This window comes from Shewanella sp. SACH (assembly GCF_001887095.2).
Taxonomy (GTDB): domain Bacteria; phylum Pseudomonadota; class Gammaproteobacteria; order Enterobacterales; family Shewanellaceae; genus Shewanella; species Shewanella baltica.
Genome location: NZ_MPDG02000002.1, coordinates 893,619 through 951,289, shown reverse-complemented (window position 1 = coordinate 951,289; position 57,671 = coordinate 893,619). Strand labels below are relative to the sequence as shown.

Genomic DNA, 57,671 nt, shown 5'->3' with positions numbered 1-57,671 from the left:
CATTACCCAAATCGTAGTGGGCCAGAATGTTGCGCTTTGAGCCCTCCTGCGAGTTACGATTCAGCACATGCTTAACACGGTTTATCGTGCCGGTTAACCAAGAAAACTTAGCTTCAATCCTATCGAGCAAGGCTAAATTGCGGGCAAACAGTTGCACGACTTTGGTGAGATCTGGGCTTGTCCAATGGCCTTGAATATAACCTTCTCCCGCACCAATGGAGCCTGAAAGCATTATTTGACGATAAAAACTGGGGTGTTTAACCACAAGCGTGGCATGTAAATCGGTATGACTCTCACCAAAACGATAGCTCTTGTCACCTTCAACTAAGGTCAAGCAACCGTGGGGCAGACTTTCCAGCGCCTTGAGCAAGACTTTACGCGCAATACTGTCGGGCAGTTTCCCTGTGGCGACTGAGGTTTGCGAAGCAGTATTTTCCATGTTATTTCTCCATCTGAGCTGGATGCGGCACAAAGGGCACACGTTTGAAAAAGAGTTTCAGCGCTTGCCAATAAATCCCGAAGAAGATCTTGAGAGTCATAAAAGGAAAGCGAAATAAAAGCGTCCGTAAATTGGCCGCTGTGATCGGTTGGCGTTTCATCATTAGATTGGCATTAAACAGTTTTTTACCATTCCCTTGCATCGACTTGTTTTCAATACCAATATTTAAGTCTTCACTCGGCGCAGCCACATGCCAGAGATAACGCATATCGAGGGTCATAAAGGGGGAAACGTGGAACACTTTGTCAGAAGGTTTGGGCGCGGCTACATCCACTAAATAGCAATGGCGTTGATCCCAAGGCGTGTTACTCACCTCGGCCAACATGTATAAAGGCGTTTTATCTTGATAACAAAAGTAGAAATTTACTGGGCTGAAATACACGCCAAAATGACGGATCTGACCTACAAACAAAACTCGGTCGCACAGCTTATCTGCACCTAACTCAGCCACTTGCGCTAACACTCGACTCTTAAGTGCCGCGGCGCTCGGATCGGCAACTGCCACTTCACCACTGTTATTGGATTTGGTCGTAAAAGAAGTTAAATAGTCTTTCGGATTAAATCTCAGTAAAGCGCGGCGCTGACTGGCAAAAACTCGCCCCATGGCACTGATCTTATCGACTTCATCTAAGTCAATCGCCAGCAGCGCCATTGCATAACTAAAGCTATGTTTAATCGGCGTAAAACGGCTGTGGGATACAGTGCCATAATAAATGCCGCTATTTAGCTCTGTCATATTTAGATCGGTCATAGGCTGACACCAAAATGGGCACACACATCCAGTGCACTGCGAACACCATCTTCATGGAAACCATTGTGCCAATAGGCTCCAGCAAAATGGGTATGATTTTGACCCGATATTTCCTCACGGCGGCCCTGCGCCTTAAGGCTGGCTTCGTTAAACACTGGGTGGGCATAATTGAAGCGGCGTATCACTTTCGCCTCATCAATCAACTCTGACTGATTCAAAGTGACACAAAACGTCGGTGCATTGGCTGGTAACTGTTGCAGTATGTTCATGTTGTAAGTCACTGACGCTGGGCGTTTTAGATTGCCATCTAACCGATAGTTCCAACTCGCCCAGGCCGCTTTTCGCTTAGGCAAGATGCGCGTATCCATGTGCAGCACCACATCGTTATTCTGGTAGCTGAGATCGCCTAAAATGGCGAGTTCTGTGGGCGTGGGATCGTTTAACATCCGCAGTGCTTGGTCGCTATGACAGGCCAAAATCACCTCGTCAAACTCCAACCATTCACCGTTAACCTCTAGCTTCACCCCATTGCCATGACGTTCAATACCTGTCACGGGGGAGTTAAGGCGAATATTGTCTTTAAAGGGCGCAATAAGATCAGGAATATAGCTCCGCGAGCCGCCCTTTAGCACATACCACTGGGGCCTATCACTGACATTTAATAAACCATGGTGCTGGAAGAAACGAATAAAAAACTTCAACGAAAACGCACGCATATCTTCTATGCTCGAAGACCAAATTGCCGCGCCCATGGGTAAAATATAATGCTCGGCAAAAAAGCGCGAAAAATTTTCACTGTCTAAATAATCACCTAAATTGCCTTCAGGGTAAATATCCTTTTGATAGAGTGCCTTACAGCCTTTATTAAAACGCAGAATTTCTTTTAAAAAGGCCCAAAAGCGCGGATTCAGCAGGTTACGCTTTTGGGCAAACAAACTCCCTAAATTGTGGCCGTTATATTCAAGCCCTGTCAGCGCATTATGGACACTGAAACTCATCTCAGTCGGTAATATGGTCACGTTAAGGCGAGCCAATAAACGCTCAAATCGTGGATAGGTTCTGTCATTAAACACGATAAAACCTGTGTCTATAGCGTAGGTTTGGCCTTGGTGCTCCACATCGACTGTCGCCGTGTGGCCGCCGATATAGTCATTGGCCTCAAACACTGTGACCTTGTGCGACTCGCTTAATAGATGGCCGCAGGTTAATCCAGAAATGCCGGTGCCGACGATGGCGATATTTTTCATAAACTCTTGTCCTTAAGCGGCTTGGCTTGAGTATCGTTTGCAATCATTTTTTGCCACACAAAGGCAGGTAAAAACGACATCAATTTCAATAGATAAGTAAAGCGTCGCGGAAAATGGATCTCGCGCTTACCACCTTTCAGCCCATTGCGGATCGCCTTAGAAGCGGTTTGTACACTCACTTGCATTGGCATAGAAAAATCATTTTTTGCGGTCAGTGGCGTCGCCACAAAACCAGGGCAAATCAAGCTCACACCTATGTCATTCTTAGCAAGATCAAGCGAGAGACTCGAAGCGAGATACTGCACGCCAGCTTTAGAGGCGCCGTAGGCTTCAGCGCGAGGGAAAGGTAAATAAATAGCGCTGGAACTCATTAAGCCAATACGTGAACCCCTTGGCATTAAAGGTAAAAATGCGCTGAGACAATATCCCATCGCAATTAAATTGGTATGGACGACTCGCTCGAATAACACATCATCGAAGGCCTTAGCATCGTCTATATACTCACAACTGCCCGCGTTCAAAACCACCAAATCGAGCTGACAATCGGTTTTCGCCAACAGCTCGGCTAAATCTTGGCCAGCTTGTTGAACTTGGTCGCGCTGGGATATATCAAAAATTAACAGCGTGGCACCTACGAGTTCATTCAAGGCTAACGCATCTAATCTTTCTTGGGAGCGGCCACAGGCAATGACGTGCCAACCTAAGGCTAAATAATCCTGCGCCAGTTGCAGCCCAATGCCTGAGCTTGCACCTGTAATAAGCACGGTATTAATTTTCAATGGCTTAACAACGTCCATTACTTAGCCGCCCTGTCTTTAAGCAAGCGGATAAGCCCGCCCATGCAAGGTAAATGCTCATACAACATTTGTCCTAAGTCGAAGTAATCCCTGTGAAAATAAATCTTGTCGTTGAATTTAAGTTGGCTCATGCCATCAACACGGATAAGTTCGCCTTTATTCAATTTAGGGTGGCTATATTCCATCTGCCAAAACAGCGCGGCTTGATTCGCATCCTGCTGTACTTCTTTGATCTCAAACTGAATATGCTTAACATTCTTATATAACTTCGCGAAGTACTGAGTTAACGACTCTAGCCCTGTGATTTGATGCATAGGATCGGTAAAGCTAATACTGTCGTCGTAAACTTGGCCCAACAGGTGCAAGTTATCTTTATTCAAGGCTTGATAAAGCTGAATAAAATCATCAACAAGCGTATTAGTCTCAGTCGTCGCTTGGTTTGTCATCTGGTTATTGCTCCTGATCCTATTTATTGGGCCGCGGCCTTTTTCAATACGCCTAGTACGGTTAACGCCCTTGCTCTTGCTGCACTATGCTCGACAATCGCACTCGGATAAGCCGCTTTAGTGTTAAATAACGGCTGTTCAAACAAGGACGGTGTCTGCGCTGTACTGGGTTGATGTAATTGCTTAATTCCCCAAGATGCGAGCTCTGGTAAGTACTTACGGATAAAGCTGCCATCTGGATCAAACTTTTCACTCTGGCTCATAGGATTAAAAATGCGAAAATAAGGCTGGGCATCACAGCCACAACCTGCGGACCACTGCCAGCCGCCATTATTTGCAGCCAAGTCACCATCGATAAGCTTTTGGCGAAAATAGCGCTCGCCCCAACGCCAATCAATCAGTAGATGTTTAGTTAGGAAACTCGCCACCACCATACGCAAACGGTTGTGCATCCAACCCGTTTGATTGAGCTGACGCATTGCCGCATCAACAATCGGATAGCCAGTACGACCTTCACACCAAGCGGCAAACTCCTGCGGATTGTTTCGCCACTGCACATGGTCGGCTTGTCGATTGAAATTATGATTTTTAGATAAGTCAGGAAATGCCACCAGCAAATGACGATAGAATTCACGCCAGATCAACTCATTTAACCAAGTACGGGCTGGACTAGTATCGTCGACAATCACCTCGGGGAAGTCATGCAGCAACGCGGCAACGCATTGTCTTGGGCTAATGACGCCAATGGCCAGATAAGGTGAAATTGAACTGGTGCCATCGATGGCGGGAAAATCCCTATCTTGCTTATAATCCTGCACTTTCTGCTGAATAAAGGCCGAGAGCAAACGCTTTGCCTGCCCTTCTCCCGCAGCCCAAAGTTCACTCGATACTTTAGTGACATTGTTAAACAAATGTGGCTTTGGCTCGGTCAACACAGGTCCAAGCGGCGCCGGAACTGGAAGCGGCAAAATGGCATGGCGAGCGGCAATTTCTCGCCACTTACGGCTAAAAGGGGTGAAAACCTTATACATGTCGCCGGACAAGTTCAGCACTGTGCCCGGCTTAAGCAAACAATGCTCATCGGTTAATACCAGAGGAATACCCGCCTGAATACAGGCTTGGTCACGCTGTTGCTCGTTAATCTCAGGCTCACTGCCGGCAAACACGCGGCTAATACCTTGCTGCTGGCAGTAATCACGGATAAACGCTGGCACATCGGCAAAGGTATCTAACTGAATTAATTCGAATATAATCCCCAAACTCGCCAGCCCTTGGGCAAGTAAATTAATATGACGTTCGATAAAATCCAACTGAATGGGCGCCACATCATGGCGTTGCCACTGGGTTGGCGTAGCGATATAAATCGCCTTAAGTGCCACGCCATTCTCCCGAGCCCAATCGCAAGCAGCGGTTAGCGCCTGATTATCGGCGAGGCGTAAATCTTGGCGAAACCACATCAATGCATTATTGCCCTGCACTTTTATTGACATTGAATCTATTGGCATTGAATCGTTAACTGATGTCATTGTTTTCTCCACTATTGCCCTGCTCGCTTTGACTCACGCCAATACTTTTCCCTTTGCCTTTGTGACTTCTGTTGACCTTCCCCACTGAGCGAGACGGCATTTGTCCAATAAAGTCAGTCATCGAAGGCGCCCAGAAAGCCGATAAGGAAGTCAACGTCGGTACAAAGGGGCCAACAAATCGGCAGGGGAAACTCATTTGTGCCAATACAGTGAGCATTTCAGTCTGCTCAGACCCCGAATGATTTGGATCAGGGATCAGCAAAAGTGCATCGACGTTAAGCCTACCCTGCAGCAGCGGTAAACTACCTATGGCCTGCTCGCCAAGGTCGATAACCGATACTCGAAGCGACGCTAACTCGAGCGATAAGAGCTGAGAAAACAAGCTTTTAGTACGGGAAGAATTAGGCGGAGTGGACGCGCCGCGGGATAACTGCACCACAGCCATTCGCGCCGCAATGGCCTGTCCGGTAAAGGCATAACGCCCACCAACTCGGCTGAGTAATTCACTTTTTAACCAAGCGAGAATTAACTCGGCATCGAGCCGCTCATCCACTAAGTCTTCGAGTTGATTAAGCCAAGGTTGCAGTAACTTTTCTTTCACTAATTGAAACGGATATAAGCCAAATGCATCGTCTAATATCTGCTGCAATTTATGCTGATTGAAGTCGAACAATGCTGCATTCAGCGCAATAATTTGCTCGCCCCACAGATCGACAACTTGGGATTCAATCATTTCACTTGATAATTTGGCGGCACTCATCAGCAAAGGTTTAACCTTGCTGATCGCAACACCTTTAGCTAACCATGTATTAATCTCGTGGATTTCTTGGATATTTTTACTCGTATATAATCTGTGTCCCTTGGGCGTGCGCGCAGGGATCACTAAACCAAAACGGCGCTGCCATGCCCTTAAGGTCACAGCATTCACGCCCGTTAAGGCCGACACTTCACCAATGGGGAGTAATACTCCATCATTGGGCTCATCGTTGGTTATGGACTGGGTATCTTGTTTCATATATCAGTAATAACTCACTAAATTCAAAGCTAAAAACTACTCAGTACGGCAAAAAAATACTAATAGGCATAGCGCAGCTTCAACGCCTCTGGATGAGGATTCAAATACACTTGCTCTTCTATGTAAGGCGTTGGGAATTCCCGCAGATAATGGTTGATAAGCGTGATAGGCACTAACAGAGGCAATAAACCTTCGCGATATTTCATAATCGCTTCAGACAGTTCTGTCTTTTGCTCTTTGCTCAAATGCTTTTTAAAGTAGCCCTGAATATGCTGCAGCGTACTGGTATGATTTTTACGGGTCGCATTGATTTTGAGGGCCGTCATAAAGCCTTCAAAGTAGCGGGTTGCGCTTTGTTCAAGATCCTCAATATTGGCCACTATCGGACCAAGCTCGCGATACCATGTAGGGCTATGCGCCATTAATAAATATTTATAGCGGGAATGAAACTTCACTAACTTATGCTTAGTCAGCCCTTCATGCTTCATCAGGTGCCAATCGTGATAGGCATAAACGCGGGTGAAAAAGTTCTCCCTCAGCACCATGTCATGCAAGCGGCCTTCTTCTTCCACAGGCAATAGTGGATATCGCTCCATCAACTTGCGGGCGAACACACCAATCCCCGACTTAGAGCCATTGTTAGTGCCAATTTTGTACTCTGTCACCCGCTCCATGCCGCAGGTTGGCGACTTAGCACAAAGCAAGTATCCGCCGAGGAAATCGAGCTCTTCAACCTTGTTTTCGCTGTATTCATTGAGCTTATCGGTCACATCTAAGCTACCGTCACCGCTTTGAACCAAGATGGTTTCGCCATCACGGACTAAACGGATACTTTTTCGGGGTGCACCTAGGCCAATCGCCATTTCTGGACAGATAGGCACATAATCGAAAAATTGCTTAATCTCTTGATTACAATAGGTAGAATTTTTATGTCCGCCATCAAAACGAACCTTCTCCCCTAATAAGCAAGCACTGATCCCAATCTGAATTCGCTGCGGGTTAAACTTGTACATAAGTCGACTCCTTGTATCACTATGTCTTTAATTACGGACCATAGTTGTACAAGGATCAAGTTTTTGTATAAATATTTTTTAAAAGTCTCGTTCAAGCGTGACTTCTGATAAATCAATTACAAATGAACCACACATAAACCTCACATAAGCCTGAGCTGGCCTCTAACTTGCTTAATAAAATACCGAGTCATCATTAGATTGAGTTGAACGCCCAGTAGCACCATTTAACCGCACAACATTAAAGCCAAAGGTGACCAAGGGACTCAATCGCAACCACTGGGCCATACCAAAAGGAATCGGACATGAGCACAATCAACCCCAACAGCTATACCAATCCCTATGCTAATTTGGCACTCACGCAACTCAAATCGAGCCAGAGTAGCCAAGCCAATGATCCCACTTTGATTAAGGCATCGGGTCCCGCAGCAAGCCAAGATACTGTAACCCTCTCCTTTTCTGTGCCTCTAGCGACTGCCGATACCTATAGCCATCTCGCACCTAACGCCAAACAAGGCTATACGGGTAATGTGCAAGCCATTGCTGGCACCCCTGAGTCAGATAAAAGCACCGACAAATTGGCTGAAGCCATGCAGACGATCCTCGATAAGCGTACAGGTATCGATAGGGAAAAACTGAAGCAGCTAGAGGCTGAAATGGAAAAAATTGCCAACGATGAAAGCCTGTCTGATGAAGAAAAAGCCAAGCAGCTAGAGTTACTGCAAGCGCAAAAAATGGATCTGATAAAGGAGTCTTCAGAGAAAAATGAACAAAGGCAGCGCAGTGTCGAACCCGAGGTGTATTACAGCTAACAAAGCAATGGAATGCCAAGGCGTGAAGCGGAATGGGGTGTATTGAGTATTGAGAGAAGTGTAAGCGGGTGTGGAAGATAAACTGATGACGTGAAGATTAGTTTATTCGTTAAAGATCAGCCTAAGCATTTGAACCTAGGCTGATCTTTAATATTTTTCGGCTCACTCTTTTGCTAAAAACTGGCTAATAGAAAGTGGCTAAAAACGAGCTGCTAAAATGCGTTACCTGCAACTGTTCTAAGACGCTTAAGCTTGTTTCTCTATCTTGTTAATACTGCCCTTATAACCGGTTTCATCAACGGCCTTGAGCAAATTATCGAGATTAAAATCCTCTGGCACAGTCACTATTGCTTGTTCGGTTTTCAACGAAGCTTTGGCCTTAATCACCCCATCGGTTTTACGCAGGGCTTTATTCACGACAGTGACACACAGCGGACAAGTCATGCCCTTAACATCCAAGGTAACCAGCACGTTTGCCGCCCAGCTCGACGCTGAACACAGGCTAAAGGCGAGAAATAACACTAACTTCATTCGAACACCTCTAATAACCAAGGTAATACAAAAGGATATAACTGAAATGCCAGCACGACAGGCACAGTTAACCAGTACAGCCACACCATCTGAGTACGACTCAACGTCGCAGTACAAAATAGTTTTTTAGCAAAATAGAGCCGCCAAAATCCCATCAGGATAAGTCCAGTAGACAGTATCAACATGGGCACTTGCAGCCAGCTCAGCTGCTCAATCCCCGACAGGCTCGCGGCCGACACCCCGAACACCAGATAAATAAGCGGGGCAATACAGCATAGGCTTGAAGCAACCGCAGCAATCACTGCGGCGGCCATCGTCGCTAAGAGTCCCTTAGCGTTGTTCGGTTGACTGGTAGTCATAGGCAAACACTTTTGGTTCATAATAATTCACAGGATCGCCATCGACTTCCGCATACGGATAACCAAAGTTATTCAGTGGTGTCTGCTCGGCTTCAGGGAATAAATCAAAGTCGCGACCATAGTTAAAGCCAACCCAGTTCATTTCCCAGTTACCAAAGAGATAATCATTCACTGCCTGAACCGCAGGATCGCTGTGCTCTTTTTTCTCTGTTAAGCGCATTTTAGTCACATCGGCAGGATCGGCGGGCAACCAACCATAACCCGCTAAATAGAACATAGCGCGGCAATGTTGACCGCCACTGACATCGGCAGCCCCTTTGTCATCGGCGCTCCCAAAGGCCTTTTTAGAGTAATGACCCATCTTGATCGCCTGACCTAAGCGAATACCAAACATTTCACGGGCAGGGATACCCACAGCGCGCATTAACGCCACAAATACCGAGTTAATGTCGGTACACTTACCGCCTAACTTGCCACTTTCTAAAATGCTGGCCACATCACCTGTACCACAGCCAATCACACTATTGTCGCGGAACATATTGGCGCTAACCCAAAGGTAAATCAGTCGCGCTTGTTTCAGTGGCTCAGTTTCGCTACCGACGATTTTATCTGCCGTTTGCTTCACAATACCGTTAATCGGCATATGTTTAGTCGGCAGTAAATAACGTTCTACATCTGCAGGATAGTGGATCTGTGTTGGTGTGCGATAGTGAGTCAAAGCGCCGCTTTTAAGCGGTTCCCAATCTAAGGTTTCAATGCCTAACTCAACGGTCATTGTCATGCTGTCTTTGGCATCTGGCCAAGTCGCAAACAGCGTTTTAGCGCCATAACTGTTGTTTGAGCTGATATAGGCATCTTTAAAACTGCCGGTGAAATTCAGCTTACTGACCCGTTGGAATTGCGTGTCTTCAGGCAAAGGGATCCACAACTTAACCACGCCCTCAGAGCCTTCAGGAGCAACAAGATGGTAAGTGTTGGTTAAGATAAAACGGCGACGTCCATCGCTTGAGCTATGTTCAACGACACTCGATTTAGAGGAAGATGCCAGTACCGGCGTGATAAAACCCGCAGTCGACAAAATAGCCGCACTTTTTAAAAAATTGCGTCTTTGCATTATGACATTCCTTTTATTGGATCATGTTAGAAAGAAGAGAACTCAACATCACAGAGCAAGATTATAGGTTCTATGGCCCTATGCAGCAATCAAACCCAATTTAGGCTGCTCACCATACAGTACAAAGGCCGTAAATCGGAGAAAAAGACGCAGTAAAATATGCCGCAGCGCTACATACTCGTGAAAATGGGATAAATGTCGACTTTTCTTAGAAGAGCAATTTTAGAAGACTAAAACGATAAAAAATTAAGAGGATTATATAAACCGAACAAATTTAAGTTTACTAAAACAAGTATCACTCGTATTTCATTTATAATCACACCGCAAAAAATATCAACATTAGTCGAAGTTAATATTTATGAGGGAGATAATTCCTAGTTATTTATCGTGCAAACGTGCAGAGTTCTCATTTAATAAAATGAGTTATTCTCTTGGCCGAACTATTATTTACAAAATATGCTTTACAACATTTTCATCTGCAAAAATGAAACAGAATTCGAATTTAGTGACTAAAATTTATACGCTTAAATCTGCAATTTAAGTGTGTACTAAAATTGCGACCTCTAAACTTGCCCGAATTCAGGTCTAGATATTTGGCGCATCTAGCGCTTTCAACTCACTTTCAACTCAATAATCACAACATAAATTCCAAACTCATCGTCCGAAATGGGACTTAGACCACTGTGTTGCAAAAATGTTCCATAAAAGTTTGCGTATGTTCACACCTGTTCTAGGCTTAAAAACGAATATACCTCACTTTAAAGGGCTTTTTTATGAAACATAAGTTTTCATTAGGTCTTTGCTCACTCTTGCTCAGCTCCACCGCTTATGCAGAAGTGAACATTTCAGGTTTTGCCTCAGTTGTCGCGGGTCAAGTTCTCGAAGGTTCTGGCGTTGCTGAGTTTGATTTAGGTCCCACCTTTCTCGCCGACTATCCACTCGTTGGTGCCTACGATGAAGATATTAGCTTTAAACCGGATACCTTATTTGGAATCCAATTTTCAGCGGATTTACTTGAAGGATTAACAGCCACAGCACAGGTCGTCTCACGCGGTGCCGATGATTTTTCAGCAAGTTTTGAATGGGCTTATTTATCCTACGAGATCAATGATCATTGGACAGTACAAGGCGGTAAAAAACGCCTACCTCTCTACTATTACAGTGATTTCTTTGATGTTGGATATGCCTATCCTTGGATACGTCCACCCGCAGATAACTACACATGGCAAATATTTAACTACACAGGTGTCAGCGCGCTATATAACTATTTAATTGGCGACTGGACCATGTCAGGGCAAGTCTATTACGGTAGCGAAGATAGTGAACCCAATAAACTGTTATCTGACTTTTTCTTCCTCGAAAATACCCGAGAAGTGTGGAAGGACATAGGCGGTATTGTTGTCCAATTCAATAAAGATTGGTTAGATATTCGCCTTACACATATGCAATACACGAATGAACGTTATATTGGTGGAATTCAGCAGGAATGGAATGGCAGCACCCAACGTTCAGGCAAATTTTATGGCCTGTCAGTTAACATAGATTATGAGAACTTCCTCTTTCTATCAGAGCTGAACCGCTTAGATCTCGATGGTAGCAATCTAGATACTTACTTGCTCACTTTCGGCTACCGTATCGATTCAGTGATGCCATACATTTCCTATTCGGACTTCAATGAAGGTAAAAATCTCGAAGTGCACCATACGAGTTCAGTAGGAATACGTTGGGATTTCCACCCCTCGGCAGCCTTTAAAATTCAATATGATGATGTTAAAGATGACGGTGGCCCAGGCTTGAAAATCGCAGGGGATTCGAAATCCATCAGTCTTGGTATTGATTTAGTATTTTAGGAGAGAGATATGAAAAAATTACTTTGCTCAATCCTACTCAGTTTACTCTCAATGCCATTATTTGCTGGCGTAGTAGTCATAGTGAATCCCAGTAATACGGATACAATAGATCAAAAATCAATCGAGAATATTTTTTTAGGAAAAACAAAGACCTTCCCAGGAGGAGCCCAAGCAGTACCGGTAAATCTTGACAGCGCTATGCCCTTAAGGGAGACATTTGACACTAAAGTATTGGGCAAGTCATCCAGCCAACTTAAGTCATATTGGTCACAGAAAGTGTTTACAGGCAAAGGAACGCCACCCAAGGAGGTCAGTAGTGGGGCGGAGATGATAAAATTAGTTGCATCTAACCCTAATATTATTGGCTATATTGATAGTAGTGAGGCCAATGATTCGGTAAAAGTTATTGCCGAGTTTTAGATTGGAGTGCCGGGCTTTAGCTCGGCACAACTTGGGGGCAAGGGATGAATTTCTTTAATAACATTTCTATTTTTAAAAAAGTTATCGCGATATTTATTTTAGCAGTCATCATTTTCGCTTTAAACTTAAGCATTAGTGTTATCTCCATAAATAAAAATCGCACCACTCTTAACTATATGGAGCAGCAAGTTTACCAAAGGGTTGAACTCGCCAATCAAAACGTGTTTTTTATCCAACGACTCGATGAGCTTTATACTCAATCCGTTTCTTTTGCCGACGAAGACCTGTTAACCAATGCAGGTACTATGTACGAATCTTTACGCAAAAACCTCCAACAGTTAGACAACGTCGATCCCTCACAAGCCAATCAACTCAACAATCTATCGGCTAAATTAACCCGTTATAACGATATGACAATTAAGCTGGCTAAAGGCATGCTGGCAGGTACGATTGATATGGCAAATATTGGCCAAATCAGCCAAGAAAAATCCCAAGCCTATGAAGCCGTACTCAATGAAATACAAAACTACAAACAAGAAAAAGTACTCGAATTTAAACAATCAATAAAAGAAGCAGGCGACAGATCGGAGCAAAGCTTATGGCTCACCCTCTCCATCGGTATCGCTTTGCTGATCGTGATGTTTATTGTCACTATCGCCATTGCACGCGCCATTAGCTCATCCGCCCGTAATGTTGCCCAATCATTGAGTGAGCTCGCCGATGGTAAGGGTGATCTTAGCCATAAACTTAACGTGTCTGGTAGTGATGAACTCGGCCAAGTATCGAGTAACTTCAATCGATTCCTTGGGTTACTCGGTGATTCAATTCGCAGAGTGGTGAATGTTACCGATCCCTTGCTTGCAAGCTCGCACTCACTCAAACAACGTATGGAAGATGCAACGCATGCAACTCAGAAACAAAGCCATGATGCCAGTGCTGTGCAAGTCTCAATGGAAGATATGCGCCACTCTGTCATCGAAATTTCACAAAATGCGCGCCAAGCCGCCAGTGCTGCCCAGATAGCCGAAAAAGAAGCCATGCAAGGTATGACTGTCGTCCAGCGGACTATTGATATTTCACAGGAATTAAATACGGGGATTCAGGCCGCTTCTAACTCGATTAATGAACTTGCCAGAGACACTGAAAATGTCACCTCTATCTTAAATGTGATTACCTCGATTGCTGAGCAAACTAACCTGTTGGCACTGAACGCTGCCATCGAAGCTGCTCGCGCGGGTGAGCAAGGACGGGGCTTTGCCGTGGTAGCGGATGAAGTCCGTGCCCTCGCCTCTAAAACCGCAGATGCAACCACAGAAATTCGTCATGTACTGCAAAACCTTAAAACGGCGGCCATTTCTTCGGTCAATACCATGAATGTGGCCATGTCGAAATCTTCAGAAAATGAAACCAATGCCCAAAACACAGGCAGTGCATTAAAATCGATTCAGCAGCAGATTGTCAGTATCAATAGCATGAACACCCACATTGCCTCGGCAACGGAAGAGCAAGCCTCAGTCGCTTCCCAAGTGGTCGATAATGTCGTCAACATGAACGCTTCATTCGAACAGACATTGCAAATTCTGTCGCAGGTTCGCAATGTTTCCGAAGGGCTAGTTGATTTTGCCGATGAACTGAAAAACGCCACCTCACAATTCAAACTTTGACCATTGTGTGAGATAGTTTTCCTCCACAAAAAATCGGTATTGAGTAACTCAATACCGATTTTTTATGCATCAAGGCTTAACTTCCCTCATTTTAAACCTGCTAACTAAACGCCAAGAAAGGTGATACACACAGCAATAAACCTGTGATGATAATGATGTACAGCGACGCACCTTTGTACTTATGCAGTGAAGGCACTTGATACACTAAATAAGCAGGGATCAAACACCCGACCAAACCAAAGATTGGACTGCAAATCGATGTAAAGCTCAGCACTGGCGCATTCAATACAATCGCGCCCCACGACAGTAGAATCGTGAAAATCATGATGCCGTAACCCACAAGCTTTTTGTTGATGCGATCTTCAGGCATATATCGACGCAGCATATTCATGGTTAGCCCTTGGCAAGCTTCCCTGAAACCAAGATACACCCCAAAGTAAGCCGTCATGACCGCAAAAATGTTCAGTGTCAGACTCAGTAATTTCAGTGTTTGTCCCTGCATACCTTGGGCGACCATGGCTAAGGCTGAGATATTTTCTTCCGATGCACGCACCGCTTGTTCATGACCCATAGCGAGCGTGAATGACACAGCATAAAAGAACACCACGACAAACAAGACACCAAAGGCAATATTCATGGCGCGCATCGCTTTAAAGCGCGCCACGGCTAAGGATTTTTCCCGCGAACGGTATGAAATCACCATAGGGCTTAAGCTTTGAATAAACAGAATCGATGTCAGCGTAAAGGGCAGCATAACGACCGCATCTTTTAACCAATCTCCCGTTGCCGGAATAGCGCCAATATTATTGATATCCCACTTATCCACCATCAATAGCCCTAACACAGCCACAACGCCCAGCTTAGTCAGCACCATAAAAGTGGAGATCTTAAACAGTAGATTTTCGCCGCGGGATGCTAAAGCAACTAAGCCGCAGATCAGCGCTAACCCGTAGAAGGGATTATGTGACAACAAGTCTTTCGTCACCCCAAAGCTCTGTAAAAAAGAAGCACTGTCATTAGTAATGGCCGTTGAATACACAAACACCCAAATAACCAGCATGATGAAGTACAAACCGCCCAACAACATGCCCCAGTTTTTACCTAAGTAACCCGAAATCACACTCGGGTAATCCTTACACTCAGGTGATTCAGCTAAGGTATTGATGAATAACCGCTGGAACATATACATAGCCGGATAGCCAATAATGCCTGACAGTAAGAACACCCATAACCCCATTAAACCGACCTGTACAGGTAAGAACACGATCCCCGCGCCAATTGCCATACCGATACTCATGATTATCCAGCCCCAATCCGTACTATCGAAGCGGGTATCTGCTTTCCACTGTGCAGCAGTAATTGTTGCATCCATTATTTCACCTTTACCTTGTTGCTATTATTTTGTGCAAATATATTTGAACAAAACAAACTCAGCAACCATTATACTCAACTTTTGTTGAACAAAGAGTTAACGCTCACAACTTAGCTAAAAACGGGATAAATAGCGCACAAATCACAGTGACAAGTGAAATTTATTAAAAAATAATTGCAATAAATGCAAAAAATACAAATAATGTTGCACATAGGCCGAACGCGGCATTCAATTTTATTTGCACGTTGGAGATACAATGAAAACCATTATTCACGCAGAAAGCGCTCCCGCAGCCATTGGCCCTTATTCACACGGTACGAGCTATGGCAATCTCATCTTTACCTCTGGCCAACTACCCGTTTGTAAAGAGAAAGGCGGCGTGGTTGACGGTGGGATCACCGCACAATCGATTCAGTCGCTAGAGAATCTCAAATACGTGCTTGAAGCGGGTGGCGGTAGCTTAGAAACGGTTCTCAAAACCACTTGTTATCTTGCTGAGATCAGTGACTTTGCCGCCTTTAACGAAGTGTATAAAACCTATTTTAAAACCGACTGCCCTGCGCGTAGCTGTTTTGCGGTGAAGGATCTTCCACTGGGCGTTAAAGTGGAAGTTGAAGCGATAGCACACGTGAAAATTTAAGTATTAACAAAAGGTTGTAAGCTGATGAAACCCCAATGGCAGCAGTATATTAACATCATCAAACAGGTCGTTAAGCCCGCATTAGGCTGCACAGAGCCCATCGCCGCCGCTTACGCCGCCGCCGTCGCTCGCGCCTTACTGGGTGTTGAGCCCGATTCAATTGCTGTACAAGTGTCTGACAATCTTTATAAAAACTCTATGGGTGTGTTTGTGCCTGGTACAGGCAAAATCGGTCTGGCAATTGCCGCAGCGGCAGGCGCCATTGCCGGTAATCCTGATGCGGGCTTAGAAGTATTGGCAGTGATCACACCGGAACAAGTCGCCAGAGCACAGGCCCTGATCGATGCGGGTAAAGTCACAGTCGAGCGCACTGAAACCGCAGAATTTATTTATTGCTGCGTTATCGCAAAAAAAGGCGACCGCGAAGCCCTAGTGAAAATCTGTGGTGGCCATACGCTTATTGCCGAAAAGCGCCTCAACGGCGAATCCGTCTTCAGTGTCGATAGCACGCAAGCTAAAGCCACGGGTTCCATCTGTGAAGGCGTGGATATCACTATCGAATCCATTTATCGCTTCGCCCAAGAAGTCCCCTTCGAAGAGATCAAGTTTATCCTCGAGGCCTCTGAGTTAAACGGCAAGTTATCCGATGAAGGCATGGCCAATCCCTATGGACTCGAAGTCGGCCGCACCATGAAAAGCGGCATAGCCGCCGGCATTATTGGTGAAGATTTACTCAATAAAATCGTGATGTTAACGGCTGCAGCCTCAGATGCGCGCATGGGCGGTGCTAATTTGCCCGCCATGAGTAATCTTGGCAGTGGCAACCAAGGCATCGCCGCGACCATTCCCGTGGTATTAACGGCGCAATGTTACAAGGTTTCTGAAGAACAACTCGCCCGCGCGTTGATCATGAGCCATCTCGGGGCAATTTATATCAAGTCCCACTATCCGCCGCTGTCAGCATTTTGTGGTAATACAGTCACCAGCGCCGCCGCGTCTATGGCCATGGTGTATTTGGCGGGAGGTTCGTTCGAACAATCCTGTTTCGCGATTCAAAACGTGATCAGTGACAGCTCGGGCATGGTGTGTGACGGTGCTAAAGCTTCCTGCGCCATGAAGGTCAGCACGTCCTCCAGTGCGGCCGTACGCTCATTTTTGATGGCGCTCAGTAGTCACAATGTCTCCGGCCAAGGTATTATTGCTACCGATGTTGAAAAAACCATTAAAAACATTGGCAAAATGATCCTCAATGGCATGTCATCCACAGATGTCACTATTATCGATATTATGTCGGCATAATGATTTTAACCCGCTGAATAATGGCGGGTTAATAACCAAAGGTTGAAATTGTGAAACTGCAAGATTTAACGCAAAGTGATCTGGATATTCTGAAATCGGTCGAAAATATCGTCGATGGCATCGCTGCTATGTATGGTCAGCACACAGAAGTGGTATTGCACAGCCTAGATGCGAAACATCCGTCTGTGGTCAAAATTGCCAATGGCCATGTCACAGGTCGAGAAGTGGGTGCGCCGATAACCAACCTTGCCTTGCTTAAACTCAAGACAGGTCAGGATATTTCTAACTCTTACCTAACTAAATGCGCCAATGGTAAGACGCTAAGATCGATCACGACAGTTATCCGCAACAGTAAAAATCAGCCCATAGGTTTGCTGTGCATTAACAGCGACATGGATGCGCCGCTGCAATCTGTACTGCGCACTATGATGCCGGATAATCTCTTCAGCACTGAAGTAACCAGCTCACCAGAGATATTTGCCCGCAATATCGATGAAGCGCTGCATAGCACGATTGACAGTATCAACCATGAAGTGCGCTCCAACCCTGGGATTTCACCCTCACAGAAGAGCCGTGAAATCGTCAATCAATTGCATGAGTTAGGTATTTTTGAGCTCAAGGACAGTGCCCAAGTAGCAGCAACTCGATTGGGGATTTCGGTGCATTCGATTTATCGTTACCTGCGGGAAATTAAAGCCAATCAAGCTTAAAGCAAGAAAAACCTCGCCTAAATAGAAAGGGCTAAGGTGTAAATAACCTTAGCCCTTGCGTTTTATTATTTTTGCACTTGTTATTCCGTAGATTGTCCGCTATGGCCCCTCATATTCCATGCCTGCACTCGGCCATCGGCCATTAATGCAATGGCATCAATCAAATTGCTGCGAATGTCACGCATTTGGCTCAAATCAACGAATTGTTTATTGATGGTCAGCGCTGGATTACCTCCCATCCACACGGCAACCGAGCCATCTTGGCGTTTAGCCGTAAACCCAAAGCCAGTAGGGAAAATATCCGTTGCTTGAGTGATTCGAGTTTTGGGTCCAGAGTGGCCATCAACCACAGTGCCATCCTGTTTTAAAAAGACAAACTCCCGCTCATAAGTCACCACTTTGCTCACCTGAGTGACTTCTTGATAATGTGGTTGCTTGTCTACCAAGTCCCAACTATCCCAAGCAATCGCGGTATTATCCTTACGTAGCGCGACAAAGCCCTCATCAACGGGATAAACCTTGTGCACGTCTTGCAACTTATTTTGTAGGACTGATGTATCAGCACCATTGAATTTACTGCCCCATACGTAGAGTTGACGACTGATGGTTAGGGCTGCAAATGCGCCGCGATTTGCATAAATATCAATCACTTTATCGGCGTGGTTTGTGGTAGATAAACGATCTGGAAACGCGACATGATGCTCAGTCAATTCGCCCTCACCCCAGGTATATACGCTGCCATCCGCCAGCAGCGCCGCAAACCCATAATCAGTGTTGACAACTTTCACTGCAGGCGCTAATTGGTTGAGTTTTGCCAGTTGTTCGCGGCCTTTCTGATCATCGCTGACAGCGCCCCAAGACACTAATTTTCCCGTCGCAGTCCTCGCGGTAAAAGCATTATTGTTGGCATAGAGCAGATCGACATGGTTAAGCTCAGAGGCCACGTGGCGACTATCGCCGCCATAAGCTTCTTCTCCCCAGGTTACTACAGTCCCATCCTGTTTTAAGGCAGCAAAGGCCCCTTCGTTAATCAACACAGAGTCAACATGGGTCATCGCAGGCGCTGCATATAGATCCGAGAACTGTGCAAGTGGTGTTGAATCGAGGATAGACCAACTGACTACACTACCATCTTGTTTAATGGCCGCATAAAGCCCCTCTCCCAACACAAAAGAACGAACGCCCGTCTGCACTTGCTTCCTTCCTATCCCCCTCCCCCAGGGGATAAGTTTACCGTCACGGGTTAAGGCCGCAAAACCACAGGTATTCTCTGTCGTGTATAGCTGTTTTACATTGACCAGAGGCTCAGCAGCATTATTGATATCGCCACCACAGTCACGATCGCCCCACGCAACCACAGTGCCATCTTGTTTGAGCGCCGCAAATGCACTGAGATTACTGTAGATTTGACTCACTTGGGCTAACTGAGCGGGCATCCGGATTTTGGACGACTCGTCAGCCACTTGAAGATTATTCGGAATGGACGTTAATGAATTATTCGCGGCGGATGGTGGTCTGTGAGCCAAGATCGTGTCAGAAATTTGCTGTTTTAATTCGGGCGATATATCAGAGCCCTGTTTATCTATGAGTAAGTTAACCACATGACCCAAGGCAAAAATCGCCAGCGCTACACCGCCCCATGAGACCTGTTTTTTATCCACAAGTATATCCTTATCGTAACTGCAAACTCTCACTGAGTTTTAACTGAAACATAACGTCGACTGAGGACGCTAAATGTGAACTGTGATTGTAACCAAAACGGGGCTAAATGACATTGCCCTAAAATCAAAACTGACCAGATTCAAGTAAGATGAGCATATGAGCAAAAAAATAAAAAGCAGCCTATCTCGCTGCTTTTATTGAATATGATGTTGAGGCAACAAAGAGCTAATCCCTTTTACCCACTTTCTCTAAACCCCATACCAGTGCAATCGCTGCCAGCATACACACAATCGCAAAGGCGAGTTGCGAAGGTAGGCCCGTCACTTGCTCAAAATTAAGCGGCGAAATATTTTGCTCCAGCAAAGGCACTTGCTCACCGTGGGAGTTAGTCCGCCAAGTTAAGGTTTCTTTCCATGGCCAAATTTTACCTAAGGTGCCTAACATTAATCCGGTTAGAAACACGATAGTGGCATCGTGGTGCTTACGCATCAGTGCCGACAATAGATGACTGAATGTCAGTAATCCCATCACAGCGCCAACGGCGAAACAGCCCAAAATATCCAGCTGAATATTTTTAGCCGCTGCTAAAACCACGGGATATAAACCCAGTAATAATAAGATAAAACTGCCTGAAATCCCCGGCAATACCATGGCACAAATCGCAATCGCGCCACCGAAGAAGATATTCATGTAACTGGCTTCTACCGCGACCGGATTCAGCACAGTTATCGCCCATGCAGCCAGCACACCTAAGGCAAATAAACCTAAACGTGCCACAGTGAAACCACTCACTTGCTTAAGCATATGCACAACAGAAATAAGAATAAGCCCAAAAAAGAACGACCAAATCGGGATCGGATGCGTCGCCAGTAACCAAGATATCAGCTTAGCAAAGGTAAAAATACTGGTCAGGATCCCCGCCAGCAGACTCACTAAAAAGCCACCATTAATATGGGCAAATGCCCCTTTTATGCCCTGCGACTTAATCACGCCCCAAAGGGAAGGATTGATGCGTTTTACACTGTCGAGCAAGGTATCGAGAATACCGGTAATAAACGCTATGGTGCCGCCCGAAACGCCTGGCACGACATCGGCAGCGCCCATGGCCATTCCCTTAAAATACGTCAGCAAATATTTCACTGTGAGTCCTTGTAGTTAAATCAATATACCATTGCCGCTAAACGACAAATTGGCCGCAATTATACGGTGTTACACTAAAAACCGCGAAATGAAGTTTGCTTAATTAAGCCGACTGGTATTTGTTGTTATCCTAATGTTACACTCATCCGACCAGAGCAGTCCAAGCTCAACTTGGAACAGGCTCAAGATAACAATACCCTTTTGCATCATTATTAAGGATGACCATGAGCCAGACAGACTCTTCTAGCACTGCAGAACAAAAACCAAATAAAGTGCTCGCGCTCTACCATAAGACGCGCCGTTATCCCTTCGGCCAAAAACTGTTTTCAATCATGGTTTCACGCATGGCGCCCTATTTCGGCACCATCAAACCACTGATCACTGAATTACGCCTTAATCATTGCGCCTGTTTAATTAAAAAACGCCATGCCGTTCATAATCATATAAAAACTGTGCATGTGATTGCGATTTGTAACGGCCTAGAAATGGCCATGGGCGTGATGGCCGAAGCCTCAATTCCAAAGCATTTACGTTGGATCCCTAAGGGCATGAGTTTGGATTATACCGCTAAAGCCGGCAGCGATATTTTGTGTATCGCCGAAGTGACGCCAGAACAATGGACTCCCGGCGATATGCTCGTCCCCGTTACCGCCTACGACACCCAAGGTGTGGTTGTGGTGAAAGGACATATCAAGTTGTGGATTTCAGAAAAACCACAGAAATAAGCGTTTTACACGAGCGCTGTGCTTAATGTCAGCATCTAAAAAGGGAGCTAAGCTCCCTTTTACTTTTTTAGCCTTCAGCCGTATTTCGTTAAAAAACTCGGTTAGCGCAATTGCACGGCGCCTTGCTCGCTCACTTTTAAGTAAGGATTTTTAAGTGCGGATTTTTAAATCCGAACTCTTCAATATGAGCTCTTAAATACGAGAGCTTAGTTCGACCTGTTAAATACGAGCTTTTAAAATAGCAGCCCTTTATCGCAGCACTACCCTATATAGCAGCCCAGTTAAACAAGATGTTAAGCAAAATGACTGGCGGTAAAACGCTCAATCAAACGGATAAAGTCGGCTTCGGCAAGCTTGGCACATGTTAAGGTTTGTTCATGGGATAACTGCACATCCCCCAATCCTTCGGCCATATTGGTAATGGCACACACAGCCAAGACGGGCAAACCACAATGCGCCGCCGAAATCACCTCTGGCACCACAGACATTCCCACTACATCGCCACCGATGATTTGCATCATGCGGATTTCAGCCGCGGTTTCAAAACACGGGCCAGAGTAAGACACAAATACCCCTTGATTCACTGCAATCCCAGCCGCTTTTGCGACACTTAAGGCTTCTGCTCTCAGGTCTTTATCATAAGCATTGGCTAGGCTAAAAAAGCGTGGACCGTAACTATCATCATTTGCGCCCGTCATGGGCGTACCCGGCATAGTGTTAATGTGATCGCTGAAAATCACTAATGAACCCACGCCGATCCGCTCTGGTCGTAATGACCCCGCAGCGTTAGTCACCAGTAACAATTCACACCCTAAGCGTTTGAAAGTACGTACCGGCGTCGTCATCACCTTCATGCTTTGGTGCTCGTAAAAATGCCCGCGGCCTTTCATGCACACTATATCGATGCCATGTAAGCTGCCGAGCACGAGCTCTCCCGAGTGGCCGACGACGGTACTCACGGGAAAGCCATCTAAATCTTCATAGGGAATCACCACTTTGTGATCTAAATTATCGGCAAACGCGCCAAGCCCTGAGCCCAAAATCATAGCAGCGCGGGGAGAGAAATTGGGTTTACGGGCTCGAATCGTCGCAAGGGCATTAATAACAGGATCATGGCTCATACAAGGTACCTCATAGCAAAGGAGTGAAAGAGTAAACGCCCTCAGTATAAGCGGGCTTAGGGTTGCAAATAATCGCGATTAATCGCACTATTGTGCTGATAAAAAGGACAATAACTAAAAAGCAGTGAGCCTGAGATGAGCAAGATAAACGCACCAGAACTCGTCACCTTGAAGATGCTGCGGTATTTTCATCGAGTGGCTGAAGTGAAAAACTTTACCGCTGCTGCCGAGCAACTGCATCTATCGAAATCTCCGCTGAGTGCACAAATCAAAGAGTTAGAATCACTCCTTGGTGTTGAGCTGTTTACCCGCAGTACTCGGCAAGTCCAGCTCACGCCCTATGGTCAATTGTTAAGAGAGAAGTGCGAGCAAATATTCGAGCTGGTGAATACCTCATTGGAGCAAGTGGCTCAGCTTGGGCGACTCGATAGAAACCATATTCGGATTGGCATCATGAGCTCGCTGTTTTGGATGGGATTTGGTGACATACTGAAAAGCTTTCGCAAGCAATGCCCTGATAATGAGCTGATCTTTCAAGAGTTATCACCTGAAACTCAAAAAGTCGCCTTAGCGCATCAAGAAATCGATTTTGGCCTAGTGCGCTACGCCGACACCTTAAATCTGCCGCACCTCATCGCCGAAACCATCACCAGCGAACCTATGGTGTTAGCGCTGGCAAATAAACATCCCATAGCCAGACGTAAAAGCATCGACTTGAGTGAACTCAAAGATGAGCCCTTTACCTTACTCTGCCGTGCCAATTCCGCCTCTAGCGATTTGATTATCGCCAGCTGTCAGGCCGCAGGATTTATGCCGCAACTGGTACAGGAAATGGTCGAGCCCAATAGCTTGATGGCGATCATCGCTGGCGATAACAGGGTATCCATAGTGCCGCAAAGTTATGCTTCACAACCTTGGCCTAGGGTAAAGTTTATTAAATTAAAACAAACTATTCCCGCCGATATCTGCCTGATTTATCGGCCAGAAATGGCTTCGCTGCCGATTCTCGATAGCCTGAGGGACTTATTGAAGCAACAAATCAAAACCATTTAGATTGTCTCCCAAACGAGTGCTATGCTGAGTTTAATATTCAGGGTTCATATTTTAAGGATATCAAGATGGATGAATTTTTAGCGGCAGCCATTGAAGAAGCCAAACAAGGACTGGCCGAGGGTGGCATTCCCATTGGTTCGGTATTAGTGATCGATGGCAAAATCGTCGGGCGCGGACACAATAAACGGGTACAAAAAGGCAGTTCAGTACTGCATGCCGAAATGGATTGCCTCGAAAATGCCGGCCGATTTAGCGCCGCCGAGTACCAAAGAGCAACCTTGTATTCCACCCTATCGCCCTGTGATATGTGCAGCGGCGCAGTATTACTTTATGGCATACCTAAAGTCATCGTCGGTGAAAACACCACTTTTCAAGGGCCAGAAGCCTATGTCAAATCCCGCGGTGTCGATGTCACTGTGGTCGATAACGCCGAGTGCAAACAACTGATGCACGACTTTATCGCCAGCCATCCCACACTCTGGAACGAAGATATCGGCGAGTAGTGGATAAGCTTTCTTCTCAGTCACTTTCTATATTTCACTTGCTATCTTTTTTGTATTTCACTTTTTGTATTGGCTGTATTTCATTGGGGGCTAGCGCCTGCTAGGCTAGCCCTCCCAAATCCCAGTGAAAAGTGGAACATGTCAACTAGCGAAAGGAACTCTGCTAACGTGCCAACCAACTTACCTAAAGACCCTTGGTCAAGAACAGACTCCACGCAGCCAGTCGTAATGGCGATTCCTGCACAGCGTAATGCCAACCTCGATGCCATTCGCGGCTTAGCCGTGTTGGGGATATTTTTTATGAATATCTATTTTATGGGCATTACTTTTTTTGGCTATGCGCCCCACGAAACGCCGCCGCTGTCGGATCACATAATCAAAGTGTTCAGTAACTTTTTCATCGAGGCGCGCTTTATCAGTCTGTTTTCCATCTTGTTTGGCGTCGGGCTTTTTATTCAATATCAGCGATTTAGCGCCAAAGGCCTAGAAGCATATCCTTTACTGCGCTCACGTTTGAAATGGCTAATGGTGTTTGGCTTACTCCACGGCATCATTGTCTGGCCTGGTGATATTTTATTAACCTATGGGATCAGCGGATTTTTAGCTTTGTGTTACAAAGATTTAAGTATTAAAGCCCTTAAGCGCAAAGCGAATATTTTTATTTTAAGCGCCTTAGTAATCATCACGTTGATTAGCCTTACGGGCAGCGATGAACCTTTCACTCGAGAATCGAGTCTATTTGCAGAGCAATACAGCGCATGGACCTCAGGCTATGCCGATCAACTGTTCCTGCATTTGATGCAAGTGGGTTATATGGCGCTGGTGATCCCTTTTACCATAATGTGGTTTACTGCGGGCTTGATGCTGCTTGGCATGGCCTTGTATCAACAGGGGACTTTTGAGCGGGGTTTTAGCAAGCCACAACTGCTGAAATTAGTGCTAGCCAGCGTGACGGTATCGCTACTCGATACCGGTTTAGACTTTACGAACAATCCTATTCTAGTCACGTTTTCAGATGTGTTAATCATGCTAAGCGCTATTCCTATGGCGCTGATTTACATTCATATTATGGTTAAAATTTGCCAAAATAATCCTAATAGACTCACGCCACTGCAAAATGTTGGCAAACTCGCCTTTAGCCTCTATATTCTGCAATCTATCGTTGGCGTGTTAGTGTTTAGGCACTTCGCCCCCGAACTGCTATTGAGTCTAGACAGATGGGGATACATGGCCATGGCACTGGTTTATTCAGTAATGCAATTACTGTTAGCCAGCCTGTACTTACGTTATTTCAAGCAAGGGCCATTGGAAAAACTTTGGCGCCATCTCGCGTTTAAAAAATACGCGGCATCACAAGAACACAAGCAAGCTTAAAAACACTGACACGAGATTGATACCAGATAATGACGAACAAAAAACCGGCCAAAACGGGCAACAGCACTTCACCTCAAACAAATCGTGCTCAAAAGAGTCGACCACAAAACAATCGCGCTCAGAACAGTCGCACTTCAAACAATCGTGCTCAAACAAACAATCGCGACCAAAGTAGTCGTACTCAAAAATCAAATGCAGCCACTTCAGGATCAAGCCTTATGCCGCTGTTATTGGTGGTGATTTTTCTTGCAGGCTTAATCGGCGCAGCGCAGCAACATATGCTGCCCTACGGCATTGCGGGCATGTACCTCACACTGAGCCTGCTGACCTTTATCGCCTACGCTATCGATAAATCCGCCGCTAAACGCGGTAAATGGCGCACTAAAGAAAGCACTTTGCATCTGCTGGCGCTCATGGGCGGTTGGCCGGGCGCCCTGTTTGCCCAAAACGTATTAAGGCACAAGTCAGTTAAAGCCTCATTTAGAAACGTCTTCTGGCTCACCGTTGTCGCTAACTTAGCCGTGCTGGGTTATGGCATAAAAACCGGCGCCGTAGATATGTTTATCTAGCAAGCTATGGATTCTATGAAAATCTAAAGTTTGTCACTAATACGCTTTAACTTATTTTAATACAAAAACAAAAGGTTAAATTATGAAAAAATTTTTAGTTGCAGTTTTGGGTGTTGCAATACTATCGGGTTGTGCCGCACCTCGCTATACAGCAAAACCAATAGAAACAAATACTAACAATGTAGAAATAGTCATTATTAAAGATAAAGAAACACGTGACGGCTTCCAAGAAACAATGGAGACATGGCTAAAAGCAAATAATTACACCTACACAGTGCAGCCTGATGGTTCTAAACATGATTTAAATAAACTCACATTAGAATATGAAGGTAATTGGACTTGGGACTTGGCATTATATTTAAAAAGCGCTGAAATTAACGCATTTCAGAATGGCCAAAGAGTTGGCAGTGTTAAGTTTCAAGTACCCTATACTGCGAACCCGAGTAAGTTTGGTAATGCTGCGAATCGTATTAGCTATATGATGTCAGCTCTATTTGGTCAAATCACTGCTGATGAAGCAACAAAAAAAGTAAATGGTTCAAGCGATTAATATCATTGAAACCTTAACTAAAAAACAGGGTAATCATAGAATTACCCTGTTTAGTTTTGCACTGTTTATTATCTTTAAAACCAGCTCAACGCGATACTGATAATCACGCCTGTGATCATCAGCTGCATTAAACAAAATCCCATAATATCCCGCGCTTTTAAGCCTGCAATTGCCAGCACGGGCAGTGCCCAGAAAGGTTGAATAAGGTTAGTCCAGGCATCGCCCCAAGCTACGGCCATAGCCACCCGAGCAACATCGGCGCCCAAGGCTTCGGCAGCTGGTAACATAATCGGCGCCTGCACGGCCCATTGACCGCCTCCCGATGGCACAAAAATATTTACAATTCCCGCGCTAATAAAGCTCCAAAATGGCAGGCTCTCGGCACTGGCTATGGCCACAAAACCTTCCGAAACACTTTGGGCTAAACCCGACTGCACCATCACCGCCATAATGCCCGCATAGAAAGGGAATTGGATCACAATCCCTGCCCCGCCCTTAATGGCCTCATTCAAGCTGGTTAATAAACTGCGTGGCGTTTGATGTAAGAGGATGGCGAGAAACAAGAATAAGAAGTTCACTAAGTTAAGGTTTAAGCTGCCACCCTGTACCCAAAAGTAATAGCCTAAGTACACAAGCCCAGCGCCACCGACACTCCAGCCGAGTAAGCGGCTATTTTCTAACTTATCCGCAGGACGGTTTTCAGGCTGACGCTCGCTCACATTGGCAGGGTTAAGCTCCAACGCCGAAGCTGCGGGTTCGCTGCCTTTGTCATCAAGGGCGCTTGGGTCGACATAAATGCTGTCCTTGTCTTCAGGCAGCATAAAGCGATTCACTAATGGCATGACCACAAAAAGAATCGCCACTAACAATAAGTTAAAGCCCGCGAAAATGGTTTCACTAGTGGGGATAATGCCAATTTGTGCTTCGGAGAAATGCCCCGCCGTTGCTATGGTTAATGGGATAGAACCCGCAAGCCCACCATGCCAAACCACAAAGCCAGAATAGGCGCTGGCGACCAGCAGCCGATAATCCACTTTCACTTTACGCGCTAAGGCTTTGGCAAATAACGCGCCCACCACTAGCCCGAATCCCCAGTTAACCCAACTGGCGGCCAGTGAGACCAAGGTTACTAAAATAATGGCTTGCGGTGCCGATTTAGCGAATCCTGCAATCGCATCGAGCAGCTTTTTAATCGGCGGCGAGCTTGCCAGCATGAATCCCGCCACCAGCACTAACAGCATCTGCATCGAAAAACTCAGCAAGGTCCAAAAGCCATCGCCCCAATAATTGATGACTTCCAGCGGAGTTTTGTGTTCTGCGACCACAGCTGCAATTAACACCACTAAGGTGAGTAAAAGGACGAAAATATAGGGATCGGGTAGATATCGGTCGACGAGTTTGACCAAAGGTTTTGCCGCTTTGTTTAGCATAGACTTTCCTTGTTTATTATCTAAATTCTAGTTTTTATCTGTTTTTATTGAATTTTTATTGAGTCTTAAGCCCACAGGTTAAGCGATCTCTAAAGCGGGATAAAGTCTTGAGGGGATTTTTAACGCCTTGAAGTGGTAGCAACAGATATCCCCCTCAATGCAGGTGTGAGTGCCGATAGCATCTCAAGCTAAAAAACTGATAATATGGCGGAAATTAACTAAGGTGCTCTTTATATGAAAATGTTACTTGCCGTTGCTGTAATTGCTGGGGTGATTTTTTACTTCTTTACCTCGATGAACGGCCAAAAAGCCGCCCAAGAGAATATCCGTTTAGGCAATGAATTTTTAACGCAAAACAAAACCAAAGAAGGTGTCATCACCACAGCTTCGGGTTTGCAATATCAAGTATTGACTAAGGGCGATGGCACCGTTCATCCTAAAGCCAGCGATACAGTGACAGTGCATTACCATGGCACTTTGATCGATGGTACTGTGTTTGATAGTTCAGTTGATCGCGGCGAGCCTATCGCATTTCCGCTTAATCGGGTGATTAAAGGCTGGACCGAGGGCGTACAACTTATGGTCGTTGGCGATAAAGTGCGTTTCTTTATCCCAAGTGAACTCGCCTACGGCAACAGCAGCACGGGCAAGATTGGCGGTGGTTCAGCGCTCATTTTTGATGTAGAACTGCTTAAGATCGATTAAATCTGTCTTCAATGAGCCTAATCGCATAATAAAAAGCCCTGCATTATCGCAGGGCTTTTTGTCCTATAACTCAAATAATATTAGTATGTTGGATGATTAAGGACAGCTTGCTGCACCAATATCAACCCATACCGCCGCAACGCCTGGTACATCACCTTTAGTCCAGTAACTCGCCTTCCACACACGACCGTTATAGCTGGTGGTTTGACCGCCGTTGTACACCACACCCGCATCCCAACCGAGATCAACTTGGCTGAGTAGCTGCCATTGATCAGCGGTGCGAGATGGCGTATTGCCCTGCGTCCAGTACTTCGCTTTCCATACCAACTGACTGTGGCTCACAGTATCACCCGTGTTGTACACCACACTGGTTTGCCAAGTAGGATAGTTACCGGCATTAGGATCGGTTGCATCACAACCACCACCGATCACTTTTGGCGTCACGGTGAGATTCGTCGATGCGCTCGCATCCAAGGCACCATCGGAAACCAGCACGCTCAAACCATAGCTGGTCGCTTCGGTGACATTAGGCCCAGTGACCACTAAGGTGGCACTATTTTGTCCGGTTGCCGACACGCCAGCGGGCACAGTCCAAGCGTAAGTTAAGGCATCACCGTCGGCATCAGAGGCACTCGCCACTATGCTAACGGTTTTACCCGCTTCCACTGTTGCAGTGGCAGCTACACTCACCACGGGAGCTTGGTTCGGAGTATCCGCCTTATTGGTCACTGTCACTGAATCTGTGGCAGATAGCCCTTCTGGATCTGTCACTTTGAGGCTAAAACTATAGGCAACATCGGTTTGCGTTGCACTCAGTTGAATCGCCGCATTCGCCATATCCGCGTTTGTGATGGCAATCGTTGGGCCAGACACTTGAGTCCAAAGATACGTCAGCGCCTCATTTTCAGGATCCCGCGAACCGCTGCCATTGAGCACCACATCGGCGGGACCTGTGACATTCACATCCGCACCCGCATTGGCAATCGGCGCTTTATTCACCGGTGGCGTAGTTCCTTCGCCATGACCTAAACCTTCGTGCATCGCATTTAGAATATCGCCGTTATCGGCATCAATTTCCCATGCAAATAAACCACCTAACTGATTGGCAAGCACATATTGGCCCTTAGCTTTAACGGAACGAGCATCATCGAAAGTGATTAAATCCCCCGTAGATGCCTTGAACAATGATGGCGCCTCGGCCGTTTCATCATAGCTGTAAGTCCAACCGCTCCCCATGTATTCGTTCACTATCTGGCGATAATCCACTATGCCATCTTCCCATGTGCCTTTCACTTTGCCCGTCGCTGTCCCCGTGAATGGGTTATTGCCCGTGTAGCCATTCACGCCTGTCCAGCCGCGGCCGTACATAGCAGCACCAACCACAATTTTCCCTGGGGTTACACCTTGAGTTAACAGAGCTTTAATACCCTTGTCTGTGGTGTAGCGGGTATCAGGATCCCAACTCGCCTCATAAAGATTGGTTTGATGACCGAGTTCAGTATTTGTCCAACCGCCATTGAAGTCGTAACTCATCAAGAAGATGTAATCCATGTACTGCTGAGCAGCCTGATAATCGACCTTTGCCATTTTTTGAGCATCGATACCAATTGCGGAAGTCAGTTCATAGGTACGACCCGTCTCAGCACTTAACTCGTCGAGCATGGCGCGCAGTTCACGCATCAGGGTTACATAGGTTTCACCGTCATTGGCATTACCTAAGTTTGGATTCGCACCGCCACCACCTGGATATTCCCAGTCAATGTCAACGCCGTCGAAGAACTTCCACGTTTGCAGGAATTCCTTCACCGATGCGACAAAGGTATCGCGCTTAGTTTTATCGCCAAAGTAGAAGAAGGGATCAGATAACGTCCAGCCACCGACCGAAGGTAAAATCTTTAGATCGGGGTGGGCTTGCTTCAACGCCATCAATTGGCCGAAGTTGCCTTTGTAGGGATCGGAGTAGTCACTCACGCCCGCCTGTGGCATTTGGACCGCCGCCCAAGGATCATGGATAGCGACTTTAAAATCTTCACGGCCACTACAGGCACGTTGCAACGCTTGGAAACTGCCGTCGATTTCTTTCAAGCTATCGTTAATGCCATCACCACCGCAAATAGGGGTAAAGCCATATAAAATATGAGTTAAGTTCTGTGCTGGGATTTTATCGACAGGGAACTTACGGCCATACACGCCCCATTCTACAAAGTAACTGCCGACCACTTTGCCCGACTTGTTAACGTATGGACGATTGTTTTCTTTAAGCGGAGCATTGAGTGGCACTAAATGGCTGCCATCGGTATCGGCCACGAGGATTTCTTTGGCATCGCTCGCCGTACAACCATCGCTGTTACACAGTTGCACTTGCATCTGATAACGGCCGCCTTTGTTCACCTTAAAGTTAGCGGTTCCCGAAGCGCCTGAGGGGCCTTCCCAAGCTACATTACCGTTGAGCAGCACTTGGGCTTTATTGCCCACATCACCACTCCAAAGGTTCCAGCTGACGGACACGTCGGCAGCATCTTTAATGGTCACCAACTGATTGTAAGCCGTAGCGGCTTGATTAACTTCGATAATAGCGAACTTGGTTTCGCCCCAACCTATAGTCGGTTTGCCGGGCGCTGCGGCAAATGCACTGGCACTCACGGTAGATGCCAGCGCCGATGCCACCAGCAAGACTGATGTTGAAATTTGAGTCTTGAACATGAGATATCCCTATTGAATTTTTTTATATGAATCAATAAGGCAAACAAAGCGTAGACAGGAAACAACACTCTCTTAAGACCATGCAACACGACTGACAATTGCACGAAGAAAAACCTGTGGTATCCCCGCTATCATAGGTACAGACGAACCCTTAGACCGGAGGCTTTGCGTCCCAGTTTTTCAACTGGTTTGCCTTTTACACGCAATGACAACGTTGTCATTGCGATAATCAGCATAGACGTAAGCGCAATAAAAATGCAACAAAATATTATCAACTAAGGTAGTGGTCTGATAAGAAAGCAATTAAATACAGTTCAACTATTTCTAATATTTACTTTGATAATTAAGGATTTGCTGACTATTTTAGCCATAAAAAACAGGACACGATAAGCCAAAGGCATCACCTGTCCTGTTATCAATTTCACTATTTATGCTGCGAATACTGCTTAAATTGCTAGGGCTGAGCCGCTGAACTCTAATAATTCAAAATCATAAGCAAACAGCATCTATGATCCTTATACGCGTGGATAATCCCTTGCGAGCATCACAGATAAACCTCTGCACACTAAGGTTTCCATATCATCGACGCGGTTGATTTTCATCTCAGCTAAGGGCGCGCTCAATGCCATTTGCTTTAAGCTTTCGAGGCAGCCTTTGTAGTAAGGAGCACTGTTCATCATGTTACCCGCGAGCCAAATCCGATTGGGATTAAATAAATTCACTGTCCACGCCAGCCCCATACCAAGGTAACTGCCCGCACGGTATAAATCATCCTGAGTAGTGATGTTACGGCTACGCACAGAATCGCCACTGGCGAGTTGCTCTAAACTAAATTCGCCTGATTCAGTCATCACGCGGCAATGCCCCAACTCCCCTGCAACCCCCGTCGCACCTGTAAAAGCTTGCCCATTAAACGCAATCGACATCCCTATCCCGGTGCCGCACATGACCAACAACTCACAGGCATATTTGGCATCGCACGTGGCTTGCATACCCGCATCCATATCGTTGCAAATAAACTTAAGCTCGCCTTGAGTTTTCACTGTGTCAAAACTCAAGCCATTGAGTCCGGGTAACGATTTACAGGCAACCAAACGATTATTTTGTACGAGTCCTGGTACGCCAATCGCTAATTGGTAATGCTGTAAATCGTAATCGCGTTCAAGCGCAGCGATTTGATTATTTAACTCTTCAATTTTAAAACCTTCGCCTGTGGGGATTTTATATTGTTCTGTATGTCCCGCGAGCTGAAGTTCGAACAGGGCTGTCGTACCGCCCACATCTATTGTTAGTATTTGCATCGCTTACTCCACTGATACATGCGCCCCACTCTGACCCCGAGCGGAGATGGCAAATGTTAGCATAGGGTCCAAATGTTAGCGATTGAATAAAACTTAAGTCGCTAATTTGTAAGGAACAAGTCTACAAAAAATATGACTGACATTTTGTTTTACTCAGGTTTTATGCTAAGAATCACACAAATAAATTAAGGGTAAAACACTTAGCTTGCTCATCACAGTCAGCACAAATTCACGATTGTATACAAAATCCTTTATTCGCTCCCCTTGCATCCAGCGCGTTAGGCTTGCGATAATCCGAGCTGGTTAGAACTCAAATAAACATATACCTACTTATCCTTAGGCAAGCTTTGCCTACCGACTCGCACAGCGTGCAAGTCTCACTTGGAGCCCATATGTCACATTCAATTGCCAGCCGCCTCGGTGCCATTCGCAGCGAATTATCTTCCGCCAATCTCGATGCTTTTATCATTCCCCGCGCCGACGAGTATCTGGGCGAATATGTGCCAGAACATAACGAACGTTTGTACTGGGCAACCAACTTCACTGGCTCGGCAGGTATGGCTATCGTATTGAAAGATAAAGCCGCTATCTTTACCGACGGCCGTTATACGGTTCAAGTTCGTCTGCAAGTGGATGCCGCACTGTTCAGCTATGAAAGCCTGACAGACACACCGCAAATTGAGTGGTTATGTGACACGCTGCCAGCGGGATCTCGCGTTGGCTTCGATGCACGCTTGCATACTTTAGCTTGGTTTGAAAATGCCAAAGCGACCTTAAACAAAGCCCAAATCGAATTAGTGGCGGTTGAGCAAAATCCTATCGATTTACATTGGCAGGATCGCCCCGCACCATCGAGTGCGCCAATCACGTTATTCAGTAACGAGAGTGCCGGTAAAACCAGTCTACAAAAACGCATTGAAATTGGCGCCTTAGTAAAAAAAGCCGGTGGTGATGTTGCTTTGATCGCCGCCTTAGATTCTTTCTGCTGGCTATTAAACATTCGCGGTAACGATATTCCGCGTCTGCCTGTCGTGCTCGGCAGTGCCCTGCTTCATGCTAATGGCGATATGCAGCTGTTTACCGATTTAAGCAAACTCCCTGAGGGCATTGAGGAGCATGTCAGTGCAGGCGTTAGCTTTAAGGACGAAGCCACGCTCGCCGATACCCTTGCCAGCTTGCAAGGCGTCAAACTGCTGGCCGATCCGAACTCGGCTAACGCTTGGGCACAAAACCTCGCCCGTGAAGCGGGGGCTAAATTGATTGCTGGAATCGATCCCGTTTCTTTGCCTAAAGCGCAGAAAAATCCTTCAGAACTTGCCGGAATGCGCGCTTGTCACATTCGTGATGGCGTTGCAGTGAGCCGCTTCCTTGCATGGTTAGATGCCGAAGTCGCCGCCAAGCGTATGCACGATGAAGCCACGCTTGCCGATAAATTAGAAAGCTTCCGCCTGCAGGATGAGCGCTATCGCGAGCCAAGTTTCGACACGATTTCAGCAGCAGGCCCCAATGCCGCCATGTGCCATTACAATCACAACAATGGCACACCTGCGATGATGACGATGGACAGCATCTACTTAGTGGATTCTGGCGCGCAGTATATTGATGGCACCACAGATGTGACCCGTACTATTGCGATTGGCAAAGTAACTGATGAACATAAAAAAATGGTCACGCTGGTGCTAAAAGGTCATATCGCGCTAGACCAAGCTCGCTTCCCTAAAGGCACTTCAGGCCAGCAGCTCGATGCATTCGCCCGCCAGTATTTATGGCAACATGGTTTTGATTACGACCACGGCACAGGCCATGGCGTGGGTCACTTTTTAAGTGTGCACGAAGGTCCGCAGCGCATAGGTAAAAATGTCAACGGTATCGCACTGATGCCCGGCATGGTGCTTTCCAACGAGCCGGGTTACTACCGCGCTGAGAGTTTTGGCATTCGCTTAGAAAACTTAGTCGTAGTGCAACACTGTGAAGCACTGAAAGGCGCTGAGCGTGAGATGTATGAGTTCGATGCACTGACGATGATCCCTATGGATGCTCGCCTTATCGATAAGAGCCTGCTAACGCAAGGGGAAATCGACTGGTTCAATGCTTACCATCAACAAGTGTTCCATACACTTTCGCCGCTGATGTCCGGTGATGAACTCGCGTGGTTAACGCAAGTGACTAAAGCGATTTAGAGCGATTTAGCACTCCTGCGGGTAAGTAGCGATTTAAGTCGTCATTTAAATCATCTTATACATCCGTTATATGCTACAAAATAAAGCGCCCAAGACTATGAGCCTTGGGCTTTTTTTTAGCACTGCTTCTGTACTTTCAAGCCTAGTCCTATTTCAATAGTATGCTTTCAGGACATGGTTTCAAAACACGATTTCTATTTCAAACATGATTAAAAACACGAGTCGCTAAACCATAGTAGGCTGCGCCATAGGCTGATAAGCATCATCCAGCGATGCCTTAGATAACACTTCAAACTCCTGATGAATTGCCATAAAACAATCGACTAATTCAGGATCGAAATGCTTACCTTTGCCTTCAATCATTAAATCGATGGCTTCTTGGTGACTAAAGGGTCGCTTATAACATCGCGGTGAAGTGAGTGCATCATAGACATCCACCAAGGCAACGATGCGCGCCGAAAGCGGAATGTCCTCACCTTTCAACCCTAAGGGGTAACCACTACCATCCCACTTTTCATGGTGACCCGAAGCAATATCTTGGCCCATCTGAATAAAAGTACATTGGGGCGCATATTCCAACAAACTGCGTAACACTTGCCCACCAATCACAGGGTGGGCTTTGATCTGCTCAAACTCCTGCGGGGTTAATTTACCCGGTTTGAGCAGAATCGCATCGGCAATACCGACTTTACCTATGTCGTGCAAAATGGCCGATAGACTAATATCTTGAATAAAATCATCGTTCAATTCCGCCGGTGGATTGTCGGCCTGCAGTCGCTGCGCCGCGAGCATTTTTGAATACTGCCGCATACGTAATAAATGCGCGCCCGTTTCGTTGTCTCTGTATTCGGCAAGTTTGGCCAACCCTAATACAGTCGCTTGGCGTGAGGCTAAGGTTGAATCGAGTGAATCCGCCAACTTACCTAATAAGTAAGTGATGGTTAGGGTCAACATGGCATTGGTTACAATAAAATTGACCACGACAACGGCCCAAATACCCAAACTGTAACCGTGAATATCGGGCCAGTTTAACCAGCCAAAGTGATAGGCAAGCCCAATCAGTACCAGACTCAGCCCATTTAAATATTGGGCATATAAGCTCGCGCGACTTCCTAAGAAAATACCAACTAATGGCGGAAAGATAAATAACCAGAAGAACCCCGCACCCGATGGACCAATCGCAATCAAAAAACCAACGCCGATAGCAAACCCCAAGAAGCAGCCACAGCCAAAACGCGTACTATCAGCAAGCTTAGGAAAATACAGCAAAAAAAGTAAAAAAAGATAAGCCAGCGTATCGAATACCACCATAGACCAAAGATCGGCGATGACACATAAATACACGCTGGTGATATATACGGGCACGCAGAGAAGCGCAAGAAAGCCAAATAGACGTTCAAAAATCAAACGTCGCCAATGGGGAAGTGCCGCTGCTGTCCCCAAGGACGCGGTAGCCAATTTAGCTACGCCACGTCTAAGTGATATCGCCATGGGAAAATCCTCTTATGTTGCATTCCCGCTATGAGCTAATGAAGCTGATCTTATGAACCTAAGCTAATGAACATGAGTTAATAAACTAAAGGGTGCGGATAATATTATAAAGCTGAGGCAAAGCCAGATAAATCACACGCTCAGCAAGTCATAGTTTGTTGCCCATTAAAGAATAGACTAAGACTAATAAAGCGCTCGAATGAATGCCGCGATATGGCAACCGAATCAACGACATTAGTCCAATGTCGCCGAGCAGATTTAGTCGATAACATGAGCGTCTAATATCCACTCAATATCTGAGGAAAAATAACCCTATACAAAATACTGAAATTTGCGTTTTAGCAGGATAAACGCTCGTTTAATTCTATATTCGCAATACTTAAAAATTTTATATTTTGCAATAGCTTATAAATACAACGAACGATTGATTTTCATGGGTAAGCCATCAAAAAGCGCTCTCCTATACCCATACAAAAATGATAGTCTTATCACATAACAAGCTTACCCCAATGAGAGTAAGCGCAAGAAAATTAGCGCCTAACACCGCGCCCCTGAACCCCAATGAACCATATCGGCCCTGAATGGACACACAAAATGAGCCAGAGTAACGCGTCTGCCAACAGAACACTGAATACACAGAGATCAGATCAAGAAATTCGCTTAACACCACAGGACGAACTCATTTCCACCACCGACACTCGCGGTGTTATCACTTACGTTAATGCCCGTTTTGCCGAAGTCTCAGGCTATAGCGCCCAAGAGTTAGTCGGCAGTGCCCACAATATGGTTCGTCATCCCGATATGCCGAGCGCCGCCTTTAAAGAAATGTGGGAAAAGCTTAAGTCGGGCCAATCTTGGCGCGGCATAGTGAAAAACCGCTGCAAAAATGGTGGCTTCTATTGGGTCGATGCCTTTGTCTCGCCATTGTTTGAAAACGGCACCATTATCGGTTATCAATCGGTGCGTATTCAGCCTCAGGCCGCCTACGTCAGCAAAGCAAATGAGATATACCAAAGACTTAAACTGGATAAATCCATTTCTAAGCCCTTAAGCTTAATGCAGAAACGTATCCTCTCGGCGGTTGTCGCCTCGACCGGCCTGCTGATCGCAGGCTACTTTTGGGGCTGGGGCGTGATTATCGCTGGGGCGGTTTTGATGAGTTTAAACTTGGCTATTTTCTACGATGAGGCCTTTCGCATTCCCGCTAAACTGATTGAAATGCAAACCAAATACGACTCTATCAGTCGTTACATCTACTCGGGTGCCGATACGTCTTCTATCCTCGACTTCCAGCTCATCATGCTGCAGGCCAAAATGAATGGCGTACTGGGACGCACACAAGATCAAGCCAATCAATTGCACGCAATTGCCGATCAATTGGTGGTCGCGACCGAGCAAACCTATGTCAGCCTAGATCAAGAGAAAAGTCAGTTAGAACAGCTCTCTGGCGCGATGGAAGAAATGAGTTCAACCATTACAGAAGTGGCGCAGAATACCCATCTCACGTCCACCAGCATCAATACCGCCTACGATCTATGCCTTAAAAGCAGCGCCAATATGAAGGCCAATACTCAAAAAGTGGAACAACTGGCCAAGTCTGTTGCCGATGCAGCTAACAATGCCCACCAATTAAATAAAGAAGCCGAGCAAGTTGCTAATGCGATGGGCGAAATTGACTCCATCGCCGAGCAAACCAACCTTCTCGCCCTCAATGCGGCCATTGAAGCTGCCCGTGCGGGTGAACAAGGCCGTGGGTTTGCCGTGGTCGCCGATGAAGTGCGCGCGCTGTCGAGCCGAACCCAACTGTCGACCAACAGTATTTCAAAGAGTGTCGATAAGATGTTCACTATGCTCAACGCATGGGCCAAAGAAATGGAACAAAGCCGCCAACACGCGGAGCGCTGCGCTAGCGACATCCAACTGTCCGCCGACAATGTGAATACCATTTACCAAGAAGTGAGTGATATCCACACCTTTGCCCAGCAAAATGCGGTCGCAGCGGATCAACAGCGTCAAGTGGTCAACGAGATTGCCAGCAACATACACTCCATCACCCATTCAAGCGCAGAGAACTTGGCCGCAACCCATCTGATTGGTGATGCCGCCCATCTGCTTAAGCATAATGCCGAGAAAGCCCTCGGCTTGAGACGCACTTTCGGTTAGTCATAAGCAAGATATAAAATGTCGCAGCCAAAACTGCGGCATTTTTCTATCGCGTTCTTTTAGCCCATTCTTTGCGCCAGCCGTCACTCAACCTTAAATCATACTCAGCTAAGAGCATACTCAATCCAGTACTGATCCAACCCAGTGCTTGCAGAATTGGCCCTATCCCGCCTGAGCCGTCGCGAAGGCTTTTATCTCTTGGTGATAAAATGATGCAGATAAAATGCCAAAACACTAAAAAGTTCAGGTTTTAACCGAAATTTTTGCTATACTCCGCGCCCGCCATTTTTCTTATAAAATCTGTGTGGAAGAATGAGCCAGTCGGCACGCCTCTCTCCTTAGTCGAGTAAATAATAGAGGCTCGCGGTGCTTGAATGTTTGAATAAGTGAACGATAGGAATCCAAAATGAGATTTGAATCTTTTAGTTTTTCCCCCGAGATTTTGCGCGCTATCTCAGATTGCGGTTATCAACAAATGACGCCTATTCAGCAGCAAGCGATACCTGCTATCCGCCGCGGCCAAGATGTCTTAGCCAGTGCCCAAACCGGTACGGGTAAAACCGCCGCTTTCGCGCTGCCGATCCTGCAAAAGATGGTTGAAAATCCAAGCGAAACGTTAAAGTCGAATGCCCGCGTATTAATTCTTACGCCGACCCGTGAGCTTGCGGCTCAAGTCGCTGACAACGTTACGGCTTACTGCAAGTACTTAAACTTCAGCGTGTTAACCATTTATGGCGGCGTAAAGATAGAAACACAAGCGCAAAAGCTGAAACGCGGCGCCGATGTGATTGTTGCCACCCCAGGTCGCTTACTTGAGCACCTTACCGCCTGTAACTTAAGCCTGTCGAACGTCGACTTTTTAGTCCTAGACGAAGCCGACCGTATGTTAGACATGGGCTTTAGCGCCGATATCCAAAAGATCCTGCAAGCGGTAAATAAGAAACGTCAAAACCTGTTGTTCTCGGCCACTTTCTCAAGTGCGGTGAAAAAACTCGCCAACGACATGATGGTTAAACCGCAAGTGATCAGCGTTGATAAGCAAAACACTACGGCCGATACGGTTAGCCAAGTGGTTTATCCGGTTGAACAACGCCGTAAACGCGAACTGCTGTCTGAGCTAATTGGCAAGAAAAACTGGCAACAGGTATTGGTATTTACCGCGACCCGTGATGCCGCCGATACGCTAGTCAAAGAATTGAATTTAGATGGGATCCCATCTGAAGTGGTCCACGGTGATAAAGGCCAAGGCAGTCGTCGCCGCGCCCTGCGTGAGTTTGTTGCAGGTGATGTACGCGTACTGGTTGCCACCGAAGTTGCCGCCCGTGGTCTGGATATCCCAAGCCTTGAATACGTAGTCAACTATGACTTACCTTTCCTCGCCGAAGACTATGTCCACCGTATCGGTCGTACAGGCCGTGCGGGTAAAACTGGCGTAGCCATTTCATTTGTGAGCCGCGAAGAAGAACGTACCTTAGCCGATATCGAAAAACTGATCGGTCAACAAATTCGCCGCGTCACTGTACCAGGTTATGAAGTAGGCAGCCGCGAATTGCTATTAAAGCAATTGCAAACCCGCCGTAGCTTTGCCAAGAAGCAACAAAGAACCGACAACGTTGGCGCTCAAGTTACTGCTGAGAAAAACATGCAAGGCCGCCGCGTAAAAATGAAGGTGGGTCAAGCACCGAGCAAAGCGAAAAAACTTAAGTAATCGCTAAATCGGGCGGTGTAAAACGCATAGCGTTTAACCCCATCCCACGTGTTTTAGTGAAATCGGCCACAACAATTGTTGTGGCCGATTTTTTTTATGCCCAATTCGATAAAGCACAGCCCGCTTTAACCAACAGCAATCCTTTATTGATAACAAAAAGACCATAACGCGGGGAACAAACTCAGCAACGTCGCCCCTGCGAGCAATCGCTCACGTCCGTTAAGCTTTTTACCATCGACAAGTTGGCGGCGACTGTAAAGAAACAGCAGTAACCCGGGGCAGTAAAGTAGCAAGGACAGCAACAGATACTCGACACCTGCGGCATAGAGTAACCAGAGTCCATAACCGCTCGCCACCAGCGCCACGATTCTCATCAGTCCATTGCCCTGCCCACCCAAAGAAAGCTTCAGCAGGAACAGTCCAATCAATAGATAAGGCACTAAAATCATCGACGTAGAAATGAGTAGCAGATTGGTATACCCCTTACCCAGCAGCCAAACCAGTATCAAACAAAACTGCACTGTTAAGCTAGATAACCAGAGGGAAGCGATCGGCGTGCCATTGCGATTCTGCCGCAAAAAGATGGCAGGGAAAGCACCGTGGCGGGCTGCGCTGAAAGGCACCTCTGCCGAGAACAGGGTCCAACTCACGTAAGAAGCCAGCACAGAAACAATAAGCCCGACACTGATCAGCGCCTTACCCCAAGAGCCGCTCATGTGTCCCATCAGTCCCGCCATAGAGGGATTAGGCAGTGCAGCAAGTTCAGGACGAGCTAAAATCCCCAGCGCTAACACAGAGATAAGCACATAAAGTAGTAGCGCCAGCACGACGCCAAGGACAGTCGCCGTGCCCACATCCCACTTATTTTTAGCACGCGCCGATAACACAGCCGCACCTTCGATACCGGTAAATACCCAAAGCGTGATCAGCATAGTGTTACGCACTTGTTCAGACACTGGCACAGCTAAAGTGCTGGCCGCTTGGTCCTGAGCAAAAGTCACAGGGTCGAAGTAATAGCAGGCAAACAGTACAAACAGCAATAACGGCAAACTCTTGGCTAATGTCGCCACCAGATTGAACATGGCGGCCTGCTGTACGCCGCGGGAGACCAACCAATGCACCGCCCACAAAATGCACGACTCACCGATAAAAGCGGCCAGCGTATTGCCCTCGCCAAACCAAACTTGCTGCGGCGTATCGACAAAGCTGCCAAGGGCGGCAAACGCAATCACTAAATATCCCACCACGCCGATGGTGGCGCAAAGCCAATAGCCCCAAGCAGAAAAAAAGCCCACCAGCTCACCAAAACCGGCTCTGGCGTAGGTATAAATGCCGCCATCAAGCTCAGGCTTCAAGCGCGACAGATAGAGGAAACTCGCAGCCAATGCCAAGATGCCCACACCTGTGATCCCCCAGCCAATCAGCACTGCTCGAACACCCGCCACTTCGGCCATGTTTTGCGGCAGGCTAAAAATCCCCGCACCTACCATAGAGCTGAACACTAGGGCTGTGAGTGACCAGAGACCTATCCTGTTCTCTTTCATACAAAATCCTTAGCGCAAACGAGTAGAAAGAGCCTGAATGTGTTCGGGACCAATGCCGCAGCAACCACCGATAAGCGAAGCCCCTGCCGCGCGCCAACGCTCAGCCCAACCGAGATAATCGAGCGGCCCAAGATCGGCACGGATCTCATCCAGACCATCGTTAGCGGTCGCCTCTTTCGGCTGAGGAGGAAACGCATTGGCATAGGCACCGAGTCGAATATCGGCACGCCCCAGAGCACTCAATCTATCGCTGGCCACCTGTAATGCCGCCTCAATCACCTCAGGCTGACAACAGTTGAACAGAATCGCATCCACACCGACTGCTACTAACGTGTCGATAGCATCTGCCACCCGCTCACCGGAGCGAAGTGTCGGTTCGCTACCTAACGTCTCGTCCTCTAAGGTAAAAGAAACCCAAAATGGTTTGCCATCTTCTGGCAGCAAGGCCTTGATGGCTAAAGGCTCGGCAATCAAACTCATGGTTTCGGCTAACCAGAGATCGACACTGGGCGACAGCGCTCGAATGAGTGGGAGCGCCAACTCACTCACCCTCGCGGCATCAAATAAATCGGCACGGTAAGAGCCAAACAAGGGTGGCAATGAGCCCGCGACGCGAACCGCATTTGCGTGTTCATCCGCGACATCCCGTGCCAATTTGCCCGCCAATGCAGCCAGCGCTTCACCCTCGGCGGCAAAACGCTCATCACCGATATGAAATGGCACGAGTGCATAACTGTTGGTGGTGATGACTTTGGCCCCACTGGCTACGTAGGCTTGATGTACCTCAGTCACGGTTTGTGGCGCTTCTATCAGGGCCAACGCCGACCACTCAGGCTGTCGAAAGGGTGCGCCCCGTCTTGCCAACTCACGCCCCATGCCACCATCCAAAACCCACAGTTGCTGCTTATCCATCTTGCTTACCTCAATCTTTTTATGCGACTTCGTTTTACTAAGGCACTCATAGTTAATGAGAATCCTGCTACCTAGCACCTTACTGCGTTCGATGACGACAATGCATAGCTTCAGTGAGTACCTTAATAACTGCAAAACCATCTAGACGTTTAGATGGCTACAACAAAATAACGGAATCTCGATTTAGCCGCAATCGATATCAGTAAAAAACACGGATTAATCTCAAACTTGAATAAATGGATGCCGCTGCGCTACGAAAACATGCCCAGTTGACGGCAAGAGACGAGGTATTGATGGGATCGTTGATGGAAGACATTGATGGAGGGCATGATGAGGGCATTGATAAATGATATTGCTGCGAAATGAACTAGAGAACCTAGAAGATGATGGTTAAAAAACTGGAGAACAAGATGAGTGCCCTCCATGTCTTTGGATAATATGAGATTGGTATTTACCCAATTCGTTTAACTATTTCCAGCCCTGCAACCAAAGGATTTCATCTTTTAAATCATGCCAGTTTATAGGTATAACTCGCTTTGACATCACAGCCTCAATTGAGCACGAGATCACTACGCCTTCCTCATCAAACTCAATCTCAGTGACTAAAAAATGTTTTTCTTTATTGGTCGGCTTAACGGCGGTCCACTTACTGTTGAGTAATTTCTTAGGGTTAATTTTATTCATCAAAACTCCGCATGACAGCTAATTTGCTGGGTTATGTAATAACTTCCGCTAATCCCCGTTCCTCTAGAGACTCGCTTGAGAGCGCCTTGGCCAATACGAACAATACAGCAAGACCGCGCAATGGCACTTACACAAAAAACACTTAAGCGAAGATGTCGCAAAAGAATATGACTTAAGCAACAAATTACATAAGCAGATCACGCAAGCAGATCTCATTACTAGAGCAGACAAAAGATAACTGTCGGTGCTTAGAAACGCAGCCATTGAAAGATAACGTTAGGAACGCCCATGTCGACCATACTAAAAACACTTTGCCTCGCTGGCACTTTATTGCTCACTAGCTTTACGACTCTGGCGCAGCCCATTGCCAGAGATGAGTTTTCCATCAGCCCGCTACTCAATGGTCAGCAAATTCCTAAGGTAAACTTGCAAGATATCAAGGGTAAAACCGTCGATTTAGCCGAATTAACCCAGCAAAAACCGACCATCTTTTTCTTTTACCGCGGCGGCTGGTGCCCATTTTGTAACAATCAAATGGGGCAACTAAAAGCGATTGAGCCTGAATTATTAAAAATGGGCTTTCAGTTAGTGGGTATTTCACCCGATACACCTGCGCAACTTAAGGCTTCGGCGGCAAAAAATGAGCTTAAGTATCTGCTGCTTTCCGATGAAAAAATGCTGGCAGCGCAAGCCTTTGGCTTAGCTTTTTACACAAGCGAAAAGGTCACTGAAATCTATACTTCGCGTCTTCATGTCGATAATCCAATGTGGACGACTCCCGAGGGAGCCAAACGTTTAGTCTTACCTGTGCCCGCCATTTATATTAGCGATGATAAAGGTTTGATTCATTTCCAATATGTGAATCCTAACTACAAGGTCAGACCCGCACCTAAGCTGATCTTAACCGCCGCAAGTTTGGTGGGATCGCAAGAATAAATATCGGTTTATCGACCGCTTTGCTAAACTAGCTCCGCCGCAATCAATATCGTCCAAGTTCAAATAGATAACATCACTTCAGCCCGCGGCGGAGTCATAATGAATTCTCAAACCTATAACCAAGCTGTGCTCGAACTCGCCCTTGCGGGTCTTGCCGATTTAACCGCTTCAGCACAGACCAAGAAAGCCCAGCGCACTTCTGCGCAGGAAAGTCATTTTTTGTGTAATTGGATGGTCGAGTCCTTAAAGGAAAAACGCTTTTCTAAACTGGTAGCCGACGATCTGACGGCTTGGATACGTTTGGCTCGCAGCCAAGGTGCGGGCGCCGAACTCAAGCATTTGCTAGAAAGGATAGTGCATCAATATCAAACAGTTGAGACATCAGAGCAAGCGTTAGGTACGGCATTAAATGCCATGATAGCAACCTTAAAGCAAGCCGAATGGTTAGTCTTTACTGACACTGAAATCAGCGCCAAGCTCAAACTCGATGGTGATGGTCAATCTAGCTTAGTCATTGATGCAAAAGAATTTAATCAACATATTAAAGATAATCAGTTAGTCAAACCAATCAACTTATATGTCCGCGCCGATGAACAGACCCTAACGCGTATCGCCCTATCCCATGGGTTATTACTCAGCCAAGGCAATAAGAAAACCAGCTTGGTTAAGCACCATAAAACCTACCAAATTTTCCCGCATAATCAGCAGCCCGCCCTGTGTCAGCTATTGGCTTAGGTGTCATAGCGTAAAGTGTAATGGCGTAAAGCTGAAAACTGTTTAACTATGGCTGATGTGACTGATTGTGACCCAATAAACAATTTATTCACACAGTTTAGGTAGAATGGCCATCGGATAGGCCTTGGCTAAAGCAGAGATAATAAGGATAAAAGCAATATGGTTAAGCGATGTTTGCAGTATAAACACTTAGTTCGATTTGCCTTGTTTGCCCTTTGCTTTACTCAACCACACGCCTATGCGGAGCAGCTCAAATACAATATCACTGGCTCCTATTCTTGGTATCCGTATTTTATCGGTGATCAAGCCGAGGCGCCGGGGATGATCACTGAGCTTATCCCGATGATTCTATCCTTAGCTAAAATCGACGGTGAAATCCTCACCTTGCCGCCAAAGCGCACTAATAACGCTCTGGAAACTGGTCAACTCGACTTTGATATCGTCAGCCCGAGTTGGTTTGAAAAGCAGGATTTGGGGCCGCTGTTTGTTAAATCCGCTCCCATAATGCAAATCACCGAATATGTGGTCACCCTGCCTGAAAATGTCAGTAAATATAAGGATATCGACCAGATAAAAGGTAAACAAATCGGGACAGTGCGCGGTTATTTATACCACGACGATAAGGACTTTATCCGTGCCGACTTTACCTCTGAGCAAGAGTTAGTCAAAGCCTTAGATAAACACAGAGTCGATGCGATTATTTCCGGTAATTATCCAGCCTTGTATTGGTCGACTCAGTTGCGGATCCCTGTCGCCCTTGCGGCGGTGCATTCCGATGGAGACTTAGTGTTTAGGTTACGTAAGGAACATGCCGATTTGCTGCCTGCCATCAATCAAGCGATTGCGACCCTAAAAGCCAACGGTAAGATTGATGCGATAGTCAAAAAATACACCCAAACACTGGCAAGCTGATCCTATGTTCAAGCATTGGCGTTATTAAGCTCACAGTTACAGCTTGGGCTTAGCTCAATCGTTTTCTTTCGTTGTAACATCATCGGCATGCCATCAGTCCCCATTTCCCGTCATCAATAAAAAAGCGCCCGCAGGCGCTTATCGATACAGATCCAAGGTTTATCAACACTTATCAGTGTTGATCAATAGAATCAGCTTAATGTCAGTTTGACCATTCACAGGGATCGTAATTGGCGAGGACAGCGGCATAGCTGTGGCTCAATCCTTGAGTCGAGTAATAGTAACCTTTGCCCTGTTTATCCACGGCATAATGGATATCCTCAGCCCCAAGCTGCTGCGGCAATTGCTCACGCACATTGGCTAATTGGGGCTCATCATAAAGATAAGGAGCAAAGGTCAGCACACTCTCCTGATACACCTCAGTATGGCGGCAACTATTGCGGCGAATTTGAGCTATGATGGCCTCAAATGCATCACCGCGCTCCAGTGCTAACCATTGCTCGGCATAGCGCTCAACGATACTTTTGTCGGAATAGAAAAAATGCCGCTTATCCGACAAACGCATCTGCACATCCGCATAAGCCTCATTGAGGATCAGCTGAATATAACACGCAACCGTTTGCTTATTATCCCAGTCCAACCCAGCCACGGCGGCAATTTGCTCCGCCGTGACTAAACGTCCATGTTGGCTAAATACTCGGATATAACCGACGAGTTCAATCATTTGTTCACTCATAATGTCCAATCATAGTGTTCACTCATAATGTCCAGTCATAACGCCAATCATAGTGCCCAACTAGAGTGTTCAAGCGGGTAGTAAACCTCGCGCCGCTAATTTGTCGGCGACAAAGCCCAGGCTAAACTTGTCGAGCGTGGCCCGCGTTGGCGCTCCCGTTTGAATGTCCCAACCAAAGGCTTCGTAGAACATGTCCAGCGAGGTTTGCATGTCGGCGCGGTCCATCTTGATGGTGCCCTCTTCGCCAAAGTTTTTGTCTGGGTCCATATCGTAAACCCAGTCACTGAGCACATCATGCTCTTCACGCATATTGCCCTCATTCATCTGCAACATGGTTAAGGCGCGGTGAAGATGCAAGACCCTTTCCGCCTTGAAATCTAACTCAGTCTCACTGGTTTCAATCCCTGTGACTAGGCTGAACATTTGCGATTCTATGGTGCTATCGCCTTCATAATTACGGTTCTTATCGGGCGATGCCAATAGCGGGAACATCCAATTACACAGTGTCAGCGAGTCATGCAGCACGTTTTTCACCAAAGACCACTTAGCGAAACGAACCTTAGCGGCATTAATAGGGGTATACCACTGCACCTTATCAAAGGCGCCCTCGCCCCATTTTTTCTCGGCGATAGCGACTGTCATATCGTGGGGTAACCCACTATTAACTATGTTGATGTGGGAATGGCACTGGGCATCGCGGTTAAAGACGACGTTGATTAAGGTGCCCACCTGACCTGCAGTTTCACTCGCATGGTGCACGGCGGCGTTGGTTTTTCGGTTAAAGACCTTGGTTTTACTCTCTTTATGTATGTCCCAATACCCTAATGCGGGGTTTGTGCCATCTAAACCCCAACGCGCGATTAAGTCATATAAGCCATCCGCCATATGGGAAATTTCGCCTTCTTTGTAGGCAATGCGGCGATAGAAATCGATTAAGAAAGCAGGATCTTGATTATCCCAAAGCGCCCAAGGAATGCTCTTGTATTCCTCTTCTGGCAGTAAATCTTTGAACATATCGTGTGTTTTTAAAAACTTAAAGATATGAGAAATCAAACCATAGTTACACCAAATGCCGTAGTCATCGAGGATCTGTGCCCCCAAGGCTCCCGCCATTGCATGTGCTTCAGAGCCGTTTGTAGTGCCCATCAAATACTGAGGCACGAGGAATCCCATACAGACGTTGGCAATATGCTCGGTCTTACGACCATATTTACTCTTCAGTTCAGGGACTTTAAGCTCGCAGAAACAACGTATTGGGCATGAATGGCAACCGCCAGTGCGCTTCATCCACTTGTTGGCATATTCGACGCCTATGTAGCTTTCGGCCATCGAAGTGCGAAACCCAATGCGATTACGCTCATTCCAAGGCACTTCGCCTAAATCGATTTCTTGATCAGCGGCGCCCCACTTAAGGCCAGGTCGTGATTTCCAGCGACTAATAGGGGCTGAGTACTCGGCCCAAGATTGCGGCGTCGAAGGCACCACACCATTATTATTGGCGCCGATAATCCCTAAAATATGGTCATCTAAAGCGCGCATCTTTTCATTATTGGCGGCAATTTTGACGGCGCCGGTACCGATAATGCCGATCCCTTTACAATTTTTTGAGCCCATAACTGAGCCATGACCACCCGCAGAGTGTCCGCCCTGAGTCATGATGACAGACAGCGGCACTTGGTTTTCGCCCGCTTGGCCAATGGCCGCCACTTGTGCATTGGGACCCATCATTTGCGCTATCATGGCGTGGGTATCGAATATGCCTTTGCCCCATAGTGCATCGGCGGGTTCTAAGGTGACCTTGTCATCGACAATTTTTAGCCACACAGGGCTCGCCGCTTTGCCTTCAATTGCAATCGCATCGAAGCCGGCAAATTTCATTGCAGGTGAAAAATGGCCACCAAAGTGACCGTCGGCAATAAGGTGTTTTTCAATTACGGGACTACGGGAAGTAATCGTTGTTCGTCCAGTACAAATCACGCCTGAACCCGTTAATGGCCCCGCAGAGAAGACAATAATATTCTCAGGATCGATTGCCTTTATATTGTCCTTATGACCATCCCACAATATTTTATAGCCAATACCCATACCACCAATATAGTCATAATATTTTTCTATGGGATCATACGAAATCGTATTTGTCGTTAAATTAACTCTAAGGACTTTTCCTGCCCAACCACCAATTATATTACTCATCATATTTCACCTCGATTCAAGAAACTAAGCCGGTATATTTTTCATATTGTTCTAATGCAGCTTCGGCTTCATCCCAAGGATAAAATTTAATTGCCCCAGTAGGACAAACTTGAGCACAAGCAGGCTGGCCATTGCATAAATCGCATTTCACGGCTTTCATTTTACTGCGGACGACTTTAATCACTTGCTGCGGACATTTATCCGCACAATAACCACATCCAACACAGAGTTCTTCATCAACCACTTTGGCGCCGGTTAGCGGGTTAGTTGAAATAGCCTGTTGCGGGCACACTTGTGTACAAACTTCACATTGGCGGCAAGTGGCAGGAATTATGGTGCCATCACCGCATTCGCCATGCTGTATGTGATAGTTGAATTGCATGCCATGCGGGCCGAAGTTCATGTTATGTTCGACTTTTACGCGCGCCAGCGTTGGACTACTGTCACCCTCGTGGTTCCAGCTGCAGGCAATCTCGCAGCGTCGACAACTCACACACACGACAGGGTTGACCACCATTAAACCACCGGCCATGACTTCTACGACTTCCTGACTGTCATTGTCGCTGCCACAACCGGTAAGAAAGCTAATCAGTGTCCCGTGATATACAGTACCGACAGCAACGCCCATACTGCTTTTAAGTATTCCTCTTCTGGTAATCATATTCGATCCTTTATTAGTCAAAGCAATATAATTAAAATATGCATACACTTTGATTCCCGACAATTTATGCTAGAGTAATATCTATTATTATTTTACGTCTGCGTCACACTTACCCAAATTGGGGCAGTATTAGATCAAGTTACACGACTTGTGTCTGACTAACGCTTTTAAGAATTAACAATTAAATATATCGAAAATTAAAATAATGATTTAATTCAAACTACCTCAATATAATTAATCAAAAAGGTTTAAAAGCGGTTAATTAACTGCCACTCAACGCATAACTCAGTTAATATCTAAAACGCATACATTCCGATTAGAGTCCCGACAGAATCTAATTAAAAAGGAATGGAAAATGATGAACACGAATACCCGTTCTCAATGGAAAATCTTTACGCCAATTGCTGTTGCAGTCTGTCTGATGACCGCCTGTTCCGATGGTGAAGAGGGTAAAGAAGGCCCACCTGGAATTGTGAGTATCAGCATAGAACAGGCCGATACTCTTAAAGCGACAATCGAAAAAGTCGCTATCGATGCGCAAACTCAAGTGCAGGTCGATTTCTTTCTCAGTAACGCCAATGGCATTGCCGTCACTGGACTAGAAAACCTTAAGGAGCTCGACACCTTAGGCCTTGGTATCGCCAAGCTTGCACCGCCGCAGGCGCACTATCACATCCCTCAAGCCACAGCTGACGCTGCGGCGCATAAGAGTGCTGTCACAACGAGTGAGACCACCAGTACGACAGATGCCGCATTGCAATGGACCAGCTACATCAACAACCAAGTGGAACCCGCGACCAATGCCCAAACTAATGCCGTAACACAATTTCAAGCGGGCATAGAAAGCAGCTGTAAAGCGGCGTGTTTAACCTCGCTAGGCGCGGGTCTTTACCGTTATACCTTTAGCAAAACTCTAACGGCTTATCCGCAATTTGCGGGGCTCGATACCCAATACACGCCTGAGCTGACCCACAGGATTTACCTAGAACTCAAACCGTTAGCCAATAGCCCAATCGACACTCAGTTGATCAACAGCGTATACGACTTTGTTCCCGCCACGGGACAAACCGTCACAGCGGACATGGGCCGCAAAGTTATCGCACCTGAGCAAGCCTGTTTTCGTTGCCATAATGCCGATCTCGCCAATACCGATACCCGTCTTTTGATGCACGGCAGTAAACGTTTTGCCTTTGAGGGCTGCGTGGTGTGTCACACGACTTATTCTGGCGATCCTGAAACCGGTAACAGCTTAGATATGGCGACATTGACGCACCAAATCCACCAAGCTAAATATCAAATCGTCGGCCACAAGGGACAGTTATATGACTTCTCCAATGTGACCTTTCCCGGCGACATGACACAGTGCCAGCAATGTCATATCGCTGACGCAGCGGCGCAAAGCAGCAATTACAATATCCCCAGTAAAACCGCCTGCCTTGACTGCCATAAAACGCAAATTCCCGCCGACTGGAATGGCACTGTCGCGGGGTTATTCCATAATAGGGAGATTTTTGCCAAGCCATGGGCACTCAGCTGCAGCGGGTGTCATCCCGATAGTAATAATCCCCAAGGTGTTGGGCTATTTCACAATGCCGCAGTGAACACAGCCGCTAAACTGGCGAGCGATTACCAAGTTAAGTTACTGAGCTCGCAGCTCAGTGTTGAGGCGCAAACTCTAGTCGTCACACTGCAAGTGCAGCAACTTGACCAACTTCCCGCTACTCAAGCCATGATTAAATCTTTCTGGTTAATTGCCGCGGGTGAAACCAATCACGCCAACATGCTAGTCAATAATGGCCAGCGTAAAGTGTGGGATTTATTGGCAAACACGAGCGATGTTGCCTTAAACATCACGGCGCCGAATCAGTTAACGGTCACTATATCTAACTTATCGACTGCTGACTTTGGCGATCTGAGCCAATCTAAGCTCTACAGTAAATTGGTGCTCTGCGCCGATAAAAACACTGGCTTTGCCGTTGACTGTAATATCGCCAATCACAATGTGAACCTCAGCGCGTTGAACACCCTAACCCTGCAAGGTCAAACGGTTACGGAAAAGGTTAAGGTCGATGAACAAGCCTGTCGCCAATGTCATGATCAAGGCTTAGAGGACAGAGTCCTGTCGGCGCATCAAATGAGGGGGATTTTTGAGCCAACTAGCAGCTGCGGCACCTGCCATGCACCGCAAACCGCAACCGCGCTAACAGATGGACAATGTCAAAGCTGCCACAGCAATGATGCAATCATGTATCTCAATGCAGGCATAATACATACTCCCGGTGCCGACCAAATCAAGCCCTATCGCACCATCAACAATACCTTGAGCTACAGGGAGTTAGTGCATTCACTGCACGCAGGAACCCGTACTGTCGTCGGTTTTGACAACCCACGCCCAGAACTTACCTACCCGAATGCGAAAAACAACTGCAGTGTTTGCCATAGCGCTGGGCAACTGGATCTCGCGGGACTGAGTGCTGAGCAATCCCTGTTAGTTGCCGCACCCGATGCCGTCAACAATGGTCAAATTGCCGAGTATTCGCCAACCTTGGCAACCTGCGCCGCCTGCCATACGCAAACGGATAGCTTAGTGGTTCACGCACGTGGCTTTGGTGGGGTTTATCAAAGCGATGCCAGCGGAGGACGTATTTACCAAGCTGGGCAAGAATCCTGCGCCATCTGTCACGCCGAAGGTCGCTCATCGGGTGTCGATAAGGTGCACCAATAGGCTGGTAGATTTCATCTCCCCCAAAAACAAAACCGCTCGCAATAATGCGAGCGGTTTTATTTAATCAGGCTTATTTATCAAGCTGATTTACCAAGCCTTGAGTCAGTGCTGACTTCACTCAGCGCAAAAGCTTACTTGGCGAATTTAATCTCATAAAGCTCAGTCATCAAGCTAACCTCATAGAGTTCGCTAAGTCGACCTTACAGCTTAGGCACGCTTTGACTCTCGACCACATGCGTTTGGCTGTAATCTTTAAGCTCAGCATGAGACGACTTCACACCACTTAACGCCTCGGCGGTTAACGTATTATTGCCGTTCAATAAATCATTCAAGGTGCCAGTATCACCGTTCACTAAGCCCAGCTCTCTAAGCATGGCATCAACAACCGGCGCATTAGCGCGATAGTTTAATGCGGCACTGGTGACTTGCTCGGCAATACCACCTTGATGGTGAGCGCCTTCGCCACCCGCGGCAAATTGATTGCCAGCGCCATAGCCTTGAAGAATTTTAATGCCTTCGATGTTTTCCAACGGTTTAACGGCTTGTGCCACAATTTCAGGCAACGCTTTTAAAATCGCGAGGGATTTTTGCAGGGCAATTTGCTCATCACTCAAGACGTTTTCAGCTTCGTAAAGTGCTTGCTTACCCGCAGCTTCAACGGCATAGACTTTCTCATCTGCTTCGGCCTGCAGTTTTTTCGCATCGGCGCTAGCGCGCGCTTCAATCAAAATCGCACTCGATCTGTCTTCAGCGGCACGTTTCTCGGCTTCGGCTTGTACAGTTACACCTACCGCATCACGCTCAGCTTCTTTACGGGCGTCAATCACTTCAATCTCTTTGCGACGATTCGCTTCGGCCACTTGGCGCGCTGTGATTACCGCTTCTTCTTTCTCCACTTTCAGTTTTTCGGCTTCAGCAGCACGGGCACGGGCAGCAGATTCTTCTTCAGATTTCGCCGCAACCGCAATGCGTTTTTCCTGCTCAGAAACTTCGATATCCCTTTGCTGTTGAATGCGCGATTGCTCAATCGACTTATACTTTTCAATTTCGCGGGTTTCGATATCTTTAGTCTTTTCGATTTGAGCCGTTTCGATAGCGCGTTCTTTAGCAATTTCGGCTTCACGTTCTTCACGGGCCTTGTTTTCTTTCTGCTTAATGATTTCCGCTTTTTGATCGGCGCGTTTAAATTCCAAAGACTGTTGCTGGATCAAGCGCGCTTCTTCTTCCGACTTTTCAATCTCTAGGGATTCTTTTTCGGCTTCGAGGTTACGTTGCTCGATCTTAATCCGGTTATCCTGTTGGATATCGTTGGTTTCTTTACGTTTCTCTTCAATGATTTTCGCCAGACGCGCACGACCTTCGGCATCGAATGCGTTGTTTTCATTGAAGAACTGCAGATCAGTTTGGTCAAAACCGGTTAACGAAACCGACTCGAGTTCGAGACCGTTTTTCTCCAGATCATTAGCCACGTTGTTTTGCACACGTTGCACAAAATCGGCACGCTGCTCATGCATTTCTGTCATGGTCATTTCAGCGGCAACGGCGCGGAGTACGTCAACAAACTTAGACTCCATCAGCTTTTTAAGCTCTTCAACGCGGTTTGTGCGCGTACCTAAGGTTTGCGCCGCCATCGAAATACCATCGGAATTTGGGGCAACACGTAGGTAGAAGTCGGCCTTCACATCGACACGCATTCTGTCTTTAGTGATCAACGCATCTTTCTGAGTTTTTTCCACTTCGATACGCAGGGTATTCATGTTGACCGAAATGGTTTCATGCAGCACTGGCAGTACGATAGCGCCGCCATCTTTAATGATTTTCTCACCGCCAAAGCCGGTACGCACAAAGGCCATTTCTTTGGTTGCACGTTTATATAACTTGGCAAAAATTAACCCGATCACGATGAAGCCAAGTAACACCATGCCGGCAACGAGCAAAATAAAACTACCGGATGAACCGATATCAGTTAACACATCCATTTGATTTCCTTTCAATTGATTTATGGCTGGGGACGATTAATTATCAAAACGCGTAGCAGACCAGACACGGCCTTCACGCTTAAGTAGCACTACTTGAGTGCCAGAGGCAAACTCGATGCCCGAGGTTTCAGGCTCGACTAAGACGTAATGTTTTTGTTGGTGTTTATCACGCACAACGGCTTCAGAGGGCATGCCTTTAATGGCGCAGCCTAAGGTAATAGTCGCGACATAGCCGCTCAAATCATCAAGCGAAATTGCGCTCGATTCATTTTTCGGCAGATGATCAGCCAGCACTCGACCGAAATAACGACAAGAAAAGGCACTCGCAACTATGGCTATGGGTAAGGTGAACAGTTGCGGCAGTAAAAGGCCAGCGACATTGAAACTGATAAAATTGACGATATAACCCGCTATCGCAAAACTGGTCAGCGCGAGCACAAACCAAATCAATAACGGCAGTCGATTGAGGCACAGCCAACCGGCAATGCCAGTAAGTCCGCCAGGGCTCACATCTGCGTCATAATCCGCATCGATAGGCACCCATTGGTCTAGCGCACTCATCATGCTTAAGCCAATGACTAACGCGAAGGCTTCAAACACACCGAGGGCCAGAACACAGGCAAAAGCTATGGTGTAAGGTAAATTAGGCTGCTCAACTAAAAACGCCCACATAGTCATCTCCTTGAACAATACAGCATTCCATTTATTTCACTGTAATTATCGACTTATGCGCCACAGAATAGCAAGCCAAGCCTTATTTCCAAACTAAAAATTTACCCTAAAATGGATTTTCACTGTAACCCTGCTGCGCCAAAATAGCGTGGGCTGTCATCGCCGATAATGCCATATCAACACCAGGTAATAATGAGGCATTGGTCAAATCAAAATAGGTGGCGCTCTGTCCGCAGATATAAAACTTCACGCCGTGATCAACCAGAGCCTTAACCAAAGCGCGATTGGCGTTTACGGCACCTGAATGCTGCTTGGCATAAAAAACATCATCAGCTAAATCGCTGATGCCGCCACCGTGCACCACCATAGCCAGTTCGATATCCGTTTCTTTAACGCCTGCCGCCACATGCATATTGATAAAACGCGCTAAACTTTCGAGCTGACGATTCGTCTTGCCCACATCGGCCGCCTTACTCATATCAAAAGCCACTTTAAACTTCATGCCCTTAGGAATGGGCATCATGCTGTCGACTTTGGCAATCTGACCAAACTCAGGAATAGCAGGCCCTGCGACAAATTTATCGGCCCCCGCCTGCGCCGTCGAAGCGATAGCAGCGAGGGTCAGGCACAGCGCGGCCTTTAGCGTTTTAGTGCTATATGATTTTGACTTCATTGTATTATCATCCTGTTATTGTTATTTATTCGCGCAGGTTTTATGCGCCAGAAGGGAAATCCCATGGGCACACCTAAGACTAAAGTACCAACGCCAAGTTACGACAAACTGACGGCACATTTCCAGAAAATTTCTCACTTTGAACATTTCAGCGCTTTGGGTGACTGGGATCAAGCGGCGATGATGCCGATGGGCGGTGGTCTAGATCGCGGCGATGCAATGGCAGAACTGGCGCTGCATATCCACGGTCTCAAAACCTCAGACACCTTAGCCGAGCACTTACACGGCGCGGAGGACGAATCACTCTCAACAGAGCAAGAAGCCAATCTGCGGGAAATACTGTACCAGTATCAACAGGCCAACTTAGTGCCCGGCGACCTAGTACAAGCCAAAACCAAGATGGCTTATCAATGCGAGAATGCGTGGCGCGAGCAGCGTAAAAATAATGATTGGCAGGGCTTTAAGCCCAATCTAAAAGCGGTCATCGACCTTGCCAAGGAAGAAGCGCAGATCCGCGGCGAAGCGCAAAATATCACGCCCTATGATGCCCTGCTCAATAAATTTGAACCGGGAATGACCACGGCAAAGCTAGAACAAACATTTGGCGGCCTGAAAGATTGGCTACCGACACTCATCCAAGAAGTGCTGGCTAAGCAGGCAAACGAACCAAAGCTTGTGCTCAATGGCCCCTTCGATATCAGCGCGCAGCAAGCCCTTGGACGTGACGTCATGGCGTTTTTGGGGTTTGACTTTAATCACGGCAGGCTGGATATGAGTAGCCATCCATTTTGTGGCGGCGTACCAAGCGATGTGCGGATAACGACCCGCTACAATGAGGCCGATTTCAGTAGCGCAATCATGGGCATAGTTCATGAAACAGGCCATGCCAGATACGAGCAAGGTTTACCTCAAGCGTGGCGCGGTCAACCCGCTGGGCTTGCACGTTCTATGGGCGTCCACGAAAGCCAAAGTCTATTTTGCGAAATGCAGCTTGGGGCAAATCCGGCATTTTTACGTCAGTTGCAGCCTAAAATCGCGCAGCATCTTAACTGTCATTTCAGTGCCCAAGAATTAGCGCAACATTATACCCGCGTAAATCCCGGACTTATTCGCGTCGACGCCGATGAAGTCACCTATCCTTGCCACATTTTGCTGCGGTTTGAGGCAGAAAAGGCCTTTGTCGACGGCAGCTTAACCGTCGATGATTTACCTGATTTCTGGTCGACGCAGATGCAACAATTACTGGGGATCAATACTGATGGCAATTACCGCGACGGTTGCATGCAGGACATCCATTGGGCTGTCGGTGAACTAGGATATTTCCCAAGTTACACCTTAGGCGCCATGTATGCCGCCCAATGTCGCTTTGCGATGGAAAAAGCCTTAGGGCCGATTGAAGCCCTAATCGACGCAGGCAAGTTGGACTCGGTATTCCAGTGGCTGCGCGAGCACATTTGGTCAAAGGGATCCTTGCTCACGACCGATGAACTGATCCGCCAAGCAACGGGCGAAACCTTAAATGGTCAATATCTTGAGCGTCACCTGCGCCAACGATATCTGAGCATTTAACCGCTGCGAACGCTTATACCCAAGCTACCTGAAGAGTCGAGTTTCAGAGCGCCTAGGGTGCATCAATTCAAGGCGCATCAATGACAGAATGTCGGCCACCTTTTGAATTGATGCAACACGGAAGTGAAGTGCCCTAGGTGCTCCGTCCCGGCGGCTGATGTTAACCACGGGGTAACGCACTTTATGCTGCGTTGGTTATTTTTAACTTAGCCCGCTAGGTCTGCAAATAACCGCAATCGCCATGGATGGCGTGAATGCCATTTATGCAGGAGCAATAAATGGCCTTGCCTAAAGTGCGTT

General features: G+C 46.8%; 50 protein-coding genes and 1 riboswitch (1 of these 51 only partly in view). Of the genes, 22 read left to right on the top strand and 28 right to left on the bottom strand.

The window, feature by feature from the left end; all coding sequences use genetic code 11:
- The 8 genes in view from BM607_RS12060 to BM607_RS12025 are tightly spaced (at most 59 nt apart) and all read right to left on the bottom strand, a layout consistent with a single transcriptional unit that may run on beyond the window.
- Positions 1 to 439, bottom strand: partial view of a cyclopropane-fatty-acyl-phospholipid synthase family protein gene (locus BM607_RS12060; RefSeq protein WP_071938296.1) — the beginning only. Its footprint begins 818 nt before the window's first position; the window shows 439 of its 1,257 coding nt (coding positions 1–439); the start codon lies at positions 437 to 439; its stop codon lies off the left edge, out of view.
- 1 nt (position 440) lies between these two features.
- A complete protein-coding gene (locus BM607_RS12055; RefSeq protein ID WP_071938297.1) occupies positions 441 to 1,250 on the bottom strand; it encodes a DUF1365 domain-containing protein in 810 nt (269 codons plus the stop codon).
- A complete protein-coding gene (locus tag BM607_RS12050; RefSeq protein ID WP_071938298.1) occupies positions 1,247 to 2,497 on the bottom strand; it encodes an FAD-dependent oxidoreductase in 1,251 nt (416 codons plus the stop codon). Before BM607_RS12050 ends, BM607_RS12055 begins: the two co-directional genes overlap by 4 nt.
- A complete protein-coding gene (locus tag BM607_RS12045; protein ID WP_071938299.1) occupies positions 2,494 to 3,294 on the bottom strand; it encodes an SDR family NAD(P)-dependent oxidoreductase in 801 nt (266 codons plus the stop codon). Before BM607_RS12045 ends, BM607_RS12050 begins: the two co-directional genes overlap by 4 nt.
- Positions 3,294 to 3,740: a nuclear transport factor 2 family protein gene (locus BM607_RS12040; RefSeq protein WP_063884576.1), complete on the bottom strand. Its 447-nt coding sequence runs from the start codon at positions 3,738 to 3,740 to the stop codon at positions 3,294 to 3,296. Before BM607_RS12040 ends, BM607_RS12045 begins: the two co-directional genes overlap by 1 nt.
- A gap of 23 nt (positions 3,741 to 3,763) precedes the next feature.
- Complete coding sequence (gene phrB / locus BM607_RS12035) at positions 3,764 to 5,266, bottom strand: deoxyribodipyrimidine photo-lyase (protein ID WP_071938300.1); 1,503 nt, start codon at positions 5,264 to 5,266, stop codon at positions 3,764 to 3,766.
- On the bottom strand, positions 5,253 to 6,281 hold the full coding sequence (locus tag BM607_RS12030; RefSeq protein ID WP_071938301.1) for a MerR family transcriptional regulator: 1,029 nt from the start codon (positions 6,279 to 6,281) through the stop codon (positions 5,253 to 5,255). Before BM607_RS12030 ends, phrB begins: the two co-directional genes overlap by 14 nt.
- 59 nt (positions 6,282 to 6,340) lie before the next feature.
- Complete coding sequence (locus tag BM607_RS12025; protein ID WP_006082548.1) at positions 6,341 to 7,294, bottom strand: DUF523 and DUF1722 domain-containing protein; 954 nt, start codon at positions 7,292 to 7,294, stop codon at positions 6,341 to 6,343.
- 302 nt (positions 7,295 to 7,596) lie between these two features.
- Between BM607_RS12025 and BM607_RS12020 the strand changes: the two genes are divergently transcribed.
- On the top strand, positions 7,597 to 8,103 hold the full coding sequence (locus tag BM607_RS12020; RefSeq protein ID WP_071938302.1) for a hypothetical protein: 507 nt from the start codon (positions 7,597 to 7,599) through the stop codon (positions 8,101 to 8,103).
- A gap of 246 nt (positions 8,104 to 8,349) precedes the next feature.
- On the opposite strand, the gene BM607_RS12015 is transcribed toward BM607_RS12020, so the two are convergent.
- From BM607_RS12015 to BM607_RS12005, 3 genes are read right to left on the bottom strand one after another with little or no spacing between them, the layout of a single operon-like run.
- A complete protein-coding gene (locus BM607_RS12015) occupies positions 8,350 to 8,634 on the bottom strand; it encodes a heavy metal-associated domain-containing protein (RefSeq protein WP_063884572.1) in 285 nt (94 codons plus the stop codon).
- Positions 8,631 to 8,948 carry a hypothetical protein gene (locus tag BM607_RS12010; protein ID WP_063884598.1) on the bottom strand — a complete coding sequence of 106 codons (318 nt, stop codon included), beginning with the start codon at positions 8,946 to 8,948 and terminating at the stop codon, positions 8,631 to 8,633. Before BM607_RS12010 ends, BM607_RS12015 begins: the two co-directional genes overlap by 4 nt.
- Positions 8,949 to 8,964: 16 nt before the next feature.
- On the bottom strand, positions 8,965 to 10,107 hold the full coding sequence (locus BM607_RS12005; RefSeq protein ID WP_071938304.1) for a transglutaminase domain-containing protein: 1,143 nt from the start codon (positions 10,105 to 10,107) through the stop codon (positions 8,965 to 8,967).
- A 773-nt stretch (positions 10,108 to 10,880) separates the two neighbouring features.
- Here BM607_RS12005 and BM607_RS12000 point away from each other — a divergent pair.
- The 3 genes from BM607_RS12000 to BM607_RS11990 are packed head-to-tail and all read left to right on the top strand — an operon-like array spanning position 10,881 to position 14,041.
- A complete protein-coding gene (locus BM607_RS12000; RefSeq protein WP_063884570.1) occupies positions 10,881 to 11,957 on the top strand; it encodes a hypothetical protein in 1,077 nt (358 codons plus the stop codon).
- A 9-nt stretch (positions 11,958 to 11,966) separates the two neighbouring features.
- The gene (locus BM607_RS11995) at positions 11,967 to 12,377 is read left to right on the top strand and encodes a phosphate ABC transporter substrate-binding protein (protein ID WP_071938305.1); all 411 of its coding nucleotides are present in this window, start codon (positions 11,967 to 11,969) and stop codon (positions 12,375 to 12,377) included.
- Positions 12,378 to 12,421: 44 nt separating this feature from the next.
- Positions 12,422 to 14,041 carry a methyl-accepting chemotaxis protein gene (locus tag BM607_RS11990; protein ID WP_071938306.1) on the top strand — a complete coding sequence of 540 codons (1,620 nt, stop codon included), beginning with the start codon at positions 12,422 to 12,424 and terminating at the stop codon, positions 14,039 to 14,041.
- Positions 14,042 to 14,141: 100 nt separating this feature from the next.
- Here the strand turns inward: BM607_RS11990 and BM607_RS11985 are convergent, their stop codons facing one another.
- Positions 14,142 to 15,413 (bottom strand): amino acid permease, encoded by a 1,272-nt coding sequence (locus tag BM607_RS11985; protein WP_071938307.1) that lies wholly within the window; start codon positions 15,411 to 15,413, stop codon positions 14,142 to 14,144.
- Positions 15,414 to 15,669: 256 nt separating this feature from the next.
- Here BM607_RS11985 and BM607_RS11980 point away from each other — a divergent pair, with 256 nt between their 5' ends.
- Genes BM607_RS11980 through BM607_RS11970 form a run of 3 tightly spaced genes read left to right on the top strand, consistent with a single transcriptional unit; the run spans position 15,670 to position 18,062 of the window.
- Positions 15,670 to 16,053 carry a RidA family protein gene (locus BM607_RS11980; RefSeq protein WP_006085736.1) on the top strand — a complete coding sequence of 128 codons (384 nt, stop codon included), beginning with the start codon at positions 15,670 to 15,672 and terminating at the stop codon, positions 16,051 to 16,053.
- 24 nt (positions 16,054 to 16,077) lie between these two features.
- Positions 16,078 to 17,352, top strand: a complete 1,275-nt coding sequence (locus BM607_RS11975; RefSeq protein WP_012587139.1) for an L-serine ammonia-lyase, iron-sulfur-dependent, subunit alpha — start codon at positions 16,078 to 16,080, stop codon at positions 17,350 to 17,352.
- A 50-nt stretch (positions 17,353 to 17,402) separates the two neighbouring features.
- A complete protein-coding gene (locus BM607_RS11970; RefSeq protein WP_006085738.1) occupies positions 17,403 to 18,062 on the top strand; it encodes a PAS domain-containing protein in 660 nt (219 codons plus the stop codon).
- Between the two features lie 80 nt (positions 18,063 to 18,142).
- On the opposite strand, the gene BM607_RS11965 is transcribed toward BM607_RS11970, so the two are convergent.
- Both BM607_RS11965 and BM607_RS11960 read right to left on the bottom strand, forming a co-directional pair.
- Positions 18,143 to 19,723, bottom strand: coding sequence for a hypothetical protein (locus tag BM607_RS11965; protein ID WP_071938308.1), 1,581 nt, complete (start codon positions 19,721 to 19,723; stop codon positions 18,143 to 18,145).
- Positions 19,724 to 19,949: 226 nt separating this feature from the next.
- Positions 19,950 to 20,864, bottom strand: a complete 915-nt coding sequence (locus BM607_RS11960) for a DUF368 domain-containing protein (RefSeq protein ID WP_071938309.1) — start codon at positions 20,862 to 20,864, stop codon at positions 19,950 to 19,952.
- A 224-nt stretch (positions 20,865 to 21,088) separates the two neighbouring features.
- Between BM607_RS11960 and BM607_RS11955 the strand changes: the two genes are divergently transcribed.
- Positions 21,089 to 21,589: a DUF4442 domain-containing protein gene (locus BM607_RS11955; protein WP_006085741.1), complete on the top strand. Its 501-nt coding sequence runs from the start codon at positions 21,089 to 21,091 to the stop codon at positions 21,587 to 21,589.
- Positions 21,590 to 21,882: 293 nt separating this feature from the next.
- Here the strand turns inward: BM607_RS11955 and xapA are convergent, their stop codons facing one another.
- On the bottom strand, positions 21,883 to 22,710 hold the full coding sequence (xapA, locus tag BM607_RS11950; protein WP_071938310.1) for a xanthosine phosphorylase: 828 nt from the start codon (positions 22,708 to 22,710) through the stop codon (positions 21,883 to 21,885).
- Positions 22,711 to 22,845: 135 nt separating this feature from the next.
- Here xapA and BM607_RS11945 point away from each other — a divergent pair, with 135 nt between their 5' ends.
- The 5 genes from BM607_RS11945 (at position 22,846) to BM607_RS11925 (ending at position 26,759) form a co-directional block, all read left to right on the top strand.
- Entirely contained in the window at positions 22,846 to 23,763 is a 918-nt protein-coding gene (locus BM607_RS11945; RefSeq protein ID WP_071938311.1) for a LysR family transcriptional regulator, read from the top strand.
- A gap of 65 nt (positions 23,764 to 23,828) precedes the next feature.
- Positions 23,829 to 24,266: a nucleoside deaminase gene (locus BM607_RS11940; protein WP_071938312.1), complete on the top strand. Its 438-nt coding sequence runs from the start codon at positions 23,829 to 23,831 to the stop codon at positions 24,264 to 24,266.
- A gap of 168 nt (positions 24,267 to 24,434) precedes the next feature.
- Positions 24,435 to 25,640 (top strand): DUF418 domain-containing protein, encoded by a 1,206-nt coding sequence (locus BM607_RS11935; RefSeq protein WP_170927467.1) that lies wholly within the window; start codon positions 24,435 to 24,437, stop codon positions 25,638 to 25,640.
- A gap of 29 nt (positions 25,641 to 25,669) precedes the next feature.
- A complete protein-coding gene (locus BM607_RS11930; protein WP_087486523.1) occupies positions 25,670 to 26,209 on the top strand; it encodes a DUF1294 domain-containing protein in 540 nt (179 codons plus the stop codon).
- An 82-nt stretch (positions 26,210 to 26,291) separates the two neighbouring features.
- The gene (locus tag BM607_RS11925; protein WP_012587132.1) at positions 26,292 to 26,759 is read left to right on the top strand and encodes an Sbal_3080 family lipoprotein; all 468 of its coding nucleotides are present in this window, start codon (positions 26,292 to 26,294) and stop codon (positions 26,757 to 26,759) included.
- 74 nt (positions 26,760 to 26,833) lie between these two features.
- Here BM607_RS11925 and BM607_RS11920 read toward each other — a convergent pair whose 3' ends face one another.
- Complete coding sequence (locus tag BM607_RS11920) at positions 26,834 to 28,189, bottom strand: TIGR00366 family protein (RefSeq protein WP_071938314.1); 1,356 nt, start codon at positions 28,187 to 28,189, stop codon at positions 26,834 to 26,836.
- Positions 28,190 to 28,423: 234 nt separating this feature from the next.
- Between BM607_RS11920 and BM607_RS11915 the strand changes: the two genes are divergently transcribed.
- Entirely contained in the window at positions 28,424 to 28,894 is a 471-nt protein-coding gene (locus BM607_RS11915) for an FKBP-type peptidyl-prolyl cis-trans isomerase (protein ID WP_071938315.1), read from the top strand.
- A gap of 96 nt (positions 28,895 to 28,990) precedes the next feature.
- Here the strand turns inward: BM607_RS11915 and BM607_RS11910 are convergent, their stop codons facing one another.
- Positions 28,991 to 31,597, bottom strand: a complete 2,607-nt coding sequence (locus BM607_RS11910; RefSeq protein ID WP_071938316.1) for a glycosyl hydrolase family 18 protein — start codon at positions 31,595 to 31,597, stop codon at positions 28,991 to 28,993.
- A 115-nt stretch (positions 31,598 to 31,712) separates the two neighbouring features.
- Positions 31,713 to 31,801, bottom strand: a riboswitch (cyclic di-GMP riboswitch).
- Between the two features lie 311 nt (positions 31,802 to 32,112).
- Positions 32,113 to 32,898, bottom strand: a complete 786-nt coding sequence (locus BM607_RS11905; RefSeq protein WP_071938317.1) for an ROK family protein — start codon at positions 32,896 to 32,898, stop codon at positions 32,113 to 32,115.
- 392 nt (positions 32,899 to 33,290) lie between these two features.
- On the opposite strand from BM607_RS11905, the gene BM607_RS11900 reads away from it, so the two are divergent.
- Positions 33,291 to 35,078 carry an aminopeptidase P family protein gene (locus BM607_RS11900; RefSeq protein ID WP_071938318.1) on the top strand — a complete coding sequence of 596 codons (1,788 nt, stop codon included), beginning with the start codon at positions 33,291 to 33,293 and terminating at the stop codon, positions 35,076 to 35,078.
- A 225-nt stretch (positions 35,079 to 35,303) separates the two neighbouring features.
- On the opposite strand, the gene BM607_RS11895 is transcribed toward BM607_RS11900, so the two are convergent.
- Complete coding sequence (locus BM607_RS11895) at positions 35,304 to 36,569, bottom strand: HD domain-containing phosphohydrolase (protein ID WP_071938319.1); 1,266 nt, start codon at positions 36,567 to 36,569, stop codon at positions 35,304 to 35,306.
- Between the two features lie 594 nt (positions 36,570 to 37,163).
- Here BM607_RS11895 and BM607_RS11890 point away from each other — a divergent pair.
- Both BM607_RS11890 and BM607_RS11885 read left to right on the top strand, forming a co-directional pair.
- Positions 37,164 to 38,732 carry a methyl-accepting chemotaxis protein gene (locus tag BM607_RS11890; protein WP_071938320.1) on the top strand — a complete coding sequence of 523 codons (1,569 nt, stop codon included), beginning with the start codon at positions 37,164 to 37,166 and terminating at the stop codon, positions 38,730 to 38,732.
- Positions 38,733 to 39,138: 406 nt separating this feature from the next.
- The gene (locus BM607_RS11885; protein WP_011847413.1) at positions 39,139 to 40,440 is read left to right on the top strand and encodes a DEAD/DEAH box helicase; all 1,302 of its coding nucleotides are present in this window, start codon (positions 39,139 to 39,141) and stop codon (positions 40,438 to 40,440) included.
- Between the two features lie 143 nt (positions 40,441 to 40,583).
- Here BM607_RS11885 and BM607_RS11880 read toward each other — a convergent pair whose 3' ends face one another.
- From BM607_RS11880 to BM607_RS11870, 3 genes are all read right to left on the bottom strand, one after another.
- The gene (locus BM607_RS11880) at positions 40,584 to 41,984 is read right to left on the bottom strand and encodes a basic amino acid/polyamine antiporter (protein WP_012089790.1); all 1,401 of its coding nucleotides are present in this window, start codon (positions 41,982 to 41,984) and stop codon (positions 40,584 to 40,586) included.
- 9 nt (positions 41,985 to 41,993) lie between these two features.
- Entirely contained in the window at positions 41,994 to 42,896 is a 903-nt protein-coding gene (locus BM607_RS11875; protein ID WP_071938321.1) for a homocysteine S-methyltransferase family protein, read from the bottom strand.
- Positions 42,897 to 43,364: 468 nt separating this feature from the next.
- Positions 43,365 to 43,580 carry a TIGR02450 family Trp-rich protein gene (locus BM607_RS11870; RefSeq protein ID WP_011847415.1) on the bottom strand — a complete coding sequence of 72 codons (216 nt, stop codon included), beginning with the start codon at positions 43,578 to 43,580 and terminating at the stop codon, positions 43,365 to 43,367.
- A gap of 288 nt (positions 43,581 to 43,868) precedes the next feature.
- Here BM607_RS11870 and BM607_RS11865 point away from each other — a divergent pair, with 288 nt between their 5' ends.
- The 3 genes from BM607_RS11865 (at position 43,869) to BM607_RS11855 (ending at position 46,163) form a co-directional block, all read left to right on the top strand.
- Complete coding sequence (locus tag BM607_RS11865) at positions 43,869 to 44,516, top strand: peroxiredoxin-like family protein (protein WP_006085757.1); 648 nt, start codon at positions 43,869 to 43,871, stop codon at positions 44,514 to 44,516.
- 99 nt (positions 44,517 to 44,615) lie between these two features.
- Positions 44,616 to 45,251 carry a DUF2913 family protein gene (locus tag BM607_RS11860; protein WP_071938322.1) on the top strand — a complete coding sequence of 212 codons (636 nt, stop codon included), beginning with the start codon at positions 44,616 to 44,618 and terminating at the stop codon, positions 45,249 to 45,251.
- A gap of 159 nt (positions 45,252 to 45,410) precedes the next feature.
- Entirely contained in the window at positions 45,411 to 46,163 is a 753-nt protein-coding gene (locus BM607_RS11855) for a transporter substrate-binding domain-containing protein (protein ID WP_071938323.1), read from the top strand.
- A gap of 202 nt (positions 46,164 to 46,365) precedes the next feature.
- On the opposite strand, the gene BM607_RS11850 is transcribed toward BM607_RS11855, so the two are convergent.
- The 3 genes from BM607_RS11850 to BM607_RS11840 form a co-directional block, all read right to left on the bottom strand.
- The gene (locus BM607_RS11850; protein ID WP_071938762.1) at positions 46,366 to 46,887 is read right to left on the bottom strand and encodes a hypothetical protein; all 522 of its coding nucleotides are present in this window, start codon (positions 46,885 to 46,887) and stop codon (positions 46,366 to 46,368) included.
- 81 nt (positions 46,888 to 46,968) lie between these two features.
- The gene (locus BM607_RS11845) at positions 46,969 to 49,092 is read right to left on the bottom strand and encodes an aldehyde ferredoxin oxidoreductase (RefSeq protein ID WP_071938324.1); all 2,124 of its coding nucleotides are present in this window, start codon (positions 49,090 to 49,092) and stop codon (positions 46,969 to 46,971) included.
- Positions 49,093 to 49,108: 16 nt separating this feature from the next.
- Positions 49,109 to 49,753 carry a 4Fe-4S dicluster domain-containing protein gene (locus BM607_RS11840; RefSeq protein WP_006085762.1) on the bottom strand — a complete coding sequence of 215 codons (645 nt, stop codon included), beginning with the start codon at positions 49,751 to 49,753 and terminating at the stop codon, positions 49,109 to 49,111.
- A gap of 355 nt (positions 49,754 to 50,108) precedes the next feature.
- Here BM607_RS11840 and BM607_RS11835 point away from each other — a divergent pair, with 355 nt between their 5' ends.
- On the top strand, positions 50,109 to 52,478 hold the full coding sequence (locus BM607_RS11835) for an OmcA/MtrC family decaheme c-type cytochrome (protein WP_071938325.1): 2,370 nt from the start codon (positions 50,109 to 50,111) through the stop codon (positions 52,476 to 52,478).
- A 200-nt stretch (positions 52,479 to 52,678) separates the two neighbouring features.
- Here BM607_RS11835 and BM607_RS11830 read toward each other — a convergent pair whose 3' ends face one another.
- The 3 genes from BM607_RS11830 to BM607_RS11820 form a co-directional block, all read right to left on the bottom strand.
- The gene (locus BM607_RS11830; protein WP_006082587.1) at positions 52,679 to 54,457 is read right to left on the bottom strand and encodes a flotillin family protein; all 1,779 of its coding nucleotides are present in this window, start codon (positions 54,455 to 54,457) and stop codon (positions 52,679 to 52,681) included.
- 36 nt (positions 54,458 to 54,493) lie between these two features.
- Complete coding sequence (locus tag BM607_RS11825; RefSeq protein WP_071938326.1) at positions 54,494 to 55,129, bottom strand: YqiJ family protein; 636 nt, start codon at positions 55,127 to 55,129, stop codon at positions 54,494 to 54,496.
- 106 nt (positions 55,130 to 55,235) lie between these two features.
- Positions 55,236 to 55,802 carry a DsrE family protein gene (locus tag BM607_RS11820; RefSeq protein WP_071938327.1) on the bottom strand — a complete coding sequence of 189 codons (567 nt, stop codon included), beginning with the start codon at positions 55,800 to 55,802 and terminating at the stop codon, positions 55,236 to 55,238.
- Between the two features lie 63 nt (positions 55,803 to 55,865).
- On the opposite strand from BM607_RS11820, the gene BM607_RS11815 reads away from it, so the two are divergent.
- The gene (locus BM607_RS11815; protein ID WP_071938328.1) at positions 55,866 to 57,371 is read left to right on the top strand and encodes a carboxypeptidase M32; all 1,506 of its coding nucleotides are present in this window, start codon (positions 55,866 to 55,868) and stop codon (positions 57,369 to 57,371) included.
- Positions 57,372 to 57,671 lie beyond the last annotated feature (300 nt).

Coding starts and splice junctions, on each gene's coding strand:
- BM607_RS11880 (WP_012089790.1), bottom strand. CDS start 41,984: ATGAAAGAGAACAGGATAGGTCTCTGGTCACTCACAGCCCTAGTGTTC.
- BM607_RS11945 (WP_071938311.1), top strand. CDS start 22,846: ATGAGCAAGATAAACGCACCAGAACTCGTCACCTTGAAGATGCTGCGG.
- BM607_RS11815 (WP_071938328.1), top strand. CDS start 55,866: ATGGGCACACCTAAGACTAAAGTACCAACGCCAAGTTACGACAAACTG.
- BM607_RS11835 (WP_071938325.1), top strand. CDS start 50,109: ATGATGAACACGAATACCCGTTCTCAATGGAAAATCTTTACGCCAATT.
- phrB (WP_071938300.1), bottom strand. CDS start 5,266: ATGACATCAGTTAACGATTCAATGCCAATAGATTCAATGTCAATAAAA.
- BM607_RS12000 (WP_063884570.1), top strand. CDS start 10,881: ATGAAACATAAGTTTTCATTAGGTCTTTGCTCACTCTTGCTCAGCTCC.
- BM607_RS11925 (WP_012587132.1), top strand. CDS start 26,292: ATGAAAAAATTTTTAGTTGCAGTTTTGGGTGTTGCAATACTATCGGGT.
- BM607_RS11850 (WP_071938762.1), bottom strand. CDS start 46,887: ATGATTGAACTCGTCGGTTATATCCGAGTATTTAGCCAACATGGACGT.
- BM607_RS11900 (WP_071938318.1), top strand. CDS start 33,291: ATGTCACATTCAATTGCCAGCCGCCTCGGTGCCATTCGCAGCGAATTA.
- BM607_RS12020 (WP_071938302.1), top strand. CDS start 7,597: ATGAGCACAATCAACCCCAACAGCTATACCAATCCCTATGCTAATTTG.
- BM607_RS11825 (WP_071938326.1), bottom strand. CDS start 55,129: ATGTGGGCGTTTTTAGTTGAGCAGCCTAATTTACCTTACACCATAGCT.
- BM607_RS11940 (WP_071938312.1), top strand. CDS start 23,829: ATGGATGAATTTTTAGCGGCAGCCATTGAAGAAGCCAAACAAGGACTG.
- BM607_RS12050 (WP_071938298.1), bottom strand. CDS start 2,497: ATGAAAAATATCGCCATCGTCGGCACCGGCATTTCTGGATTAACCTGC.
- BM607_RS11865 (WP_006085757.1), top strand. CDS start 43,869: ATGTCGACCATACTAAAAACACTTTGCCTCGCTGGCACTTTATTGCTC.
- BM607_RS12040 (WP_063884576.1), bottom strand. CDS start 3,740: ATGACAAACCAAGCGACGACTGAGACTAATACGCTTGTTGATGATTTT.
- BM607_RS11870 (WP_011847415.1), bottom strand. CDS start 43,580: ATGAATAAAATTAACCCTAAGAAATTACTCAACAGTAAGTGGACCGCC.
- BM607_RS11820 (WP_071938327.1), bottom strand. CDS start 55,802: ATGAAGTCAAAATCATATAGCACTAAAACGCTAAAGGCCGCGCTGTGC.
- BM607_RS11995 (WP_071938305.1), top strand. CDS start 11,967: ATGAAAAAATTACTTTGCTCAATCCTACTCAGTTTACTCTCAATGCCA.
- BM607_RS11955 (WP_006085741.1), top strand. CDS start 21,089: ATGAGCCAGACAGACTCTTCTAGCACTGCAGAACAAAAACCAAATAAA.
- BM607_RS11885 (WP_011847413.1), top strand. CDS start 39,139: ATGAGATTTGAATCTTTTAGTTTTTCCCCCGAGATTTTGCGCGCTATC.
- xapA (WP_071938310.1), bottom strand. CDS start 22,710: ATGAGCCATGATCCTGTTATTAATGCCCTTGCGACGATTCGAGCCCGT.
- BM607_RS12025 (WP_006082548.1), bottom strand. CDS start 7,294: ATGTACAAGTTTAACCCGCAGCGAATTCAGATTGGGATCAGTGCTTGC.
- BM607_RS11890 (WP_071938320.1), top strand. CDS start 37,164: ATGAGCCAGAGTAACGCGTCTGCCAACAGAACACTGAATACACAGAGA.
- BM607_RS11830 (WP_006082587.1), bottom strand. CDS start 54,457: ATGGATGTGTTAACTGATATCGGTTCATCCGGTAGTTTTATTTTGCTC.
- BM607_RS11855 (WP_071938323.1), top strand. CDS start 45,411: ATGGTTAAGCGATGTTTGCAGTATAAACACTTAGTTCGATTTGCCTTG.
- BM607_RS12030 (WP_071938301.1), bottom strand. CDS start 6,281: ATGAAACAAGATACCCAGTCCATAACCAACGATGAGCCCAATGATGGA.
- BM607_RS11845 (WP_071938324.1), bottom strand. CDS start 49,092: ATGAGTAATATAATTGGTGGTTGGGCAGGAAAAGTCCTTAGAGTTAAT.
- BM607_RS11980 (WP_006085736.1), top strand. CDS start 15,670: ATGAAAACCATTATTCACGCAGAAAGCGCTCCCGCAGCCATTGGCCCT.
- BM607_RS11990 (WP_071938306.1), top strand. CDS start 12,422: ATGAATTTCTTTAATAACATTTCTATTTTTAAAAAAGTTATCGCGATA.
- BM607_RS12055 (WP_071938297.1), bottom strand. CDS start 1,250: ATGACCGATCTAAATATGACAGAGCTAAATAGCGGCATTTATTATGGC.
- BM607_RS11875 (WP_071938321.1), bottom strand. CDS start 42,896: ATGGATAAGCAGCAACTGTGGGTTTTGGATGGTGGCATGGGGCGTGAG.
- BM607_RS11860 (WP_071938322.1), top strand. CDS start 44,616: ATGAATTCTCAAACCTATAACCAAGCTGTGCTCGAACTCGCCCTTGCG.
- BM607_RS11920 (WP_071938314.1), bottom strand. CDS start 28,189: ATGCTAAACAAAGCGGCAAAACCTTTGGTCAAACTCGTCGACCGATAT.
- BM607_RS12010 (WP_063884598.1), bottom strand. CDS start 8,948: ATGGCCGCCGCAGTGATTGCTGCGGTTGCTTCAAGCCTATGCTGTATT.
- BM607_RS11915 (WP_071938315.1), top strand. CDS start 28,424: ATGAAAATGTTACTTGCCGTTGCTGTAATTGCTGGGGTGATTTTTTAC.
- BM607_RS11895 (WP_071938319.1), bottom strand. CDS start 36,569: ATGGCGATATCACTTAGACGTGGCGTAGCTAAATTGGCTACCGCGTCC.
- BM607_RS12015 (WP_063884572.1), bottom strand. CDS start 8,634: ATGAAGTTAGTGTTATTTCTCGCCTTTAGCCTGTGTTCAGCGTCGAGC.
- BM607_RS12005 (WP_071938304.1), bottom strand. CDS start 10,107: ATGCAAAGACGCAATTTTTTAAAAAGTGCGGCTATTTTGTCGACTGCG.
- BM607_RS11985 (WP_071938307.1), bottom strand. CDS start 15,413: ATGGATGCAACAATTACTGCTGCACAGTGGAAAGCAGATACCCGCTTC.
- BM607_RS11905 (WP_071938317.1), bottom strand. CDS start 32,898: ATGCAAATACTAACAATAGATGTGGGCGGTACGACAGCCCTGTTCGAA.
- BM607_RS11910 (WP_071938316.1), bottom strand. CDS start 31,597: ATGTTCAAGACTCAAATTTCAACATCAGTCTTGCTGGTGGCATCGGCG.
- BM607_RS12045 (WP_071938299.1), bottom strand. CDS start 3,294: ATGGACGTTGTTAAGCCATTGAAAATTAATACCGTGCTTATTACAGGT.
- BM607_RS11840 (WP_006085762.1), bottom strand. CDS start 49,753: ATGATTACCAGAAGAGGAATACTTAAAAGCAGTATGGGCGTTGCTGTC.
- BM607_RS11930 (WP_087486523.1), top strand. CDS start 25,670: ATGACGAACAAAAAACCGGCCAAAACGGGCAACAGCACTTCACCTCAA.
- BM607_RS11975 (WP_012587139.1), top strand. CDS start 16,078: ATGAAACCCCAATGGCAGCAGTATATTAACATCATCAAACAGGTCGTT.